43 protein-coding genes, 1 other RNA gene and 1 other annotated feature (1 of these 45 running past the window's edge) are annotated in these 43,107 nt (G+C 55.8%); of the genes, 19 read left to right on the top strand and 25 right to left on the bottom strand.

All coding sequences use genetic code 11. The annotated features are described in order from the left end of the window. Positions 1-305 precede the first annotated feature (305 nt). Positions 306-412, top strand: an RNA gene (gene rprA, locus HX778_RS14650) — antisense sRNA RprA. On the opposite strand, the gene HX778_RS14645 is transcribed toward rprA, so the two are convergent. Together HX778_RS14645 and HX778_RS14640 are read right to left on the bottom strand one after the other, a co-directional pair. Further along, entirely contained in the window at positions 409-1,311 is a 903-nt protein-coding gene (locus HX778_RS14645; protein ID WP_176982417.1) for an alpha/beta hydrolase, read from the bottom strand. The genes rprA and HX778_RS14645 overlap by 4 nt on opposite strands. Before the next feature lie 10 nt (positions 1,312-1,321). Further along, positions 1,322-3,484: a TonB-dependent siderophore receptor gene (locus HX778_RS14640; protein ID WP_176982416.1), complete on the bottom strand. Its 2,163-nt coding sequence runs from the start codon at positions 3,482-3,484 to the stop codon at positions 1,322-1,324. 151 nt (positions 3,485-3,635) lie between these two features. Here HX778_RS14640 and fes point away from each other — a divergent pair, with 151 nt between their 5' ends. After that, entirely contained in the window at positions 3,636-5,198 is a 1,563-nt protein-coding gene (fes, locus tag HX778_RS14635; protein ID WP_176982415.1) for an enterochelin esterase, read from the top strand. Between the two features lie 79 nt (positions 5,199-5,277). Here the strand turns inward: fes and ppsA are convergent, their stop codons facing one another. Continuing rightward, positions 5,278-7,656, bottom strand: coding sequence for a phosphoenolpyruvate synthase (ppsA, locus tag HX778_RS14630; protein WP_176982414.1), 2,379 nt, complete (start codon positions 7,654-7,656; stop codon positions 5,278-5,280). Between the two features lie 327 nt (positions 7,657-7,983). Between ppsA and HX778_RS14625 the strand changes: the two genes are divergently transcribed. The 8 genes from HX778_RS14625 (at position 7,984) to HX778_RS14590 (ending at position 16,095) form a co-directional block, all read left to right on the top strand. Further along, positions 7,984-8,817, top strand: a complete 834-nt coding sequence (locus HX778_RS14625; protein WP_038473286.1) for a pyruvate, water dikinase regulatory protein — start codon at positions 7,984-7,986, stop codon at positions 8,815-8,817. A 170-nt stretch (positions 8,818-8,987) separates the two neighbouring features. Continuing rightward, positions 8,988-10,034: a 3-deoxy-7-phosphoheptulonate synthase AroH gene (gene aroH, locus HX778_RS14620; RefSeq protein ID WP_038473288.1), complete on the top strand. Its 1,047-nt coding sequence runs from the start codon at positions 8,988-8,990 to the stop codon at positions 10,032-10,034. A 188-nt stretch (positions 10,035-10,222) separates the two neighbouring features. After that, a complete protein-coding gene (hemP, locus tag HX778_RS14615) occupies positions 10,223-10,387 on the top strand; it encodes a hemin uptake protein HemP (RefSeq protein WP_038473290.1) in 165 nt (54 codons plus the stop codon). Between the two features lie 102 nt (positions 10,388-10,489). Beyond that, entirely contained in the window at positions 10,490-12,469 is a 1,980-nt protein-coding gene (locus HX778_RS14610; protein WP_038473293.1) for a TonB-dependent hemoglobin/transferrin/lactoferrin family receptor, read from the top strand. A gap of 11 nt (positions 12,470-12,480) precedes the next feature. After that, positions 12,481-13,512 (top strand): hemin-degrading factor, encoded by a 1,032-nt coding sequence (locus tag HX778_RS14605; RefSeq protein ID WP_038473295.1) that lies wholly within the window; start codon positions 12,481-12,483, stop codon positions 13,510-13,512. After that, a complete protein-coding gene (locus tag HX778_RS14600) occupies positions 13,509-14,324 on the top strand; it encodes a hemin ABC transporter substrate-binding protein (protein WP_176982413.1) in 816 nt (271 codons plus the stop codon). The genes HX778_RS14605 and HX778_RS14600 overlap by 4 nt, the downstream gene beginning before the upstream one ends. 35 nt (positions 14,325-14,359) lie before the next feature. Continuing rightward, complete coding sequence (locus HX778_RS14595; protein WP_052048961.1) at positions 14,360-15,316, top strand: iron ABC transporter permease; 957 nt, start codon at positions 14,360-14,362, stop codon at positions 15,314-15,316. Next, complete coding sequence (locus tag HX778_RS14590; protein WP_038473303.1) at positions 15,316-16,095, top strand: heme ABC transporter ATP-binding protein; 780 nt, start codon at positions 15,316-15,318, stop codon at positions 16,093-16,095. The genes HX778_RS14595 and HX778_RS14590 overlap by 1 nt, the downstream gene beginning before the upstream one ends. On the opposite strand, the gene selO is transcribed toward HX778_RS14590, so the two are convergent. From selO to HX778_RS14500, 18 genes are all read right to left on the bottom strand, one after another. Then, complete coding sequence (selO, locus tag HX778_RS14585) at positions 16,096-17,541, bottom strand: protein adenylyltransferase SelO (protein ID WP_176982412.1); 1,446 nt, start codon at positions 17,539-17,541, stop codon at positions 16,096-16,098. Between the two features lie 64 nt (positions 17,542-17,605). Beyond that, positions 17,606-18,337 (bottom strand): EAL domain-containing protein, encoded by a 732-nt coding sequence (locus HX778_RS14580; RefSeq protein ID WP_038473309.1) that lies wholly within the window; start codon positions 18,335-18,337, stop codon positions 17,606-17,608. Between the two features lie 167 nt (positions 18,338-18,504). Continuing rightward, positions 18,505-19,479, bottom strand: a complete 975-nt coding sequence (locus HX778_RS14575; protein ID WP_038473311.1) for a LacI family DNA-binding transcriptional regulator — start codon at positions 19,477-19,479, stop codon at positions 18,505-18,507. Positions 19,480-19,606: 127 nt separating this feature from the next. Continuing rightward, the gene (locus tag HX778_RS14570) at positions 19,607-20,068 is read right to left on the bottom strand and encodes a C40 family peptidase (protein ID WP_038473313.1); all 462 of its coding nucleotides are present in this window, start codon (positions 20,066-20,068) and stop codon (positions 19,607-19,609) included. A gap of 76 nt (positions 20,069-20,144) precedes the next feature. Continuing rightward, on the bottom strand, positions 20,145-20,891 hold the full coding sequence (btuD, locus tag HX778_RS14565; RefSeq protein WP_038473316.1) for a vitamin B12 ABC transporter ATP-binding protein BtuD: 747 nt from the start codon (positions 20,889-20,891) through the stop codon (positions 20,145-20,147). A gap of 1 nt (position 20,892) precedes the next feature. Next, positions 20,893-21,444, bottom strand: coding sequence for a glutathione peroxidase (locus HX778_RS14560; protein ID WP_038473318.1), 552 nt, complete (start codon positions 21,442-21,444; stop codon positions 20,893-20,895). A 26-nt stretch (positions 21,445-21,470) separates the two neighbouring features. Further along, entirely contained in the window at positions 21,471-22,451 is a 981-nt protein-coding gene (btuC, locus tag HX778_RS14555) for a vitamin B12 ABC transporter permease BtuC (protein WP_176982411.1), read from the bottom strand. 102 nt (positions 22,452-22,553) lie between these two features. Continuing rightward, positions 22,554-23,516 carry a helix-turn-helix domain-containing GNAT family N-acetyltransferase gene (locus tag HX778_RS14550; protein WP_176982410.1) on the bottom strand — a complete coding sequence of 321 codons (963 nt, stop codon included), beginning with the start codon at positions 23,514-23,516 and terminating at the stop codon, positions 22,554-22,556. 127 nt (positions 23,517-23,643) lie between these two features. After that, positions 23,644-23,943, bottom strand: a complete 300-nt coding sequence (gene ihfA / locus HX778_RS14545; protein ID WP_038473326.1) for an integration host factor subunit alpha — start codon at positions 23,941-23,943, stop codon at positions 23,644-23,646. A 4-nt stretch (positions 23,944-23,947) separates the two neighbouring features. Next, positions 23,948-26,335, bottom strand: a complete 2,388-nt coding sequence (gene pheT / locus HX778_RS14540) for a phenylalanine--tRNA ligase subunit beta (protein WP_176982409.1) — start codon at positions 26,333-26,335, stop codon at positions 23,948-23,950. A gap of 14 nt (positions 26,336-26,349) precedes the next feature. Next, a complete protein-coding gene (pheS, locus tag HX778_RS14535; protein ID WP_038473331.1) occupies positions 26,350-27,333 on the bottom strand; it encodes a phenylalanine--tRNA ligase subunit alpha in 984 nt (327 codons plus the stop codon). Between the two features lie 61 nt (positions 27,334-27,394). Then, positions 27,395-27,518: a sequence feature (Phe leader region), on the bottom strand. Next, entirely contained in the window at positions 27,469-27,513 is a 45-nt protein-coding gene (gene pheM / locus HX778_RS14530) for a pheST operon leader peptide PheM (protein WP_106120997.1), read from the bottom strand. Its footprint overlaps the feature before it by 45 nt. 239 nt (positions 27,519-27,757) lie before the next feature. Beyond that, positions 27,758-28,114: a 50S ribosomal protein L20 gene (gene rplT / locus HX778_RS14525; protein ID WP_000124850.1), complete on the bottom strand. Its 357-nt coding sequence runs from the start codon at positions 28,112-28,114 to the stop codon at positions 27,758-27,760. 46 nt (positions 28,115-28,160) lie between these two features. Beyond that, complete coding sequence (gene rpmI, locus HX778_RS14520; protein WP_004263702.1) at positions 28,161-28,358, bottom strand: 50S ribosomal protein L35; 198 nt, start codon at positions 28,356-28,358, stop codon at positions 28,161-28,163. Positions 28,359-28,449: 91 nt separating this feature from the next. Then, entirely contained in the window at positions 28,450-28,992 is a 543-nt protein-coding gene (infC, locus tag HX778_RS14515; RefSeq protein ID WP_071704088.1) for a translation initiation factor IF-3, read from the bottom strand. A gap of 3 nt (positions 28,993-28,995) precedes the next feature. Beyond that, positions 28,996-30,924 carry a threonine--tRNA ligase gene (thrS, locus tag HX778_RS14510; RefSeq protein ID WP_038473340.1) on the bottom strand — a complete coding sequence of 643 codons (1,929 nt, stop codon included), beginning with the start codon at positions 30,922-30,924 and terminating at the stop codon, positions 28,996-28,998. A 257-nt stretch (positions 30,925-31,181) separates the two neighbouring features. Beyond that, a complete protein-coding gene (locus tag HX778_RS14505) occupies positions 31,182-31,436 on the bottom strand; it encodes a hypothetical protein (RefSeq protein ID WP_038473343.1) in 255 nt (84 codons plus the stop codon). 123 nt (positions 31,437-31,559) lie between these two features. Beyond that, complete coding sequence (locus HX778_RS14500; protein ID WP_038473346.1) at positions 31,560-32,318, bottom strand: YdiY family protein; 759 nt, start codon at positions 32,316-32,318, stop codon at positions 31,560-31,562. Positions 32,319-32,609: 291 nt separating this feature from the next. On the opposite strand from HX778_RS14500, the gene pfkB reads away from it, so the two are divergent. The 3 genes from pfkB to HX778_RS14485 all read left to right on the top strand — a co-directional run bounded on the left by pfkB (position 32,610) and on the right by HX778_RS14485 (position 34,890). Further along, positions 32,610-33,539, top strand: coding sequence for a 6-phosphofructokinase II (pfkB, locus tag HX778_RS14495; RefSeq protein WP_038473349.1), 930 nt, complete (start codon positions 32,610-32,612; stop codon positions 33,537-33,539). A 99-nt stretch (positions 33,540-33,638) separates the two neighbouring features. Then, positions 33,639-33,923 carry a type V toxin-antitoxin system endoribonuclease antitoxin GhoS gene (gene ghoS, locus HX778_RS14490; RefSeq protein WP_038473351.1) on the top strand — a complete coding sequence of 95 codons (285 nt, stop codon included), beginning with the start codon at positions 33,639-33,641 and terminating at the stop codon, positions 33,921-33,923. Between the two features lie 106 nt (positions 33,924-34,029). Continuing rightward, positions 34,030-34,890, top strand: coding sequence for a fructosamine kinase family protein (locus HX778_RS14485; protein WP_176982408.1), 861 nt, complete (start codon positions 34,030-34,032; stop codon positions 34,888-34,890). Positions 34,891-34,925: 35 nt separating this feature from the next. Here HX778_RS14485 and HX778_RS14480 read toward each other — a convergent pair whose 3' ends face one another. Next, positions 34,926-35,462 (bottom strand): YniB family protein, encoded by a 537-nt coding sequence (locus HX778_RS14480; protein ID WP_038473355.1) that lies wholly within the window; start codon positions 35,460-35,462, stop codon positions 34,926-34,928. A 168-nt stretch (positions 35,463-35,630) separates the two neighbouring features. On the opposite strand from HX778_RS14480, the gene hxpB reads away from it, so the two are divergent. The 3 genes from hxpB (at position 35,631) to HX778_RS14465 (ending at position 38,535) form a co-directional block, all read left to right on the top strand. Further along, positions 35,631-36,299, top strand: coding sequence for a hexitol phosphatase HxpB (gene hxpB / locus HX778_RS14475; RefSeq protein WP_038473358.1), 669 nt, complete (start codon positions 35,631-35,633; stop codon positions 36,297-36,299). Between the two features lie 121 nt (positions 36,300-36,420). Continuing rightward, positions 36,421-37,011 (top strand): metal-dependent hydrolase, encoded by a 591-nt coding sequence (locus HX778_RS14470; RefSeq protein WP_038473361.1) that lies wholly within the window; start codon positions 36,421-36,423, stop codon positions 37,009-37,011. Between the two features lie 132 nt (positions 37,012-37,143). Further along, positions 37,144-38,535: an L-cystine transporter gene (locus HX778_RS14465; RefSeq protein ID WP_038473363.1), complete on the top strand. Its 1,392-nt coding sequence runs from the start codon at positions 37,144-37,146 to the stop codon at positions 38,533-38,535. Positions 38,536-38,580: 45 nt separating this feature from the next. Here the strand turns inward: HX778_RS14465 and cedA are convergent, their stop codons facing one another. Continuing rightward, on the bottom strand, positions 38,581-38,817 hold the full coding sequence (gene cedA, locus HX778_RS14460; protein ID WP_038473364.1) for a cell division activator CedA: 237 nt from the start codon (positions 38,815-38,817) through the stop codon (positions 38,581-38,583). 149 nt (positions 38,818-38,966) lie between these two features. Continuing rightward, positions 38,967-39,308, bottom strand: coding sequence for an osmotically-inducible lipoprotein OsmE (gene osmE / locus HX778_RS14455; RefSeq protein WP_038473367.1), 342 nt, complete (start codon positions 39,306-39,308; stop codon positions 38,967-38,969). A 268-nt stretch (positions 39,309-39,576) separates the two neighbouring features. Here osmE and nadE point away from each other — a divergent pair, with 268 nt between their 5' ends. The 3 genes from nadE to cho all read left to right on the top strand — a co-directional run bounded on the left by nadE (position 39,577) and on the right by cho (position 42,290). Further along, positions 39,577-40,404, top strand: a complete 828-nt coding sequence (nadE, locus tag HX778_RS14450; RefSeq protein ID WP_038473368.1) for an ammonia-dependent NAD(+) synthetase — start codon at positions 39,577-39,579, stop codon at positions 40,402-40,404. Positions 40,405-40,469: 65 nt separating this feature from the next. After that, positions 40,470-41,360 carry an aromatic amino acid DMT transporter YddG gene (yddG, locus tag HX778_RS14445; protein ID WP_176982407.1) on the top strand — a complete coding sequence of 297 codons (891 nt, stop codon included), beginning with the start codon at positions 40,470-40,472 and terminating at the stop codon, positions 41,358-41,360. Positions 41,361-41,426: 66 nt separating this feature from the next. Beyond that, positions 41,427-42,290: an excinuclease Cho gene (cho, locus tag HX778_RS14440; RefSeq protein WP_038473372.1), complete on the top strand. Its 864-nt coding sequence runs from the start codon at positions 41,427-41,429 to the stop codon at positions 42,288-42,290. Positions 42,291-42,320: 30 nt separating this feature from the next. On the opposite strand, the gene hutH is transcribed toward cho, so the two are convergent. Further along, positions 42,321-43,107, bottom strand: the 3' portion of a protein-coding gene (gene hutH, locus HX778_RS14435; protein ID WP_176982406.1) for a histidine ammonia-lyase. The gene runs 758 nt beyond the window's last position; only the last 787 of its 1,545 coding nucleotides appear in the window; its start codon lies off the right edge, out of view; the stop codon is at positions 42,321-42,323.

The raw sequence follows: 43,107 nt of genomic DNA, 5'->3' as shown, positions 1-43,107 counted from the left end.
GTCGTCAGGGGCATGGCGTAATGCCACCTGAAACGTTCACCGATTCAGTGGTGACAGATAAAACAGGACTGGAAGTGAACGGAGATTAATCCGGCCAGCATAATATGGCCAGGCGAGAACTAACTCCTGACACAGTGACTTAACGCAAATGATTAATAAATCTAATCATTAACGGGTTTTTCCCTCGTTATTCCAGCCATTGAACCGCCTTCACTCCGCTATTCTGACGTAAGTTCTTTACCTTTCGTTAACGATTGAGACGAATCTGAGAGACGCCACTTAGCCAGATGCCTACTATTTAACTCACGGTTATGAATCAACACGTTGATTTATAAGCATCGAAATCCCCTGAGTGAAACAACGAATTGCTGTGTGTAGTCTTTGCCCATCTTGATGATGGGCTTTTTTTTATTCTGATTTCGCAAAGTGATTAATAAGCACACCATGCAGAACCAGCGGGGCAACGGTCAGGTGGCTCTGCCCTTCTACCAGCGTAAAATCCACCCGGTGCGGCGCTTTAGCGATTAACGCGTTGGCCATTTCTCGGTTGCCGTCGACCATTGCCCTCTGCCCGCGATGTTTTAACAGTCCGGCGCGTTTTGCCTCCGGCAGCCTGGCTTCCTGTGGCTGCAGCGACTGTTCATATCCCCCGACCGAAATCGAGAGCTGAGTATGCCCCTCATCCGGTTGCCAGTTTTGTGCCATCCGCAGCAGATAACGATCATTCCACCATACCGAAGGGCTTGACGCGTAAAAGTGCTGGAAAGCGTCCGGCGAGGTCATAAACAGCCAGGTGGTAAACAGGCCGCCATACGAGTGACCAAAAAGCGCCTGCCGCTGCGGGTTGATTTTCCAGTGCTGTGCGACCCAGGGTCGGAGCTCAGCGTCAATAAACCGCCAGAACTTTTGTGCCTCGCCTGGTGCACCGGGCGGGTAAGTGCCGCCTGCCGGGTTAGGTTCCAGCGCGACTTTATCTACCGTTGGCCGGTAGTCTCGCTCCCGGCGGCTGTCGCCCGGGTAGTCAATAGCGACCACGACGCCGGGCGTGAGCGGACAGCGCTCACAGGTCAGGCGCTGCATCAGCGACACCGCCCCGGGGAAGACGGATTCGCCGTCCAGCAGATAAATAACCGGCCAGCCTTCTGGCGGCGCTTTACCTTCAGGCCAGGAAACCATGATTTTATACTCGCCGTTCTCCGGCGAATTGAGGCTATGTACCAGAGTATTAGCCAGCGTGTAGGGCTTATCCTGCGTGACTGCCGCCCCCGAAGGGGCAGCGAGTGCGATAAGCGCCAAAAGCAGATAGCGCAAAAAATTCTCCTTACCAGCGATAGCTGACGGTTGCGGTCAGGGTGCGGCCAATGCCGTAGAAGCACGCCGAATCAGACGCGCAGGAAGCCACATATTTTGTGTCCGCCAGGTTGTTGACGTTGAACTGCACGGCGGCGCCCTTCAGCTGAGGACTCACTTCGCCCAGCTCGTAGCGCAGCATCGCGTCATACAAATCCACAGCGGGTACTTTAAACGTATTTTTCGCATCGCCATAGCTGGTACCGATATAACGAACCCCGACGCCGGCGGTCAGGTTTTTCAGCACGCCATCAGGAATGGTGTAACTGCCCCATGCAGACGCCATATGCGTTGGAATGCGTGCCGGCACTTTCCCTTCGGTTCCGGCTACGGTGGTGCTCGCGGTTTCCGCATCCGTCCACGTATAGGAGCCTATCAGGTTGAGGCTGTTAAACAGCGTGGAGTGAACCTCCGCTTCAAGCCCTTTGGAGCGGATCTCACCGGCGTTTTCGAACCAACCCAGCGCGCTGTTGTACGTCCCCACGTTTGTCTGGCGAAGATCAAACAGCGCCAACGTCATGAACGTCTCTTTCAGCGGCTGATATTTCAGGCCCACTTCGGTTTGCTTACCCAGGCTTGGGTCGAACGGCGCGGTACCCGGCGCACGGTTAGTCTGCAGGTTGGGTTCAAAGGAAGTGCTGTAGCTGATATAGGGCGACAGGCCAAAATCAAAGGCATAAAGCAGGCCGGTGCGCCAGGTGAACTTGCTGTCATTCTGCTGCGTGCTTTTGCCTTTAAGGCGGTCCGTCGTTCGCACCTCGGCCCAGTCGTAGCGCCCGGACAGCAGCAGCTGCCAGCGGTTCCAGCTCAGCTGATCCTGCAGATAAACGCCGGTTTGATCGAGATTTTGTTGGTCGTCGCTGACCGCGCTAAAAGTGCTTTCATCAACGTTGAGGCCGTATACCGGACGAGGCCAGTAGATATCGTATTTCGCTCCTATGCCTCGGCTAAGCTGCTGCCGGTCGTGGTTGGACTTGTAATCCAGGCCGCCCAACAGCGTGTGCCCTAACGTGCCTGTATCGAACTGCGCCTCGAGCTGGTTATCTACGCCAAACTCATCGGTATCACGCGTTTCTCGCTGCGCACGGCGCGAAAGTAACGTGTCGCTCTTCGAGGTGGAATACACGAGGTAACGATACTTCTGTTTGATGCTGGCGTAGCGAGCATTCTGGCGGAAGGTAAAGATGTCGTTGAAGCTATGCTCGAACTCATAGCCAACCATCGTTTGCTCGCGCCACGACTGGTCGTAATTAGGATCGCTGACGTTAAAGTCCCGCGGGATATACCCTGCGGCCGTTTCGGTCACCAGCCCTGCGGCAGGCAGGAAGTTACGATAGCCAGCCTTCGGATCTTTCTGGTAGCTGGTCAGCAAAGTAAAACGCGTCTGCTCATTGGGATACCAGGTCAGCGCGGGTGCAATCGCCATCCGCTGCTCTTTGTAGTCGGCCACCTGGCTGTGCTGCGTTCGGGCAATCCCGTTTAAGCGGTAAAGCACACGGTCGTCGTCGCTTAGCGATCCGCCAAAATCAAAAGCCCCCTCGGCCAGATGCTGGTTGCCTGAGCGAAACTGCACTTCATGTATCGCTTCCCTTGTCGGCCGCTTGCTGGTCATACTGATAAGCCCGCCGGGGTTCACCTGGCCAAACAGCACCGACGCCGGGCCGCGCACCAGCTCCACGCGCTCAAGCAGCCACGGGTCAAACGTCCCGGTCTGCGATGAAGCCGTTGCGCCGTAGCTCAGCCCGTCGAGATATTTTGGCACGTAGCTGAAGCCACGCACAAAAACCTCGTCGTTCCGGTTCGAACTTCCCCGATACTCCGTAAAAACGCCCGCCGAATAGCGCAGGGCCTGCGATACGGATGTCACATCCTGGGCGTTCATCTGGTCGCGGGTGATAACCGACACCGACTGCGGCGTTTTCACCAGGTCAGCCGCGGTTTTCGTCGCGGAAAGCGTTTTAGTCGCCACCATCCCCTTCAGCGGCGCCGAAGGATCTTCGCTCACCGAGCCGGTCACAACGAGAGTCTCCTCGCTGCCCTGCCGTTCCTGCGCCTGAACGCCGCCAACCATCCCCATGGTACTGAAGCCCATCAGCCAAAGGCTGTGGGTCACCTTATTGTTTTTAAAATGCATTACCGTAACGTCCCCTGTGATGAGGTGAAATAGCTTCGCCTTTCTCTCCTGTTACGTTTTGTCGTAAAACGCAACGACTCGCAATGTTATTGCAAATCAATCTCATTTGCATTAGCGTGTATGCACTTTTTTATCAGGAATGATGGACGCCATGAGAGCCGCGTGGAGCGCATTAATGTTGGGACTTTGTTCAGCGTCGGCGGTGGCCGCGACCTGCACCTTTACCGGCAGCCAGGGAGAGCAGGAGGGAAAGTTCGATGCCAGCGGTGAAATCTGCTTTGGGCTTCCGGCCCTGCGGGAGAATTACGCTAACGTCCGGCTGAGCGGCGTGACCGACGCCAGCCTGATTGACAGCAAAGGCAGGCTCTGGCGCGCGCTGGTGGAAAACGGGCCGGTGGACGGTAAACATAACCCGCTTTTTGCCCTGCCCGTCGGCCAGGCGTCAACGCTGGTGCTTCGCGGCGAGCCCGGTAAGCGCTGGCAGTTCCGCTGGCAGATTCGTGAGACGGTTCCGCTCAAACGCAATGAAATGCAATCCCCGGAAAGCCCTGCGCTGCTGGCGCTTGAGCAGGCGCTGAGCCGTGGCGCAGGCACGGACACGTTCTGGCAGGAAAGACGCGAGCAAGGTACGCCGCTGGTCGAAACGATAGACGCCAACAACAAGCGCGTTACCTTCCTGTGGCGTGGCGCGCAGGGCAACGTTTTTGTGCTCGGCTCTCCGGCAGGCGATCACGACCCGATGTTTCGCCTGGCGCAGTCCGATGTCTGGTATCGCAGCTATGTAGTGCCGGCTGATACGCTGATGCAGTACAAGCTTGCGCCTGATGTCCCGCTTACCGAAGGCACCGCTCGCGAGCAGCGCCGCGCAATTCTGGTCACGGCTCAGGCTGACCCGCTTAATCCGCAATCCAGCCCGTCGGGCCAGGGGGATCGCTGGAGTCGTTTCTCGCTTTTAGACCTCACCGCCCGCCGCTATTTTACGCCGCAGGCTACCTCGGAACCCATCCGCCATGGCTCGCTGGTTCGTTACCAGGTTGAGAGCAAAAAGCTCAGTAACCGCCGTGAAGTGACGGTTTACCGGCCGCGAGGCAGCCAGCCCGCACGCTGGACGCTGATGCTGTTTGACGGCCGCATGTATCAGGATCGTTATCATCTCGCCAACGTGCTGGACGGCCTGATTGCCCGCCATGCCCTGCCGCCGGTTAACGCCGTGTTTATCGACAGCCTGGACGGCGAACGCCGTGAGAAAGAGCTGCCGCCCAATCCGGACTTTGCCGATTTTATGGCCCAGGAGCTGACGCCGTGGCTTAACCGCCTGGGCATCACCACTACGGCGCGGAAAACCATTGTGGCGGGTTCAAGCTACGGCGGGCTTGCCTCTGCCTGGGTTGCCCTGCGTCATCCCGAGACGTTTGGTAACGTGCTGAGCTTGTCCGGCTCTTACTGGTGGGCGCCCGAGGGTGAAATGCCGGGCTGGCTAACCCGGCAGTATCAAGAGTCACCGCGTTTACCCGTTCGTTTCTGGCTGCAGGCAGGCCGCTTCGAAAGCAAAGGCGCGGACGGGGGTATTTACCGTAATACACAACAGCTTGAAGCCGTCCTGCGTGAAAAGGGCTACGAGGTGAGCTTTACCCCCTGGTCGAGCGGGCATGATTATGCGGCGTGGTGCGAGGCCATTATTACCGGCATGAAGGATTTGATTAAGCGGGGATAATAGCCGCCCCGGTGAGCTTCCCAATGCACGGCTGGAAGACACCGGAGCGGTTCCCTTTCTTTTTAATAAGAGAGGGGCGTTACTTGTTCAGTTCGGCGAGGCTTAGCCAGGTTTGCACCACGGTGTCCGGGTTCAGGGACAGACTGTCAATCCCCTCTTCCATCAGCCAGGCCGCGAAGTCTTCGTGATCGGAAGGCCCCTGACCGCAGATCCCCACGTATTTACCCTGTTTCTTCGCCGCTTTGATGGCCATCGACAGCAGCGCTTTCACCGCATCGTTACGCTCGTCAAACAGCTCGGAAACCACGCCAGAGTCGCGGTCCAGGCCCAGCGCAAGCTGCGTCATATCGTTAGAGCCGATGGAGAAGCCGTCGAAGTATTGCAGGAATTCGTCCGCCAGCAGGGCGTTGGACGGGATCTCACACATCATGATGATTTTCAGCCCGTTCTCACCGCGCTTCAGGCCCTGACGCTCCAGCTCTTCAACAACCGCTTTCGCCTGGGCGACGGTACGCACAAACGGCACCATCACTTCGACGTTGGTCAGGCCCATTTCGTTACGCACGCGCTTCATGGCCGCACATTCCAGCGCGAAACAGTTACGGAAGCTGTCCGCCACGTAGCGACCTGCACCACGGAAGCCCAGCATTGGGTTCTCTTCTTCCGGCTCATAACGCTCGCCGCCCACGAGGTTGGCGTATTCGTTAGATTTGAAGTCGGACAGACGCACGATCACACGCTTCGGCCAGAACGCCGCGCCCAGGGTCGCGATCCCCTCGGTCAGGCGACCAACGTAGAACTCAACCGGATCGTCATAACCTTTCATCATCGTGCGGATTTCAGCCTGCAGAGCGGGCTCCTGCTGGTCGAACTCCAGCAGAGCGCGCGGGTGCACGCCAATCATGCGGTTGATGATAAATTCCAGACGCGCCAGGCCAACGCCTTCGTTCGGCAGGCAGGCGAAGTCGAAAGCACGGTCCGGGTTACCGACGTTCATCATGATTTTCAGCGGCAGATCCGGCATCGCATCCACCGTGGAGCTTTTCACGGTGAAGTCGAGGATTTCAGCGTAAACGTAGCCGGTGTCGCCTTCGGCGCAGGATACGGTGACGTTCTGGCCGTCTTTCATGCGCTCGGTTGCGTCGCCGCAGCCCACAACGGCAGGAATACCAAGCTCACGGGCGATGATTGCCGCGTGGCAGGTACGCCCGCCGCGGTTGGTGACGATCGCCGCCGCTTTTTTCATGATCGGCTCCCAGTCAGGGTCGGTCATGTCGGTGACCAGCACGTCGCCCGGCTGAATGCGGTTCATTTCGCTGATGTCGTGAATAACTTTTACCGGGCCTGCACCGATGCGGTGACCAATCGCGCGGCCTTCCGCCACGATTTGCCCCTGGGCGTGCAGCTGGTAGCGTTCCATGACCTGGCCCTGAGAACGCACGGTTTCCGGACGAGCCTGAACGATAAACAGCTTGCCGGTGTGGCCGTCTTTCGCCCACTCGATGTCCATCGGGCGGCCATAATGTTTTTCGATCTGTACCGCCTGCTTAGCCAGTTCCTGAATTTCTTCCTGGGTAATACAGAAACGGTCGCGGTCGGCTTCCGGCACGTCTTCAATCCGCACCTGCTTGCCGTGTTCCTGAGTCGGGGCGTAAACCATACGAATTTTTTTCGAGCCCATGGTGCGACGCACGATAGCCGGATTACCCGCTGCAAGCGTTGGCTTGTGCACGTAGAATTCATCCGGGTTCACTGCGCCCTGCACCACCATTTCCCCCAGGCCCCACGCGGCGGTGATAAACACCACCTGATCGAAACCAGATTCGGTATCGATGGAGAACATGACCCCGGAAGAAGCCAGGTCGGAGCGCACCATGCGCTGTACGCCAGCGGAGAGCGCCACGCCACGGTGGTCATAGCCCTGATGCACGCGGTAGGAGATTGCACGGTCGTTAAACAGCGAGGCGAAAACGTGTTTCACCGCCACCAGCACGGCATCATAGCCCTGCACGTTGAGGAAGGTTTCTTGTTGCCCGGCAAAGGAAGCGTCCGGCATGTCTTCGGCAGTGGCGGAAGAGCGCACCGCAAAGGAGGCTTCGGCATCGTCGGCAGAGAGCGTTTGATAGGCTTCGCGGATAGCATCTTCCAGCTCGGGCTGGAAAGGCGTGTCAATAATCCACTGGCGAATCTGCGCCCCGGCTTTCGCCAGTTCGCTAACGTCGTCAATGTCGGTTTTATCCAGCAGCTCATAAATACGCTGGTTCACGCCGCTCTGGTCGAGAAAAAGGTTAAACGCCTCGGCGGTAGTGGCAAAACCGTTCGGGACGGAAACGCCCATACCCGAAAGATTGGTAATCATTTCACCCAGGGAGGCATTTTTGCCCCCGACCCTGTCTACATCATTCATGCCGAGTTGGTTATACCAAAGCACCAGCGATGACGAGCCGTTATTGGACATCGAAACAATCCTTTTTTAAATGAATGGGTACAAGAAACACCAGACTTCGTATTTAGCTTTGCATATTCCGGGGGGAGAATGAAACCGGTGAATCGTTCAAGCAAAATAAAATATGACATTTTCGGATAGATCCGCTCACTTCATAAACCATTGATTATCATATAATCCTTACAATACCAATGGTTATAGTGTTGATTTGAATATATTTCCGATGGTTTATTAAATTTAAAAACGCTATTTCACTTTTTAAATTAAGATTAGCGCTACTCGGAATGCCTTGTTTTACTTTATGCTTTGGGTAAACCGGTTCCCCGTTCAGGAATAAAAATGGATAACTTAGTCGATCGTCAGGTATTTTGTATTTCCGATGGCACGGCAATTACCGCCGAGGTACTTGGCCACGCGGTGATGTCACAATTCCCGGTATCTATCAACAGTATTACCCTGCCGTTTGTTGAAAACGAAAGTCGGGCAAAAGCGGTCAAAGAGCAGATTGACGCGATTTACCAGCAGACAGGTGTGCGCCCGCTGGTGTTTTATTCCATCGTGATGCCCACTATCCGCGACATCATTATGCAGAGCGAAGGTTTCTGTCAGGACATTGTGCAGACCCTGGTCGCCCCGCTGCAGCAGGAGCTGAAGCTCGACCCGACGCCCGTTGCCCACAGAACTCACGGCCTTAACCCCGGCAACCTGATGAAGTATGACGCGCGCATTGCCGCCATTGACTACACGCTGGCGCACGATGACGGCATTTCGATGCGCAATCTCGATCAGGCTCAGGTGATCCTGCTGGGCGTGTCCCGTTGTGGAAAAACCCCTACCAGCCTCTATCTCGCCATGCAGTTTGGCATTCGCGCCGCCAACTACCCTTTTATTGCCGATGACATGGACAACATTCAGCTTCCCGCGGTGCTTAAACCGCTGCAGCACAAGCTGTTTGGCCTGACTATCAACCCCGAACGACTGGCCGCTATCCGCGAAGAGCGCCGTGAAAACAGCCGCTATGCTTCCCTGCGCCAGTGCCGTCTGGAGGTCGCCGAAGTCGAGGCGCTGTTCCGTAAAAACCAGATTCGCTACCTCAACAGTACCAACTACTCGGTGGAAGAAATGGCGACCAAAATTCTCGATATTATGGGACTGAATCGCCGCATGTACTAAGAAACTAGTACAAAAGACCAACCGTGTATGCTAGGGTGTACAGACTGCGGTGGGGTAATCCCTTTGCCAAAGCGGGCAGAATGTTGAAATCGGTCAGCTTTGGTTTATTGTGATCCCCATCACTTCCCGGTAAATCTGCCGCAGAGAAGACAAAATTTCTGAGACACCCAATGAACAAAACAGATGAATTGCGAACCGCGCGCATCGACAGTCTGGTGACCCCGGCCGAGCTGACAGAGCGTTTCCCGGTTTCCGCTGACGTTGCGCAGCACGTAACCACCGCCCGCCGCAGGATAGAAAAGATCCTTACCGGGGAAGATAAGCGCCTGCTGGTTATCGTCGGGCCATGCTCTATCCATGACCTTGATGCGGCAATGGACTACGCTCGCCGTCTCAAAACGCTGCGAGAAAAACATCAGGATCGCCTTGAGATCGTGATGCGCACCTACTTCGAGAAACCCCGCACCGTCGTCGGCTGGAAAGGGTTGATTTCCGATCCGGACCTGAACGGCAGCTACCGCATTAATTACGGTATCGAACAGGCTCGTCGCCTGCTGCTGCAGGTGAATGAGCTGGGTGTGCCCACCGCGACAGAATTCCTGGATATGGTGACCGGGCAGTATATCGCCGACCTGATTAGCTGGGGTGCGATTGGCGCGCGCACGACCGAAAGCCAGATCCACCGTGAGATGGCGTCCGCGCTCTCCTGCCCGGTCGGCTTTAAGAACGGCACCGACGGCAATACCCGCATTGCGGTAGACGCCATTCGCGCCGCACGTGCCAGCCATATGTTCCTCTCCCCGGATAAAAAAGGGCAGATGACGATTTACCAGACCAGCGGCAACCCTTATGGACACATTATTATGCGCGGCGGCAAACAGCCGAATTACCACGCGGAAGACATTGCCGCGGCCTGCGATACGCTGAGCGCATTCGACCTGCCGGAGCATCTGGTGATTGATTTCAGCCACGGTAACTGCCAGAAGCAGCACCGCCGCCAGTTAGACGTCTGCGAAGATGTTTGCACGCAAATTCGCAACGGCTCCAGGGCGATCGCCGGGATCATGGCGGAAAGCTTCCTGCAAGAAGGGACGCAGCAAATCGTCGCCGGCCAGCCGCTGACCTACGGCCAGTCGATCACCGATCCTTGCCTTAACTGGGAAGATACGGAAACCCTGGTCGCCATGCTGGCCCAGGCAATCGACAGACGCTTCTGACCCAACCTTCCGGCGGGGAGCCCAATAACCCGCCGGATATCATAGCATTACGCTTCGCGACAACGTGCCCGCAGAGAAATTCCCTGATTCACAGAATTATTACAAATAATGCTTGCTGCCGATCCTGCTTTTTCTGATAATGATTCTCATTGTTACACTGATTGTCATTTGTAAACAGAGTGAAGCGTATGGACAAACCATTCACCCCCGCCCGCCCGCAGACAGGGACAGAACCGCGTCAGGTTGACAGCAAAACGCTGCTCGGCGCCGATGGCCGTGTCGTTATCGTGCACGAAGGGCAGCAGTATCTGTTACGCCAGACTCAGGCCGGGAAGCTCATCCTGACCAAATAAATTAAACAAACCGTTCCCCAAATCCAAAAGGGGAAATTAGCCAGCCACCCAGGTCATCCCCAGGCAGCCAGCGCTTTCGTTATTCTTATGGAGAGTTGCGCTATGCCTTGCACCAACACAGCAGGTTTTCGTCTGTCTGTACTCACGTTAGCCGTTTTTACTGCCCTGCCCGCCTTTGCTAAAGATGAGCAGATGACCGTGGTTGCCACCGGTAACCAGCGCAGTACCTTCGAAGCCCCGATGATGGTCAGCGTTATCGACGCGAATTCGCCGGAGAGCCAGACGTCCACCTCTGCCGCTGACATGCTGCGTAAAGTGCCGGGGATAACTATCGATGGCACCGGGCGCACCAACGGCCAGGACATCAACATGCGCGGCTACGACCGCCGCGGCGTGCTGACCCTGGTGGACGGCATTCGCCAGGGCACCGACACCGGCCACCTGAACAGCACGTTCCTCGACCCCGCGTTGATTAAACGCATTGAAGTGGTCCGTGGCCCTGCAGCCCTGCTGTACGGCAGCGGCGCCCTGGGCGGCGTCATCTCCTATGAAACCGCAGACGCTGCAGATCTGTTATTTGCAGGCCAAAATAGCGGCTACCGCGTATTCGGCACCGGCGGCACCGGCGACCACAGCATCGGCATGGGCGCCAGCGCCTTTGGCCGCACCGACAACCTGGACGGCGTTGTCGCCTGGTCCAGCCGCGACCGCGGTAACCTGCGTCAGAGCAATGGCGAAACAGCACCTAATGACGAAAACATTGGCAACCTGCTGACCAAAGGCACCTGGTATATCGATTCCGCTCAGTCTCTGTCCGGCTCCCTGCGTTATTACAACAACAGCGCGCGCGAACCGAAGAATCCGCAGACGCCGGATGCCACCGCCTCCAGCAACCCGATGACCAACCGCTCAACCATCCAGCGCGATGCACAGCTGAAGTACCATCTCGGCCCGCAGGATAACGACTGGCTGAACGCCACCGCGACGGCCTACTGGTCAGAGGCACGCATTAACGCAGAAACCCCTAACCAGGGCGGCGAGTTCCGCAAACAGACCACGAAGGGCGGCAAGCTCGAAAACCGCAGCCGCCTGTTTAACGACAGCTTCGCGGCTAACCTGCTGACCTACGGCGGTGAATATTACCGTCAGGAACAGGCTCCAGGCGGCCTGACAACCGGTTTCCCGCAGGCGAAAATCAACTTCGGTTCAGGCTGGCTGCAGGATGAGATCACCCTGCGCGACCTGCCGATTTCTATTCTGGCCGGCACGCGCTACGACAACTACAGCGGCAGCAGCCAGGGCTATAAAGACGTAGACGCCGATAAATGGTCATCCCGTGGGGCAGTTTCCGTAACCCCAACCGACTGGCTGATGCTGTTTGGTTCCTATGCGCAGGCGTTCCGTGCCCCGACCATGGGCGAGATGTATAACGACGCCAAACACTTCTCCATCGGCACCCGCTACACCAACTACTGGGTACCAAACCCGAACCTGCGTCCGGAAACCAACGAAACTCAGGAATACGGCTTCGGTCTGCGCTTCGACAACCTGGCGATGGCCAACGATGGCCTGGAGTTCAAAGCCAGCTACTTCGACACCAAAGCGAAAGATTACATCTCCACCACCGTGGACTTCGCCAAAGCGACCACCATGTCCTATAACGTACCGAAAGCCAAAATCTGGGGCTGGGACGTGACCGCGAAGTACACCGCCGATCTGTTCAGCCTGGATACCGCCTATAACCGCACCCGCGGTAAAGATGAAGACACCGGCGAGTACATTTCCAGCCTGAACCCGGACACCGTCACCACCACCCTGGACATCCCCGTTGCGCACAGCGGCTTCTCCGTGGGCTGGGTCGGCACCTTCGCCGAGCGTTCCACCCACATCAGCAGCTCCTATGCACAGCAGCCGGGCTACGCGGTCAGCGATTTTTATGTCAGCTATAAAGGGCAGCAGCAGCTGCGCGGTTTAACCACCACGCTGGTGTTTGGCAACGCCTTCGATAAAGAGTACTGGTCACCGCAGGGTCTCCCGCAGGATGGCCGTAACGGTAAAATTTTCGTGAGCTATCAATGGTAAAGGAGTTATTCATGAGTCAGCGTTACGACAGCTGGATCCAGCTTAAGCAAGAACACCCGAAGAAATACGCCCGGGATATCGCCAAACTGATGCACATCAGCGAAGCGGAACTGACCCATGCCCGAGTCGGACACGACGCATGGCGCCTGAACGGCGATGTGAAAGAGATTTTCGCCGCGCTGGAAGCCGTGGGGGAAACGAAGTGCATCTGCCGTAACGAATATGCGGTTCACGAGCAGGTTGGCCGCTTCGAGAACCAGCACCTGAACGGCCACGCCGGGCTGGTACTGAACCCGCGTGCGCTGGATCTGCGCCTGTTCCTGAACCAGTGGGCAAGCGTGTTCCACGTCCGTGAAGAGACGGCTCGCGGTGAACGCCAGAGCATCCAGTTCTTCGACCATCAGGGCGATGCGCTGCTGAAGGTGTACACCACCGACAACACGGATGTTGAAGCCTGGAGCCAGGTGCTGACCCGCTTTATCCATACCGACAACCCGGCTCTGGATATTAAAGCCGTTGAAGAAGCGGTGATGACCCCAACCGTCGAAGCCGACAAAGTGGATGCCGAATGGCGCGCGATGACCGATGTGCACCAGTTCTTCCAGCTGCTGAAACGCCACCAGTTGACGCGCCAGCAGGCTTTCCGCCTGGTGAAAGACGACCTGGCCTGCCGCGTGGATAACGAAGCCCTCTCTCATTTGCTGAATCAGGCGAAAGAAGACGGCAACGAAATCATGATTTTCGTCGGCAACCGTGGCTGCGTGCAGATCTTCACCGGTGAAATTCGCAAGGTGGTGCCGATGGAGAACTGGGTCAACGTCTTCAACCCGGAATTCACCCTGCACCTGATGGGTGACACCATTGCTGAGAGCTGGGTAACCCGCAAACCAACCGCCGACGGACACGTTACCAGCCTTGAGCTATTTGCCGCCGACGGCACGCAAATCGCACAGCTGTACGGCCAGCGTACCGAAGGCCAGCCGGAGCAAGAGCAGTGGCGCACGCAGATTGAAGCGCTGATCGGCAAAGGGTTAGCGGCATGAAACGCCTGCTGCTCGCCATCCTCGCCCTGCCGTTAATGGCAGGTGCGGCCGAGCGCGTGGTAACCATCGGTGGCGACGTCACCGAGATTGCCTGGGCTCTGGGTGCGGGTCAGGATGTGGTGGCTCGTGATAGCACGAGCCTTCATCCCGATGCCGTGAAAAAGCTGCCGGATGTCGGCTACCTGCGCCAGCTTAACGCCGAAGGTATTCTGGCTATGCGCCCGACGCTGGTACTCGTCAGCGCGCAGGCACAGCCCTCAATGGCGTTGAAACAGGTTGAGTCCAGCAAGGTGAAGGTTGTTACCGTCCCGGCCGAAAACAGCCTGGACAGTATTGACGCCAAAGTGGCAGCCGTGGCTAACGCGCTGGGTAAAACCGCCGAAGGCGACAAGCTGCGTAAGGAGCTTCACGACCAGTTGGCGGCGATCCCAGCCCAGCCGCTTGGTAAAAAAGTGTTGTTCATTATGAGCCACGGCGGCATGACCGCTATGGCGGCAGGACAGGAAACCGCTGCGGATGCCGCGATTCACGCTGCGGGCCTGGACAACGCCATGCAGGGCTTTAAGCGCTATCAGCCGCTGTCCCAGGAAGGCGTCATCGCCAGCAAGCCTGACCTGATTCTGGTCACCACCGACGGGGTGAAAACCCTCGGCGGCGAGGACAAGATCTGGGCATTACCGGGCCTTGCACAGACCCCTGCGGGAAAAAACAAACGGCTGATGGTGGTGGATGACATGGCGCTGCTCGGCTTTGGCATTGATACCCCGCAGACGATCCTCGCCCTGCGCAAGAAAGCGGAGCAATTACCGTGATACGCCGCCCTTTGCCTCACCACGCCCTGTGTTTGATGGGGCTGGTTCTGCTGGCAATGGCGCTTATTGCCGCGAATCTCGGTGCCATGCGGCTGTCGGTTGCCGTGCTTTGGCAGGCGCATGACGACACGCTGCGCGATATCTGGCTCAACATTCGCCTGCCTCGCGTGCTGCTGGCGGCGCTGATTGGCGGCGCCCTGGCGCTGTCCGGCTGCGTGATGCAGGGACTGTTCCGTAACCCGCTGGCTGACCCTGGTTTACTGGGGATCAGCAGCGGGGCCGCGCTGGCGGTGGGTCTGTCTATCGTGATGCCGCTGGCCCTGCCGGCGGTTTTGGCACTTTATGCTCCCATGTTAGCTGCATTTGTCGGCAGCCTGGCGGTGACGCTGGCGATTTTCCTGCTTAGCCGTAAGGGCGCCAACAGTTTGTCTCGCCTGCTGCTGGTGGGCATCGCTATCAACGCCCTGTGCGGCGCGGCGGTTGGCGTATTGTCGTGGATCAGTAACGACACCCAGCTCCGCCAGCTTTCGCTTTGGGGTATGGGCAGCCTGGGCCAGGCTCAATGGTCAACGCTGCTCGCCACCGCCTCTCTTATCCTGCCCGCAGCCGCAGGGATCTGGCTGCTGTCTAAGCGCCTTAACCTGCTCCAGCTTGGCGATGAAGAAGCGCACTATCTTGGCGTTGATGTCAAAACAACCCAGCGCCATCTGCTGATTCTGAGCGCGCTGTTGGTTGCCGCCTCGGTGGCGATCAGCGGCGTTATCGGCTTTGTCGGGCTGGTGGTACCACACCTGGTGCGCATGTGGCTTGGGTCCGATCATCGCTGGCTGGTGCCTGGCTCGGTGCTGGCAGGCGCGATGCTTTTGCTGGTGGCCGATACATTGGCGCGCACGGTTGTCGCCCCCGCTGAAATGCCGGTGGGTCTGCTGACCAGCCTGATTGGCGGGCCATGGTTTCTGGCGATGATTTTCCGCAGCAAGGAGAGAGCGTGATGGACGAAATTCTGCAGACGCATCATGTTTCGCTGAAAATGGGGCATCGTTATCTTATTGACGACGTTAACGTCAGCCTGAAGCCGGGCGAAGTGGTCGCACTGATTGGCCCAAACGGCGCGGGGAAATCCACGCTGTTGCGGCTGTTAACCGGGTTTCAACAACCGGACAGCGGGCGGGTCGCCCTGGCGGGGCATGATTTAAGCCAGTGGTCCAACGACGCCCTTTCCCGCAAACGGGCGGTGATGCGCCAGCAAAGCAATATGGCGTTTAGCTGGACGGTAGAAGACGTGATCGCCATGGGCCGGGCACCCTGGCCGCAGGAGTCAACGGCCAGCGTCGTGGCGGAAGTCATGGCGCTAACCGGCTGTGATGACCTGAGCGGCAGAGATTTTTGTCGCCTGTCCGGCGGCGAACAGCAGCGGGTGCAGCTTGCCCGGGCGCTGGCACAGCTCTGGTGCGACGGGCAGCCCCACGGCTGGCTGTTTCTGGATGAACCAACGTCCGCGCTGGATCTCTACCACCAGCAGCACGTGCTGCGCCTGCTGCGACGTCTGGCCCAAATGGGCACGCTGTCGGTTTGCGTTGTGCTGCACGATTTAAACCTGGCCGCGCTGTGGGCCGATCGCATTGTTCTGCTGCATAAGGGCAGGATGGTCGCGGACGGCACGCCTGATGAAGTGCTGGACGAGCAAATTTTACAGCGCTGGTATCAGGCGGACCTGCGGGTATTCCGGCATCCGGAACACCCGGTTCCTCAGGTAGGTCTGCGCCAGTAATCAGCTGGAACAGCTGACTTCCAGCCGTTTTCCCCAGTCAGGCGGGCGCTGCGTCATGTCGTCCTGACGGTCGGTAAACGGCTGGAGCAATGCCTGATGCAGCTTAGCCAGTTCACGAGTATCGCCCTGCTCCGCAGCTTCTATTGCCCGTTGCGCCAGCCAGTTTCTCAACACCAGGGCCGGGTTCACCGCCTGCATTTTCTGCTGGCGTTCTGCATCACTCACCTGCTCGACCTGAAGCCTTTCGCGATAACGTCCAAACCACGCGTCAAAACTTGCCCGGTCGATAAACTCATCGCGCAGCGGCGAGGCGGCGCTGAGCTGTTCCGTCATGCTAAGCATGCGGAAGGTGCGGGTGTAATCGCTCCCTTCTTTGCTCATCAAAGCAAACAGTTCGCTGAGGATTTGGTTGTCGGCCGACTGCTCGGTGCAGAGACCCAGTTTGGCCCGCATCTGCTGGCCAAAGGCACGCATAATGGCCGGCTGATAGCCATCCAGAATAGCGTTCAGCTTATCGGCAGTAATAAACGGAGACAGCGTTTGCGCCAGCCGCTGCAGGTTCCACAGCCCTACCGCAGGCTGGTTATCAAAAGCATATCGCCCCTGATAATCCGAATGGTTGCAGATAAACTCAGGCTGGTAATCGTCGAGGAAGCCATACGGGCCGTAGTCCATGGTCAGGCCAAGAATCGACATGTTATCCGTGTTCATCACCCCGTGCGCAAACCCCACGGTTTGCCAGCTGGCAATTAATGCGGCGGTACGCGTCACGACGTCGCTGAACCACAGCTCATAGCGTTCTTCAAGCCCCTGCAAATGCGGCCAGTGGTGGCGAATGGCGTAATCGGCGAGCTGCTGCACTTTCTCCGGCTCGCGGCGGTAATAGAAGTGCTCAAAGTGACCAAAACGCAGGTGGCTCTCAGACACCCGGAGCAGCATCGCCCCCTGCTCAACCGTTTCGCGCTGCACCGGCGTGTCGCTGGTGACAATCGTTAAGGCTCGCGTAGTTGGGATCCCGAGGGCATGCATAGCTTCACTGGCAAGAAACTCTCGAATAGTGGAGCGCAGTACCGCCCTGCCGTCTCCCATCCGCGAGTAAGGCGTTAAGCCAGCACCTTTCAGGTGCCAGTCAACTTTGCGCCCGTCGGCTAGCTGTTGCTCACCCAGTAAAATACCGCGACCGTCTCCCAGTTGCCCGGCCCAGACGCCGAACTGGTGCCCGCTGTAGACCTGGGCCAACGGTTGCATGCCGGGCAGTAGCGTTTCGCCACTCCAGACACCCTGATGCTGTGCATCAAAAAGAGAGCGTTCGAGACCCAGCTCATCGGCCAGCGGCTGGCTGTGATAAAGCAGCCGCGCATTTTTTAGCGGCGTTGGGTTTAATTCGTTGTAGAAACCCGGCAGCTCGTCGTGCCAGGTATTCAGAAAAGTTAAAGTGTTGGTCATGGTTCCTCCGCCCGACAGTGTAGCCCCGGTAATGGATTTTAAACACGGTGACGCAGCAGGGACTTTAGTGAATCAGACCTTCATGAGGTGGGAAAAGTGACGCCAGATATTCCGGCTGAACAAGCGGCCACAGTTTGCCCTGCATCGCGGCAAAGCCCAGCGCCTGTACTTTACGCCGCGCGTTAGCGGAGTCTATTCCGGCCACCAGCAATGATTCACAAAACGGGGAAACCTGCCCAATGATGGCCAGCATAAAAGGCGTAAAGGTGCGGCCCGACAGCAGTTTTTGAATAAAAAAACGATCCATAATAACGCGCCTGAACAGGCCGTCGAACACCGGTTTGGTCGTGGCATGGCCGGCACCAAAGTCTGCCAGCACCAGCGGAAAACGTTCCACTGCCCAGGCCAGCCTTAAATTAGTTTTCCCGCTATTTAAATCCAAAAAACTTTCGCTGAGGGTTAATTCAATAAACGGCAAAGCCTTTAAGCGAATATATAAATTCTGGTTATTAATTAACGCATCAATAATAGTTTCATTAATATGAATCCAGACCACAAGCTGCCGGGTGATAAAGAAATCCTGCTGTGCTTCTATTACCGTTAATTTTTCTCTGAACAGCTCAAGGTGCTGCTCAGGGGCAAGATGAGGGATTAACAGCTCGGTTGGAATACGTACTGGCGCGTCAGCCCCGACGAAGTTTGCGACGATTTCGACACCCATAATACTGTCATCCGGCCGTACGGCCGGACGATAATAGAGATGAGAACAATAAACACTATCAAGTGAAACAATCATTTTGCCAGCCCTGCGGATTTCTGGTTGGACGGCAGAGAGATACAGCGCCAATCCGAAAATAGTCGGATAGCTGCTATCGCTGTGAATTTCACACTCATCCCTGAAACGTTTAAGCTTATCTTTTAATAACTTTGAGCTTATCCTGGATATCCGTACATAGCCAGTTTTTAACGCAAATTGCGCACGGAGTCCCGGGCAATGATGCAGGGTAAAAAAGATTCATCCTCACAATGTTCATTAAGTAATTTACGCGTTGCGTAGCGTGCCATATCCCCTATCGGAAAATAAACGCTGGTTAACGCCGGGCGTACAAACGCCGCACGGTCTCCACTGTCATAACAAATAAGGGATATATCCAGAGGAATGCGTAAACCTCGTTCGGTAATGGCCAGCATTGCCCCGACGGCCATTTCTTCATTGCAGCAGTACAGCGCGCTGATTTTGTACTTCTCTAACAGCATCGCGGTTTGCCGGTAGCCGCTTGGCATATCGTATTCGCCTTCTACCACCGCCACCGGCGTAACATCCCTCTCCTCCATGGCATCAAGAAAACCCTGACGACGTAAAAGGCTGGAGGTTCGCTGGGTTGGACCATGCAGGCAGGCTATCGCCAGATGGCCGGCATCCAGCAAATAGCGGGTGGCCATGTGGCTGGCAAGACGGTGATCGAAGACCACGCAGCGCGCGTTTAAAGCAGGCACCTCTCTGTCGAGGATGATAAACCTGTTGCCGCGTTCGGCCAGCTGAATTAGCGCCTCATCGGCTATCGCACGCACGTGCAGGATCAGACCGTCGCAGCGTAGGTTATAGAGCCGCTGAATGGCATTGCGCTCGTTCTCTTCTACGCCCCGCCCCTGCGTCACCAGCAGCTGCTTTCCGTTAGATTCAGCTTCGGTTTGCACCGTATCCATCAGCGAGCCGAAGAAGCCCCCGGTGTAGGATGTCGTGACCAGCCCAATCGAATGGCTCTGGCTGGATGCCAGCGCTCTGGCAGCGGGATTGGGGGAATAGCCCAGTTCGGCAATCGCGGCTTCTACCTTGATGCGGGTTTGCGCTTTGACCTTAGTGTCGCCGTTAACCACGCGTGAGACGGTGGCGCGGGAGACGCCGGCGTGGGCAGCAACATCTTCGAGGGTGACCATGAAACAATCCTTAACGGGAAAAGCACAATGCTTCCCGATATTACCTGATATTGTAAACCGCGTTGACGTTGCCCGCAGATTTGCGGGAACGGTCACGATTTTTCACTTCAGATAAAGTCAGAAAAGACTATATACGGCGGGCTTGCCAGAATTTTTTGCGCCAGTAGACGTTATCCAGAGAGGAACGCATTACGCCCCGGCTGGTGGAGGCGTGAATAAACGTGTTGTCGGTGTCATAAATACCAACGTGCAGGCCGCTCTCCCCCGAGCCGGTTTTAAAGAACACCAGATCGCCCGGCAGCAGGTCATCTTTATCGATTTTGGTGCCGATTTCTGCCTGCTCGCTGGTCATGCGCGGCAGCATCAGCTCAAATTTGTCGCGGAAGGTCATCAGTACAAAGCCGGAACAGTCCACGCCGCGCCGGCTCATGCCGCCGTAAGTGTACGGCGTTCCGTGCCAGCTGCGCAGCTGATCGTTTAGCTGAGCGATAACGGTGATGGAATCGGAAAGCCGGGCGTTCGGATGAGGGGCATTATGACTACACCCCACCAACACTATGCATGCCACTGCAATAAGCCACAAACGCATTTTCAGACAACTCCCGGTCTTACTGTTTCCAGTAATTTAGCCTGTCGCCCGGAATTATTGCAAGCTTTCCGCGATGTTATAGCGGGCTTATCAGCATACTGTGCCCTTCGATCCGTAATAATCGAAACGGCATCTGGTAGGCAGCGGCCAGATTCTTCGGCGTCAACACGTCATCCCGATGCCCCTGAGCCACCATTTTACCCTCACGCAATAGCCACACTTTGTGCGCATGCCGCAGGCTATGGTTCAAATCATGGCTGCTCATCACCACCGCTATACCGGCTTCACAAAATGAGAGCAGCAGGCGATCCAGTGCCGCCTGCTGGGCAACGTCGAGGCTGTTCATCGGCTCGTCGAGCAGCAACAGCTGGCCTTCAGGATTGACCGAAGGATCAACCTGTAACAGTACTGCGGCCAGCCTTACCCGCTGCCATTCGCCGCCGGAAAGCTGATTGACCGCGCGCGTCAGCTTGTCGGTTAACCACAGCGATTCGGCCAGGCGTAGCATGGCGGCCTCCGCCTCTGGCGATGGCTGATGAAGCTGCAGATAATGCCAGACGGGCATAGCGAAAGGAGGCAGCTGCTGCTGGCTGAGCCACGCACGGCGGCGGGAAAGCGCAGCGGGAAGCCATTCTTCAACCGGCCGCTGGTTAAGCAGAAGACGTCCCGGCCCTGAGCTTAACCCTGCCATTCGGGTGAGCAACGTGCTCTTACCCGCGCCGTTAGGCCCGACAAGATGAATTAGCTCACCCGGTTCCACCGCCGCGCTAATCGGCCCAAGCCGATCGGCGACGGTGACGCCTGCAAGTTGCAAAATGGACAAGTTATTTTGCCAGAGCCTGTTTAATCGCTTCCAGTACAACCGGATCTTCCGGGGTCATATCCGGAGAGAAACGCTGAATCACTTTGCCATCACGGCCAATCAGGAATTTCTCGAAGTTCCACAGGATATCGTCAGGGTAAAGCGGGCCGCGCCCTTTGCTGCTCATACGCTCCAGAAAACCGCTGCCTTCTGGCGCCACGGCGGCTGGACGAGCGTCAATCAGCTTCTGATAAAACGGATGACGATGCTCACCGTTGACGTCGATTTTGCTGAACAGCGGGAAAGTGACGCCGTAGGTGGTGCTGCAGAAAGTTTTAATCTCTTCACTGCTGCCCGGCTCCTGGCCCAGGAACTGGTTGCACGGGAAGCCCAGCACGCTGAAGCCCTGTGCCTCAAAGTCTTTCTGCAGGTTTTCGAGCTGTTCGTACTGCGGCGTCAGGCCGCATTTGGAAGCGACGTTAACAATCAGCAGGACTTTACCCTGCCAGTTTTCAAGCGTGGTGCTTTCCCCGTCAATGGTGGTGACTTCGGTATTCAGAACATTGCTTTGCATATCATCCCCTTCCTAAGTGAGCCGAATTAACGTCCGGCTTTCAATAATAGCCAGATAAACACCGGCGCGCCGAGCGTAGCGGTCACTACGCCAATCGGCAGCTCGGCAGAGCTTAATGCGAGCCTCGCCACAACATCTGCCCCGGTTAATACTGCCGCCCCGGCCAGCGCACTGGCCGGCAGTAAAACGCGATGATCGGTTAACCCTGTGAGCCGCAGCATGTGCGGGATAACCAGGCCAACAAATCCGATAGCGCCGGCAAGCGCCACGCTGACGCCCACCAGCCAGCCGGTGGCGACAACCAGAATGTTGCGCCAAAGCCAGACGGGCAGCCCCAGCTGACGAGCAGAGTTTTCGCCCAGCGCCATCAGGTTAAGCGGGACATGCTGACGGCATAGCCAGACCACCACCGGCAACAGCGTCACCATCAGCCAGCCCTGCCGCCAGTCCACGCCGCCAAACCCGCCCATCATCCAGTACATGAGCTGGCGTAAATCCAGGCTTGAGCTGAAGTAGACCGCCCAGGTCATCAGCGCGCTACAGATAATACCGAGCGCGACTCCTGCAAGTAATAGACGACTGGTGGAAAGATGACGACGGGAAAAACGTAACAGAATAAGAGTGATCGTTAAGGCCCCGAGGATGGCGCACAGCCCGAGCACCCAGCCTGGTAGCGTGCCCTGCCCGAGCAACAAGGCAATAACCAGCGCCACGCCCGCGCCGTTGGAGACGCCAAGCAGGCCGGGTTCAGCCAGAGGGTTTTCAAACAGGGATTGCATAATGGTGCCGGTAACCGCCAGCGCGGCTCCTACCAGCAGCACGGCAAGCGTACGCGGCAGTCGGATTTGCCAGATGAAGAGCCTTGCCTCATCGCTCCACCACGAGAGCGGCGAAAACCAGACGTCGCCCGCACACAGGCTTAACGCCAGCATAACCCCCGCCGAAAACGACAGCGCTATCAGCCAGCGGCGCTCAAACCGGCGTTGTCTGGTTACAAAACTCAGCATTCCGTAAAGGCTCCACCTGACACATTTATGCGCCTGATTTTACGGGGAGTTTGCGGGTGAGAACAAGAAAAGAAAAAGGTCGCACAGGCGACCTTTCCCCTGTTATCTGGCAATGAGGGTTTTTCGCGTGAACTGCTGCTCCAGCATTGAGCTTCCCCATTGCTCGCCCTGCCATTCCCGGGTTAACTCAAACCCCATCGATTCATAAAGATGGCGGGCAGCATTCAGCCCGCTAACGGTCCACAGCTGCACGGCAGAGAAACCATACTCATCGCAAAAGCGCATAGCCTCGCTCAGCAGCGTTCTCCCAATACCGCTGCCGCGGCAGTCGTCATCCAGAATAAACCAGCGTAGATGGGCTTCGTTGTGGCCGAGATCCTCTCCGTCAATGGATACGGAACCCACGATTTTCCCCCTGCGACAGACAACCCAGAGGCGATTGCATGGCTGCTCAAGACGGCCGCTGAACTCCGCCAGCTCTGAAGCGACTTTACCTTCGAAGAAATGGCCAAAGTTATAGTGTTTCGAGTAATAGTTGGCGTGCATTTCCGCTACCCGGCCGATAACGCCCGGCCGATAGCCCGTCAGGATTTCAAACGTCTTTTCTGCTGTCCGATCGCCTAAAAGCTCACCACGACAGGCTTTAAGTGCCTGGGCATAGTTAAGCAAGCCATCGGCCACAGACCTTTGCTGCCCGGAATTCAGATGCTCAAGCGCTTTCTCTACGCGCATTCTCCCGTACCGGTGAATCTCCCGGACGGTTTGTGTGCCCTGCTCCGTCAGCTGAAGCTGCCGGGCTCTGGCATCTTCATCAGAAATTGTTTCATACAGCTCCCCTGCCTGGCGCAGTTTGCCCAGCATGCGGCTAACGCTCGATTTTTCAAGCCCAAGGACCTGAACCAGATCGGCCGCCGTAACCGCCTTCCGGGTATCAATCTCCAGTAAAGCATGCACCGCCGAAGCGGAGTAATTCGTTGCGGCCAGGGTTGAATTCAGGAAACCAAGCTCGCGCACAACCTGCCGCGAAGAGGCTCGTATCGCTTCGATGATATTGTTGTCTGGCATGGGACGCTACCGTTGACGCATAGTTGTACAATACAACCATTTTGATAAAAACTTTGTCAAGCGGCGAGTCCGGGGGGCGGAACAGAAAAAGAAAAAGGCCGCGTTAGCGGCCTTTTGTTAACTCAGGTTACTCGTCTTTTGGCGACGCGCTTTCAACCCGACTCTTTAGTTTCTGACCAGGTCGGAAGGTCACCACACGGCGTGCCGTGATGGGAATATCTTCACCGGTCTTCGGGTTGCGCCCGGGACGTTGGTTTTTATCGCGTAAGTCAAAATTACCAAAGCCCGAGAGTTTAACCTGCTCACCGTTTTCCAGAGCGCGACGGATCTCTTCGAAAAACAGCTCTACCAGCTCTTTGGCATCTCGTTTGCTAAGCCCAAGCTTATCAAACAGATATTCTGACATTTCAGCTTTTGTAAGCGCCATACGTTCAATCCCTCAATGATGCCTGGAATCGCTCTTTTAATGCCTCTACACATTTTGCAACGGTAGCGGCCATCTCCTCTTCTTCGAGTGTACGGCCCGTATCCTGAAGGATAAGGCTTATGGCCAGGCTCTTATAGCCATCGGCTACGCCCTTGCCACGGTACACGTCAAATAAGTTTACGCCAACTACCTGATTTGCGCCAACTTTCTTACACTCGACCAAAATATCTGCTGCCGGGACGTTTTCAGCCACTACAACAGCGATATCTCGGCGGTTTGCCGGGAAGCGAGAAACCTCCTGAGCTTCAGGCACCACGCGGTCTGCGAGCTTGCTCCACAGCACCTCGAACACCACCGTGCGGCCGTTAAGATCCAGTTTACGCTCCAGCTCCGGGTGAACAACACCAATGAAACCAATGCATTCACCTGCTAAATAAATGGCAGCACTTTGGCCTGGATGCAAGGCCGGATTTGCTTGCGCTCTGAATTCGATGTCCGAAAGTTTGCCGGTCAGGGCCAGAACGGACTCCAGATCGCCTTTCAGATCATAGAAGTCAACGGTGTTACGCGCCAGATCCCAGTGCTCTTCGTAGCGGTTACCGCAGATAGCACCTGCCAGCATAAGATCCTGGCGGATGCCAAGGTCTGCCTGAGTATCAGGCACAAAGCGCAGGCCAGACTCGAAAATACGCACGCGGCTTTGCTGGCGGTTCTGGTTATAAACCACGGTTGTCAGCAGACCACTCCACAGCGACAGACGCATGGCGGACATGTCGGTAGAGATCGGATTAGGAAGAATCAGATTTTCTTCGCCCGGATGCAGAAGCTGCTGAATTTTCGGGTCGACGAAGCTGTAGGTGATAACTTCCTGGTAGCCTTTGTCCACCAGCATGGTTTTCACACGCTTGAGGGAGAGGTCGGCTTCGCGATGGGTGCCCATCACCAGGCCGGCCTGCACCGGGCTGTTTGGAATGCTGTTGTAGCCGTAAACGCGAGCCACTTCTTCCACCAGGTCTTCTTCAATTTCCATATCGAAACGCCAGCCTGGCGCAACCGCAGTCCATTGATCCTGGCCTTCGGTCACTTCACAGCCCAGACGGCGCAGAATGTCGCTAACCTGTGCATCTTCGATATGGTGACCAATCAGGCGATCCAGCTTGCTGCGGCGAAGGGTAATAGTGGCGCGCTTCGGCAGATTCGCTTCGCTGGTCACGTCGATAACCGGGCCAGGTTGGCCGCCGCAGATATCCACCAGCAGGCGAGTAGCACGTTCCATCGCTTTATACTGCAGCGCAGGATCGACGCCACGCTCGTAGCGATGAGAGGCGTCAGTATGCAGGCCGTGACGGCGCGCGCGACCGGTGATGGACAGCGGGCTAAAGAAAGCACACTCCAGCAGGACGTTCTGAGTTTCGTCGTTAACGCCTGAATGTTCGCCGCCGAAGATGCCGCCCATTGCCAGCGCTTTGCCGTGATCGGCAATCACCAGGGTGTCGGCGTTCAGCTTAGCTTCGTTGCCGTCCAGCAGAACCAGGGTTTCGCCCTCTTCCGCCATACGCACCACGATCCCACCTTCAATACGGTTCAGGTCGAAGGCGTGCATCGGCTGGCCAAGCTCCAGCAGCACGTAGTTGGTGACGTCAACAACCGCATCGATGGAGCGGATGCCGCAGCGACGCAGCTTCTCTTTCATCCACAGCGGCGTTGGCGCCTTAACGTTGATGCCTTTCACAACGCGGCCCAGGTAGCGCGGACATGCCTCTGGAGCGTCTACGCGAATGGGCAGCGTGTCATTGATAGTTGCGGCAACGGTGGTAATTTCTGGCTCAGCCAGCGGCAGCTTGTTTACCACCGCAACGTCGCGAGCTACGCCGATAATACCCAGGCAGTCGGCACGGTTTGGCGTGACGCTGATTTCGATGGTGTTGTCGTCAAGCTTCAGGTATTCGCGGATATCGGTGCCGACTGGCGCATCCGCTGGCAGCTCGATGATACCGTTATGGTCATCGGAAATACCCAGTTCGGAGAAGGAGCACAGCATCCCTTCGGACGGCTCACCGCGCAGCTTAGCGGCCTTGATTTTGAAATCGCCCGGCAGAACGGCACCGACGGTAGCCACGGCCACTTTCAGGCCCTGACGGCAGTTTGGCGCGCCACATACGATGTCCAGCAGACGATCGCCGCCGACGTTAACTTTTGTTACGCGCAGCTTGTCGGCGTTCGGGTGCTGGCCGCACTCGACGACTTCACCAACCACGACGCCGTGGAAAGCACCAGCCACGGCATCAACGCCGTCAACTTCAAGCCCTGCCATGGTTATCTGGCTGGAAAGTTCGTCACTGCTGTTGGCTGGGTTTACCCATTCGCGTAACCAGAGTTCACTGAATTTCATTGGATATCCCGCCTTTATTTGAACTGTTTGAGGAAACGTAAATCATTTTCGAAGAATGCGCGCAGATCGGTCACGCCGTAGCGCAGCATGGTCAGACGCTCCATGCCCATACCGAAGGCGAAGCCGGAATAAACTTCCGGGTCAATGCCGACGTTACGCAGGACGTTCGGATGCACCATGCCGCAGCCCAGCACTTCCAGCCACTTGCCGTTTTTGCCCATCACGTCCACTTCCGCAGACGGTTCGGTGAACGGGAAGTAGGACGGGCGGAAGCGAATCTGCAGGTCTTCTTCGAAGAAGTTATTCAGGAAATCGTGCAGCGTGCCCTTCAGGTTGGTGAAGTTGATATTGGTATCAACGATCAGGCCTTCCATCTGGTGGAACATCGGGGTGTGGGTCTGATCGTAGTCGTTACGATAGACGCGGCCCGGGGCGATAATGCGAATTGGCGGCTGCTTGTCTTTCATGGTGCGGATCTGCACGCCGGAAGTCTGGGTACGCAGCAGGCGGGTTGCATCGAACCAGAAGGTGTCGTGATCGGCACGTGCCGGGTGGTGACCAGGAATGTTCAGTGCATCGAAGTTATGATAGTCATCTTCGATTTCAGGCCCGGTCGCCACGGTAAAGCCCAGTTCACCAAAGAAGCTTTCGATACGATCGATGGTGCGGGTCACCGGGTGCAAACCACCGTTTTCGATACGGCGGCCAGGCAGAGAAACGTCGATAGTTTCCGCGGCCAGACGCTCGTTCAGCGCAGCGCTTTCCAGATCAGCTTTACGGGCGTTCAGGGCCTCCTGAACCTGCTCTTTGGCAACGTTTATCACCGCGCCCGCTGCCGGACGTTCTTCCGGAGGCAGTTCACGCAGGGTGGTCATCTGAAGGGTCAGGTGCCCCTTCTTCCCTAAATATTCGACGCGTACATTATCTAACGCGGCAACATCCTGGGCATCGTTTATGGCTGCTTTGGCACTGGCAACCAGCTCTGCGAGATGTGGCATGGTATTCCTCTTATGCCGGCATAACTGCCGGGGTAGTTGGTCTGATTCGAAAACAAAACGCAAAAAAAAAGCCTCCAGACAGGAGGCTTTCGGCGCTTTTTTTCGTTTCTTTTCTTACGCGCAAAGCCCCCTGAGTCAGGCGCTAAAGTAAAAAAAGAAGCGGAAAATAGCAGCATTCATGCTTGCAGTTACCTTGTTTTGACGAGTTTTGCATTGGCTATTGAACGAGCTACGGCGTTAAAAGTCAATAAATTGATTCTGTTATGCCCCAATAATTCGATTTGTAGTAAGGCGACAAGCTCGATTATCCCCGGGAGCTTACTTAAGTAAGTGACTGGGGTCAGTGAGTGCAGTTAACGCAGCTACAGATGAAGTATGACGGGGATAAATTAAAAGAGGGAGCAAGCTCCCTCTTATAACTGGCTTACGCCAGAGCTGCTTTCGCTTTTTCAACCAGGGCAGTGAATGCCACTTTGTCGAATACGGCGATGTCAGCCAGGATCTTACGGTCGATTTCAACAGAGGCTTTTTTCAGGCCGTTGATGAATTTGCTGTAAGAGATACCGTTCTGACGAGCTGCAGCGTTGATACGTGCAATCCACAGCTGGCGGAACTGACGTTTACGTTGACGACGGTCGCGGTAAGCGTACTGACCAGCTTTGATAACAGCCTGGAAGGCAACGCGGTATACGCGAGAACGCGCACCATAGTAGCCTTTAGCTTGTTTGAGGATTTTTTTGTGACGAGCACGTGCGATTACACCACGTTTTACGCGAGCCATTTAGCTCTCCTGTTTCTATATTCTGAATTAATTAAAAAAAGTTTACTTATGCGTACGGCAGACAAGCGACAACCAGGCCCAGATCCCCTTTGGAGACCATGCCTTTCGGACGCAGATGACGTTTACGTTTGGTAGACTTTTTAGTCAGAATGTGACGCAGGTTAGCGTGCTTGCGCTTAAAACCGCCACCGGCGGTCTTTTTGAAGCGCTTAGCGGCGCCGCGTACTGTTTTGATCTTTGGCATTTCAATTTCCACTTCGCATTGTTAATAAAACGAACCAGTAGGCGAACAAAATCCGCGAGGCCGAAGCCCCGCGGCATGTTACTTGATGGCCTTACTGTTTCTTCTTCGGAGCAAGCACCATGATCATCTGGCGGCCTTCGATCTTCGTAGGGAAGGATTCGACCACTGCCAGTTCACTCAGATCGTCACGGACGCGGTTAAGCACTTCCATACCAATCTGTTGGTGAGCCATCTCACGACCGCGGAAACGCAGCGTGATCTTAGCTTTATCTCCCTCTTCCAGAAAGCGAACCAGGCTGCGGAGTTTTACCTGGTAGTCGCCATCATCGGTGCCAGGTCGGAATTTAATTTCCTTAACCTGAATAACTTTTTGCTTTTTCTTCTGTTCCTTAGAAGATTTGCTTTTCTCGTAGAGGAACTTGCCGTAGTCCATGATGCGGCAAACAGGCGGTTCGGCGTTTGGACTGATTTCTACTAAATCAACCCCGGCCTCTTCGGCTTTTTCCAAAGCTTCATTCAGACTGACAATACCAATCTGCTCGCCATCAATACCGGTCAGACGAACCTCAGTGGCACGAATCTCTCTGTTAATGCGATTAGGACGCGCCGGTTGAACTCTTTTTCCGCCTTTAATACTTTATTCCTCCAGTTGATGAAGATTGCGGCTGCGAATCTCTTGCTGCAGCTTTTCAATCAATTCGTTGACGTCCATGCTCCCCAAGTCTTTGCCGCGGCGGGTACGAACGGCAACTTTGCCTGCTTCGACCTCTTTATCGCCACAAACCAGCATATAAGGGACACGACGTAACGTGTGTTCACGGATTTTAAAGCCTATCTTCTCATTTCTCAAGTCTGCTTTTACGCGAATGCCCGCATTTTGAAGTTTACGAGTCAATTCGTTAACGTATTCTGCCTGGCCGTCAGTGATATTCATCACCACCGCCTGTACCGGAGCAAGCCATGTTGGGAAGAACCCAGCAAACTCTTCGGTCAGAATACCGATAAAGCGTTCCATTGAGCCTAAAATGGCGCGGTGAATCATTACCGGCACCAAACGCTCGTTATTTTCGCCAATATAGGAGGCGTTCAAGCGGGTTGGCAGGGAGAAGTCAAGCTGAACGGTACCACACTGCCACGCACGATCCAGGCAGTCATACAGCGTGAACTCAATTTTAGGGCCGTAGAATGCACCCTCACCCGGCTGATAGTCAAACGGGATGTTGTTTTCCTGCAGCGCAACGGCCAGATCCGCTTCCGCACGATCCCACATTTCGTCGCTACCAATGCGCTTTTCCGGACGGGTAGACAGCTTCACCACGATTTTTTCGAAACCGAAGGTGCTGTACATGTCGTACACCATACGAATGCAGCTATCGACTTCATCGCGAACCTGCTCTTCGGTACAGAAGACGTGAGCATCGTCCTGAGTAAAGCCACGTACACGCATCAGGCCATGCAGCGCGCCCGACGGTTCGTTACGGTGGCAGCTACCGAATTCGGCCATGCGCAGCGGCAGGTCGCGGTAGGATTTCAGACCCTGGTTGAAGATCTGCACGTGACCCGGGCAGTTCATCGGCTTGATGCAGTATTCACGATTCTCTGAAGAGGTGGTGAACATCGCATCTTTGTAGTTGTCCCAGTGGCCGGTTTTTTCCCACAGCACGCGGTCCATCATGAACGGACCTTTCACTTCCTGATACTGGTACTCTTTCAGCTTGGAGCGCACGAACACTTCCAGCTCGCGGAAGATTGTCCAGCCGTCGTTGTGCCAGAACACCATACCCGGCGCTTCTTCCTGCATATGGTACAGGTCAAGCTGCTTGCCGATTTTACGGTGGTCACGCTTGGAGGCTTCTTCCAGGCGCTGCAGATAAGCATTCAACTGCTTTTTGTCTGCCCAGGCGGTGCCGTAGATACGCTGCAGCATTTTGTTGCTGCTGTCACCGCGCCAGTAAGCACCGGAGGTTTTCTGCAGCTTGAAGTGATGGCAGAAACGCATATTCGGTACGTGTGGCCCGCGGCACATATCCACGTATTCTTCATGATGATACAAACCTGGTTTGTCATCATGGCTGATGTTTTCGTCAAGAATGGCGACTTTATAGCTTTCACCGCGGTTGACGAAAGTCTCACGCGCTTCCTGCCAGCTCACCTTCTTCTTGATAACGTCGTAATCTTTCTCAGCCAGCTCGTGCATACGCTTCTCGAGCAGCTCAAGATCTTCCTGCGTCAGGGTGTGGTCCAGGTCGACGTCGTAGTAGAAACCGTTGTCAATAACCGGGCCAATCGCCATTTTGGTGTGGGGCCACAGCTGCTTGATAGCATGACCCAGCAGGTGAGCACAGGAGTGGCGAAGAATTTCCAGACCCGCTTCGTCTTTGGCGGTGATTATCGCAAGCTTCGCATCGTTTTCGATAATATCGGAAGCATCAACCAGTTCACCGTCTACGCGGCCAGCGATACACGCTTTGGCAAGACCTGGACCAATATCCAGCGCAACATCCATCGGGCTAACGGGTTTGTCGTAATGGCGTTGGCTGCCATCAGGAAGAGTAATAACAGGCATGTTAAGTCCTTATCTGCAGTGGTGACCCGCACGAAAGATCACATACAGTAGAGAAATTGATTTTAGAACAAGTCGTTGCGTAACCATTTGACCAACAATCGCCGAATTGGTACGCAGTCGGATGCACAAATGAAAAATGGCATCGCTGCCATTCCACCTGTGGGCATGATGGTAACACTAACGAAAAGGGGAATACATCTCTTGTTGCCAGGTTTGCGCCTGATAAATAAGGCCATCCCTGCCCTTTTCAATAAGCGCTATGCCGCTTTGTCCTTCTCTTCCACCAGCACCAGCGGGCATTTCTTCACCCTACACGCCTGAGAGTAAGCCAGCTCGCACACCGCACAAAGGTCTCTTAATTCCGACTCATATTCGTATTCCATGAAATAGCGAAAAGTCCCGCCGCCGGATTCAGTACGCCAGAATCGCTGCGGCTCCAGAATTTCATCAAGCTGCCTGAAGGTCAGGGCTGAAGGGTTATGAAACCCCACTCGTACGCGATAGGTAGTCATGCACGATTATTCTCAGGGCACGATGCATTTTACCAGGCGGTTTTGGTTCTCAAAAAGATAGGAAAAAACGAAGATCGGGATCGCGAGGAAAAACAAAGCCGGACATCATCCGGCTTCTTAGTCTTACATCTTATACCCGAGCGTAATTTGCGTACGTCTGTCGGTATGGTTTGGTGCAGAAGACGGCGGATCGGAGTTCCAGGTCACGTTATAGCCCACTTTCAGGCCAAAGTGTTCACTGATAGCCACGTCCAGCGCCGTTTCGGAGTTGACCGTGGTGTCGTTACTGCCCAGCACGGACACGCCCTGAATAAACTTGGCGTTGTCGGTCAGCTGCCAGTTATAAGTCGCAGACGCATAGCCCAGCGCCTGAGTCTCATTCCCGCCATCGACAAATTCGTCATAACGCACACCAGGACCGAATTCCACACGCAGACTGTGAACCGGGCCGTTCAGCAACTGACGACCATAACCCGCGGTGAAGACATCGCGCGCATGATAGCCGTTGTATCGGTCGGTCAACCAGCTTGCCTGACCAAAGAGATAGTCATAGTCAGTCATGTTGTAACGACCACGCCCACCCGCTGAGTATTTCTCAGAAGAACGCACGTCGTTGGAAGAGGTGTTACTGGCGTTACCCCAAATTGACCAGGCGGTAGCCGTGTTGTACCAGGTCATATTGGTGTTAGCAGTCAAGTTGGAACTTTTGGTATTGCCTGCCTGCGCAAGATAGCCTGCATTCAGATTACCTTCGAAGGGTTTCTTCGCGGTAGTCGGGTCATCCATGACAGTAAATACTGAGTCATCTGCCACTGCGAAGTGGCTAAAGAACGCTCCACCGGTGAGTAAAACCGCAACCGGCACTGTCTTTAAAAGCTTCATTTATTAATCCGTACAACACAAAAAAGAAACCATCAAGGTTCCGGAATCTTTCCTCGGGATCAAATCTAAATCGCCCCGGAAAGGTTACAAATTATAAAAACTCCGCAATAACATAGCAATGGATTCTTGTTTCATTTTTTGTATAAGAACGCTCTTAAAACATCTTTATTTTCATAAGGATACGAAGATTGTGGTTTTAGGGTAATCATTTGATAAATCATGATTTTAATTAACATTTCAATCACCGCTTCGGTGCTACGCTTTAGGACAATAGCTAAAAAAGGAGGAGACATGACCGCTATCTTTACACTCACCCTCGCCCCTTCCCTCGACAGCGCCACCGTCACGGAGCAAATTTATCCAGAAGGGAAACTGCGCTGCAGCTCGCCCGTATTTGAACCCGGTGGGGGCGGCATCAATGTCGCCCGCGCTATAGCCCATCTGGGAGGTCACGCCACGGCGATATTCCCGGTCGGCGGCGCAACAGGGCACCATTTACGCGCGCTGCTGATTGAAGAGCAGGTAACTGTCGATACCGCTGAGACAAAAGACTGGACCCGTCAGAACCTGCACGTCCACACGGAATCTACCGGCGAACAGTACCGGTTTGTGATGCCAGGCGCAGCGCTGTCGGATGAAGAATTCGGGCAACTCGAACAAAAAGCCCTTGCCATTCCCAAAGGCGATATCCTGGTCATCAGCGGAAGCTTGCCGCCGGGCGTTGCCGTTAAAAAGCTTTGCCAACTGGTCAAAGCCGCGCAGGAAAAAGGCATTCGCTGCATCGTGGACAGCTCGGGCGAAGCGCTGGCCGCCACGCTGAAATTAGGCAATATTGAGCTGGTGAAGCCCAATCAAAAAGAGCTCAGCGCATTAGTCCAGCGTGAGCTTACGCAGCCTGACGACGTTCGCGCCGCCGCTCAGCATCTTGTCGACAGCGGCCAGGCAAAACGCGTTGTTGTTTCGCTCGGGCCACAGGGGGCGCTGGCGGTGGATGCCCACGAGTGCGTGCACGTCGTGCCCCCGCCGGTAAAAAGCCAAAGTACCGTTGGTGCCGGAGACAGCATGGTCGGCGCCATGACGCTGAAGCTGGCTGAACGCGCACCGCTGCTGGATATCGTCCGCTATGGCGTAGCCGCCGGCAGCGCGGCTACGCTTAATAAAGGCACCCGTCTCTGCTCGCTTGAAAATACGCAGAAGATCTATACATGGCTGCAAGGCTAACGTTTCGTTGCACAATAAACGGGCTGCCGCAGGGCGCAAACATCGCCATTCCGGCAGCATGGACTATGCTAAAACCTTCAGGATAACAAGGGGGTGACTATGAGCGATGTTGAACGCTATGTGATAACGGTACAATTTGAAGATCGGAGCCTTGCCGACATCAACGAGCTGAACAACCAGCTAACCCTGGGCGGATTCTCACCTACCCTCACCGATGACGAAGGGAAAATACACGAACTTGGGCCAGGCAGTTTTGGGCTAATCAGTACGCTGGATGAACGTGAGGTGGAAACGCTGGCCAAAGGACTGGGCAACGTGGCGCTGGGAACAGAACCTGACGTCATAGTCAGCCGTTGGGAAGTCTGGCAGAAACAAAAGCCATAAGGTTTTGAGTACCGGCCGGGGTTGTGCGTCAGCGCGTGTTTTTGACCGGCAAACGGCGATAAGCTATTGATTGCAGTGTCTACCAGCCAACCTGGGGAGAAAAGTCATGTGGCAAGCCATCCGTCATTTGTTAAGCGAGCCGTTGGGCGACGCAGAAATCGAGCAACGCACTGAGCTACCCGGCGGCGAAATTCATGCAGCCTGGCATATTCGTTATGCCGGTCATGAGATTTTCGTCAAATGCGATGAGCGGGAAATGCTGCCCATCTTTACCGCCGAAGCAGACCAGCTGGAGCTGCTGTCGCGCAGTAAAACGGTCAGAGTGCCCAAAGTTTGGGGGCTGGGCAGCGACAGGGATTACAGTTTTTTGCTGCTGGAATACCTGCCGGCTAAACCGCTGGACGCCCATAACGCTTTTCTTCTCGGCCAACAGTTGGCCCGGCTTCATCAATGGAGCGACCAGCCACAGTTTGGTCTCGACTTTGACAACGACCTTTCCACCACCCCGCAGCCCAACGCCTGGCAGCGCCGCTGGTCAACTTTCTTCGCCGAACAGCGCATTGGCTGGCAGCTGGAAATGGCGGCAGAAAAAGGCATCGACTACGGCGATATCGATCTGATTGTTGATTTCGTTCAGCAGGCGCTGGCCTCGCACCAGCCGCAGCCGTCGCTGCTGCACGGTGACCTGTGGTCAGGTAATTGTGCGCTGGGGCCTGACGGACCGTTTATTTACGATCCGGCCTGTTATTGGGGCGACCGCGAGTGTGACCTGGCCATGCTGCCGCTGCACAGCGACCAGCCGCCACAAATCTACGACGGATATCAATCGGTCTCGCCGCTGCCTTCGGGTTTCCTCGAGCGTCAGCCCATTTACCAGCTTTACACCCTGCTTAACCGGGCAATTCTGTTTGGCGGGCAGCATCTGGTCACGGCGCAAAAAGCGCTGGAACGCGTGTTAGCAGCCTGAGAGTGAGCCACTCCAACCCGGAGTGGCTCGTTATCTTATAAAAAGCCGAGCAGCTTAAAGAAGAAGTAGCCCACCACGATAATAATCACCGGCAGGATATAGAGCGGGAAAATCTGCAGCAAGATGGTGTGGTGGGGAACAATCACCTTCGCGTCGAGCTGCGCTTTGCTGAGCCCATCCGGCCCTTTGGCCTGTTCGAGGATCAGCTGATCCTGCACGCCCTCACGCAGGAATTTTGCCTGGCGACTCATACGAGCCCCTGAATCCTGCAGCGCCAGCCCGATGAAAATTAACGCGTAAATCAGCCAAAAGAAGAGGTTTATCTGGCCGTTAAAGTCCGGCTGCGGCGAGTTATACCAGAAAAGATTCAGGAACGGCGTATTAAACCGCATCATCTCGATCATCACGTGGGCAAAATCCATCATCACGGCGTCAATGCCCGGCTGTTTTTCGCTGTGCTGATACATAAACTTCAGGACCGAAATCACGGTCGACAGCAGCGCCGGGATAAAAATCACCCAGCCCGCCACGCGCTTTAAAATCGCAATGCGTCCAGCTTGTTGATACGTCATGCACTCCCCTTTATTAGGACGTAACGTTATACGCTCAAAGTCTACCCCGTATGGCGCTATTTCGCCTGAGCTTTGCGGGCTAATTTTGCAAAAGCGGTAGCTTCGGGCTTCGTTTCCGGCTAAAGATACACAAACATTTCTTTTAGACGAACAGAAAGGAGTCACTTTATGGCCGAAACGCGCCAGATTCTTGCGGCAATTTTTGATATGGATGGACTACTGATTGATTCCGAGCCGCTTTGGGATCGTGCGGAGCTGGACGTGCTGAAAAGCATCGGCGTCGACATTACTCGTCGTAACGAACTGCCCGACACGCTGGGATTGCGCATCGACCTGGTGGTCGAACTGTGGTATTCACGTCAGCCCTGGAACGGGCCCTCACGTGAGGAAGTCACCGCGCGCGTTATCGAGCGTGCAATTTCGCTGGTTGAAGAAGAACGCCCTCTGCTGCCGGGCGTGGTCGAAGCGGTAAAACTGTGCAAAGAACAGGGCCTTAAGGTTGGCCTCGCCTCCGCCTCCCCGCTGCACATGCTGGAAAAAGTGCTTGAGATGTTCGATTTACGCCAGTACTTCGACGCTATCGCCTCCGCTGAACATCTGCCCTACAGCAAACCACATCCGCAAGTTTACCTGGACGCTGCCGCAAAACTGGGTGTCGATCCGCTTTGTTGCGTCACGCTTGAAGACTCGGTCAACGGCATGATCGCGAGCAAAGCCGCGCGCATGCGCTCTATCGTCGTGCCTGCCGACGAAAACTTTGCCGACCCGCGTTGGTGCCTGGCGGACGTCAAGCTCCCTTCTTTGGTTGAGCTCACCGCGACGGGCCTGAAAGGCTAAATCTCTCGGGCGGCTAATGTCGCCCATCTCCCTGACAAAATGTTACACCGTCACCACTTCCGAATACTGTACAAAAACCCTATACTGGATAAATCGACAGTTTCTTCATTCGGGTTGTATCATGACGGCGGAAGGCCACCTGCTCTTTTCTATTGCCTGCGCAGTTTTTGCCAAAAACGCCGAGCTGACGCCCGTCCTTGCCCAGGGTGACTGGTGGCACATCGTGCCGTCTGCCATTCTGACCTGCCTGCTGCCGGACATTGACCACCCGAAATCCTTCCTGGGCCAGCGGTTAAGCTGGATCTCAAAGCCCGTGGCACGAATGTGCGGCCACCGGGGGTTCACCCACAGCCTGTTTGCGGTGTTTGCCGGGCTGGCGCTGTTTTATCTCAAAGTGCCGGAAAGCTGGGTTATCCCAGCCGATGCGCTGCAGGGCATGGTTCTAGGCTACCTGAGCCACATTCTCGCCGACATGCTGACGCCCGCTGGCGTTCCGCTGCTGTGGCCCTGCCGCTGGCGCTTTCGTTTCCCCGTAGTCCGGCCGCAAAAAGGCAATCAGCTTGAGCGAGCCTTATGCATGGCGCTGTTCGGCCTGGCGGTCTGGATGCCACAAAGCCTGCCCGAAAACGGTGCAGTGCGTTGGTCTTCGCAGATGATAAATTCACTGCAAACCACCTTTAATAGCTTTATTACCCATCAATCCGGACATTAATTCACCGAAAAATCCTATTTAGTAATAATCAATTCCTTTTGTATATAAGAAGAATCCCCGCCATCTGTTACGCTTTGCAACATAACGGCGGCCCATGCGCTGCCGCATGACAATAAATCAGGAGATATGGGGATGAATTTTCCACTGGTAGCGAACATCGTGGTGTTCGTCGTATTGCTATTGCTGCTGGCGCAAACCCGCCATAAACAATGGAGCCTCGCCAAAAAAGTACTGGCGGGTCTGGTGCTGGGCGTCATTTTCGGTCTGGTACTGCACACAATTTATGGCTCCGACAGCGTGGTGCTGAAAGATTCCATTCAGTGGTTTAACGTGGTCGGCAACGGCTATGTACAGCTGCTGCAGATGATCGTTATGCCGCTGGTCTTCGCCTCTATTCTGAGCGCCGTGGCCAAACTGCACAACGCCTCTTCGCTGGGGAAAATCAGCATTCTGTCCATCGGTACGCTGCTGTTCACCACGCTGATTGCCGCGCTGGTCGGGGTACTGGTCACCAACCTGTTCGGTCTGACCGCAGAAGGTCTGGTTCAGGGCAATGCGGAAAACGCGCGTCTGGCGGCGATTCAATCCAACTACATTGGTAAAGTCGCAGACCTGACCGTACCGCAGCTGATCCTCTCCTTCGTACCGAAGAACCCGTTCGCCGATCTGACCGGGGCAAACCCAACGTCTATCATCAGCGTGGTTATCTTCGCCGCCTTCCTGGGCGTCGCGGCGCTGAAACTGCTGAAAGACGATGCGCCGAAAGGCGAGCGTGTTCTGGTTGCTATTGACACCCTGCAAAGCTGGGTGATGAAGCTGGTTCGCCTGGTCATGCAGCTGACGCCATACGGCGTGCTGGCGCTGATGACCAAAGTGGTTGCGGGCTCAAACCTGCAGGACATCATCAAGCTGGGCAGCTTCGTGGTGGCGTCTTACCTTGGCCTGGCGATTATGTTTGGCGTCCACGCTATTCTGCTGGCGTTCAACGGCGTTAGCCCGGTGAAATACTTCCGCAAAGTCTGGCCGGTACTGACCTTCGCGTTTACCAGCCGCTCCAGCGCAGCAAGTATTCCGCTGAACGTCGAAGCGCAAACCCGCCGTCTTGGCGTGCCTGAGTCTATCGCCAGCTTCTCCGCGTCCTTCGGCGCTACCATCGGCCAGAACGGCTGCGCGGGCCTTTACCCGGCAATGCTGGCCGTTATGGTGGCACCAACCGTGGGTATCAACCCGCTGGATCCGGTCTGGATTGCAACCCTGGTGGGTATTGTGACCGTTAGCTCCGCAGGCGTTGCGGGCGTGGGCGGGGGTGCAACCTTCGCCGCGCTCATCGTCCTGCCAGCCATGGGGCTGCCGGTAACGCTGGTCGCGCTGCTGATTTCCGTCGAGCCGCTGATTGATATGGGTCGTACCGCGTTGAACGTCAGTGGTTCAATGACCGCCGGGACCATCACCAGCCAATTGATGAAGCAGACCGACAAAGAGATTCTGAACAGTGAAGAAGAAGTGGAATTAGCCCACCGTTAATCCGAACTGAAATAAAAAGAGGCCGCTATCGCTAGCGGCCTTTTTTTATACTTCGTTTTCCTGACGCACCTGCCTGGCCCAACGCTGCGCCGACTCCGGTAGGGTAAACGGCGGAGACTGACGGAAGGCATCGCCCAACAAGACAAATGCCACATACTGCCCGCGCAGCAGGTAGACATCTTTAAACCCGTCCACGCGCCATGCATGCGCGGGTGGCGCAGGCTCCACGCGAGGCTTATAGGTAATGACAGGTCGGGTGTTCGGTTGACGTAGTGGTTTCATAGGCAACGGGATTTAAACTGGATTAGTGAACAACTTCACCATGATAACGGATTTAACCCGCTTTCGTCGCCCCCTTATCGGCCAGCCTTAGCGGGGCAAAAAAAAGCCCGGCGACAGAAAACTGCAGCCGGGCGCTCTGGTACAGATCCTTAGGCTTTTGGAGCCTGCGGATCGGTGTCGTATTCAGCACAGCTTTGATAGCCGGAGTTAATCACGCGGCCCGCATCATCCAGCGCGACGAAATAGGTCTCAGCCTTGCCGTTACGCTGACCAAGAATGTAGGTCTGGCAGGTGCCCTTCGCGTGGATCATGGTTACTTCAGAAGAAGGTTTGCCGGCAATCTGCTGAACCTGGGCACGGGTCATGCCTTTTTTCACGTCTTTCACTACCGGTTCAGTCACCAGGTCTTTGGTACGATCGTAAGCCGTACACCCTGCCAGCATAGTCATGACCGCTGCCGCGCCTAAAAATCCTGCAAATTTATTATTCATAATTGTCCTCATCAATGATGGTATTGATCCTGCGTGTTAGATAAGCCTGGAATATAAAAGAACATTTTTCAACTCGTTAGCCTGAATGTCTTAAAATTCGGAATAAATGAGTATCCATAAGTTTAATCGCTGGTTTGCAGGAAAAGTCGCCGCCCGTCGGCCCGGTAACCCTTTGAGCCTTGTCGTTTTAACCGCAACAGGGTAAGTTTTAAGGCAGTAAAATTTTGCGGCCTGCGCGTGGCAGGCAGATGGTTATTGGAGGGGTTAAATGGCTCTGCAACAAGAGATTATTCAGGCACTGGGCGTTAGGCCGCAGGTTGATGCCGCCCAGGAGATCCGCGTCAGCGTTGATTTCCTCAAAGCGTACCTTAAAACTTACCCGTTTATTAAATCTCTGGTGCTGGGGATAAGCGGCGGCCAGGACTCCACCCTGACGGGCAAACTCTGCCAGCTAGCCATCAACGAACTGCGTGCAGAAAGCGGCGATGAGAGCTACCAGTTCATCGCCGTCCGCCTGCCGTTTGGCGTTCAGGCCGACGAGCAGGACTGCCAGGATGCCATCACGTTTATCCAGCCTGACCGCGTATTAACGGTGAACATCAAAGGGGCCGTACTTGCCAGCGAGCAGGCTCTGCGTGAAGCGGGTATCGAACTCAGCGATTTTGTTCGCGGCAATGAAAAAGCCCGCGAGCGCATGAAGGCGCAGTACAGCATCGCCGGGATGACCAAAGGCGTGGTGGTTGGCACCGACCATGCGGCGGAAGCCGTCACCGGCTTCTTCACCAAATACGGCGATGGCGGCACCGACATTAACCCAATTTTCCGTCTCAATAAGCGCCAGGGGAAACTGCTGTTGAAAACCCTGGGTTGCCCGGAGCATTTGTACCTGAAGGCCCCGACCGCCGACCTCGAGGACGATCGCCCTTCTCTGCCGGACGAAGCCGCTCTGGGCGTGACCTATACGCAAATCGACGACTACCTGGAAGGCAAAATGCTTCCGGCCGACACCGCGAAAATCATCGAAGGCTGGTATCTGAAAACGGAACACAAACGCCGGCCGCCAATTACCGTGTTTGATGATTTCTGGAAAAAATAGTCGTCAATAGCTTCAGATAAACAATGCTTCAGGGCGGCGCTTGCCGCCCTTTTTACAGGATTGACATGGACACCTCTTCGCAGCGCGCCACGCTTATCGGCCTTATCGCAATCCTGCTCTGGAGCACTTCCGTTGGCCTGCTGCGCAGCATCAGCGAGCATTTTGGCGCGATCGGCGGCGCGGCCCTGCTCTACACCGTCAGCGCGCTATGCCTTTGCATCGCCCGTGGCCTGCCAAAAATACGCGAGCTTCCCCCCCGATATCTATGGTCTGGCGGGCTGCTTTTTGTCAGCTACGAGATAAGCCTGGCGCTTTCAATCGGGTTCGCACACACCCGCGCCCAGTCCCTTGAGCTGGGCATGATCAACTACCTCTGGCCCTGCCTGACCGTCTTTTTTGCCCTGTTTATTAACGGCCAGCGCAGCAACCTGTGGCTATGGCCGGGGCTCGCACTTTCCCTTGCGGGGATTGTTCAGGTTATGAAAGGTGACGGCGACTGGTCCCCGCTCGTAATGTGGCACAACATTCTCGATAACCCTCTGGCCTACGGTCTGGCCTTTGCTGCCGCCATTATCTGGGCGCTTTACTGCAACCTGACGCGGCGCTGGAGCGAAGGCAAAAGCGGCGTCAGCCTGTTTTTCTGCGCCACCGCGCTGGTGCTGTGGGTAAAGTTCGCCTTTGTTCAGCAGCCAGAAATGCACTTCACCCTGTCCGGCACCGCGCAGCTGTTGTTTATGGGAATATCCACCGCCGTGGCCTATTCCGCGTGGAACTTTGGCATTCAGCGGGGAAACATGACGCTGCTCGCCACGGCCTCGTACTTCACGCCGGTGTTATCGGCCCTGCTCGCCACGCTGTGGCTGGGCCTGCATCCGGGCTTTGCCTTCTGGCAGGGCGTGCTAATGGTGGTAGGTGGCTCCCTGCTCTGCTGGCTTGCCACCCGGCGCTACGGTTAACGGCGATTTCCTCTCCATATTATCGGCTGCTATACTGTGCAAATAAACAGTAATAAGGAGTCAAATGTGGTAAGGCGTGCAGGCGCGTCGCGGCTGGAGTTTGAAGCTGCGGCAGTCTATGAATATCCGGAACATCTCCGACCGTGGCTCGAAGGGCTGCCCAAAGCGCCTGGCGTCTACGTTTTTCACGGTGAAAGCGACGTCATGCCGCTGTATATCGGCAAAAGCGTCAATATTCGCACGCGCGTCATGTCCCATTTTCGTACGCCTGATGAAGCCGCGCTCTTAAGGCAGTCCCGCCGTATTACGTTTATCCGCACAGCCGGAGAGCTTGGTGCATTGCTGCTCGAGGCGCAAATGATCAAGGAGCAGCAGCCGCTGTTCAACAAGCGCCTGCGCCGCAACCGCCAGCTTTGTTCCCTGCTACTGCAGGGTGAAACGCCGCAGGTGGTGTATGCCAAAGATGTCGATTTCTCAAGCCAGCCCGGTCTCTACGGGCTGTATGCCAATCGCCGGGCCGCGCTGCAAACGCTGCAGGGGCTGGCAGACGAACACCGGCTCTGCTACGGCCTGCTGGGCCTGGAGTCTCTGAGCAGGGGCCGGGCCTGTTTTCGCTCGGCGCTAAAACGCTGCGCCGGGGCCTGCTGCGGCAAAGAAACGCAGGCCGAGCATCACGCCCGCCTTGTCGCCGCACTCGAACAAGTACGCCTGATTTGCTGGCCGTGGAAAAACGCGGTTGTCATCGTGGAGCGCAGCCCGGAGATAACCCAGTACCATCTGATCGATCACTGGTTTTATCTTGGATCCGTGCCGCGGCTGGAGGACGCCCGGCAGCGCCGCCAGCCGCCGGACGGCTTTGATAACGATGGCTACAAAATTCTCTGTAAGCTGATGCTGAGCGGGGAATATGAAGTGATTGAGCTGGAATAGACTCCCCTCGAAGAGAGGAGTCAGAAAGGCTTACGCCGCCGAAGAAGGCAGAAGCTTCACGATAACCTGCGGCCAGCCGTCGCTGCAGCCCCAAAGGCGCATTTGCTCAATATCCGGTGCCAGCAGGCGATCTTTTTCCAGGAACGCGACGCGCTCGCGAATATCCCCGAAGACCTTTTCAAGCAGCGGGGAACTGCGCAGCGGCCTGTGGAATTCAATGCCCTGAGCCGCCGCCATCGCCTCTATACCCACCACCGCAGCGGTGTTAAAGCACATTTCGCCCAGCCGACGTGCCGCATACGTTGCCATGGAAACGTGATCTTCCTGATTAGCCGACGTTGGCAGACTGTCGACGCTGCCCGGATGAGCGAGCGACTTATTTTCTGAGGCCAGCGCCGCGGCGGTGACCTGGGCAATCATGAAGCCGGAGTTAATTCCGCCCTCTTTCACGAGGAACGGCGGCAGGCCAGATAGCCCGGTATCCAGCAGCAGCGCCAGGCGACGCTCTGAAATAGCCCCAATTTCTGCCACCGCCAGCGCGATGATATCGGCCGCAAAGGCGACCGGCTCCGCGTGGAAATTACCGCCGGAAATCACCTCTCCGGTGCCGCTGAATACCAGCGGGTTATCCGAAGCCGCGTTGGCTTCTATCTGCAGGACACGCGCGGCATGGCGCAGGTTGTCGAGGCAGGCGCCCATCACCTGGGGAACGCAGCGGATAGAATATGGGTCCTGAACACGCCCGCAGTGGACGTGAGAATCTACAATTTTACTGTCGGCAAGCAGCCCGGTCACCGCCGCCGCCACATCAATTTGT

The organism is Cedecea sp. P7760 (assembly GCF_013386425.1).
In the GTDB taxonomy this organism is placed as follows: Bacteria; Pseudomonadota; Gammaproteobacteria; order Enterobacterales; family Enterobacteriaceae; genus Cedecea; species Cedecea selenatireducens.
This window is presented reverse-complemented; position numbering and strand designations above follow the sequence as displayed.

Coding starts and splice junctions, on each gene's coding strand:
- HX778_RS14640 (WP_176982416.1), bottom strand. CDS start 3,484: ATGCATTTTAAAAACAATAAGGTGACCCACAGCCTTTGGCTGATGGGC.
- fes (WP_176982415.1), top strand. CDS start 3,636: ATGAGAGCCGCGTGGAGCGCATTAATGTTGGGACTTTGTTCAGCGTCG.
- ppsA (WP_176982414.1), bottom strand. CDS start 7,656: ATGTCCAATAACGGCTCGTCATCGCTGGTGCTTTGGTATAACCAACTC.
- HX778_RS14625 (WP_038473286.1), top strand. CDS start 7,984: ATGGATAACTTAGTCGATCGTCAGGTATTTTGTATTTCCGATGGCACG.
- aroH (WP_038473288.1), top strand. CDS start 8,988: ATGAACAAAACAGATGAATTGCGAACCGCGCGCATCGACAGTCTGGTG.
- hemP (WP_038473290.1), top strand. CDS start 10,223: ATGGACAAACCATTCACCCCCGCCCGCCCGCAGACAGGGACAGAACCG.
- HX778_RS14610 (WP_038473293.1), top strand. CDS start 10,490: ATGCCTTGCACCAACACAGCAGGTTTTCGTCTGTCTGTACTCACGTTA.
- HX778_RS14605 (WP_038473295.1), top strand. CDS start 12,481: ATGAGTCAGCGTTACGACAGCTGGATCCAGCTTAAGCAAGAACACCCG.
- HX778_RS14600 (WP_176982413.1), top strand. CDS start 13,509: ATGAAACGCCTGCTGCTCGCCATCCTCGCCCTGCCGTTAATGGCAGGT.
- HX778_RS14595 (WP_052048961.1), top strand. CDS start 14,360: ATGGGGCTGGTTCTGCTGGCAATGGCGCTTATTGCCGCGAATCTCGGT.
- HX778_RS14590 (WP_038473303.1), top strand. CDS start 15,316: ATGGACGAAATTCTGCAGACGCATCATGTTTCGCTGAAAATGGGGCAT.
- selO (WP_176982412.1), bottom strand. CDS start 17,541: ATGACCAACACTTTAACTTTTCTGAATACCTGGCACGACGAGCTGCCG.
- HX778_RS14580 (WP_038473309.1), bottom strand. CDS start 18,337: ATGATTGTTTCACTTGATAGTGTTTATTGTTCTCATCTCTATTATCGT.
- HX778_RS14575 (WP_038473311.1), bottom strand. CDS start 19,479: ATGGTCACCCTCGAAGATGTTGCTGCCCACGCCGGCGTCTCCCGCGCC.
- HX778_RS14570 (WP_038473313.1), bottom strand. CDS start 20,068: ATGCGTTTGTGGCTTATTGCAGTGGCATGCATAGTGTTGGTGGGGTGT.
- HX778_RS14560 (WP_038473318.1), bottom strand. CDS start 21,444: ATGCAAAGCAATGTTCTGAATACCGAAGTCACCACCATTGACGGGGAA.
- btuC (WP_176982411.1), bottom strand. CDS start 22,451: ATGCTGAGTTTTGTAACCAGACAACGCCGGTTTGAGCGCCGCTGGCTG.
- HX778_RS14550 (WP_176982410.1), bottom strand. CDS start 23,516: ATGCCAGACAACAATATCATCGAAGCGATACGAGCCTCTTCGCGGCAG.
- ihfA (WP_038473326.1), bottom strand. CDS start 23,943: ATGGCGCTTACAAAAGCTGAAATGTCAGAATATCTGTTTGATAAGCTT.
- pheT (WP_176982409.1), bottom strand. CDS start 26,335: ATGAAATTCAGTGAACTCTGGTTACGCGAATGGGTAAACCCAGCCAAC.
- pheS (WP_038473331.1), bottom strand. CDS start 27,333: ATGCCACATCTCGCAGAGCTGGTTGCCAGTGCCAAAGCAGCCATAAAC.
- rplT (WP_000124850.1), bottom strand. CDS start 28,114: ATGGCTCGCGTAAAACGTGGTGTAATCGCACGTGCTCGTCACAAAAAA.
- rpmI (WP_004263702.1), bottom strand. CDS start 28,358: ATGCCAAAGATCAAAACAGTACGCGGCGCCGCTAAGCGCTTCAAAAAG.
- thrS (WP_038473340.1), bottom strand. CDS start 30,924: ATGCCTGTTATTACTCTTCCTGATGGCAGCCAACGCCATTACGACAAA.
- HX778_RS14505 (WP_038473343.1), bottom strand. CDS start 31,436: ATGACTACCTATCGCGTACGAGTGGGGTTTCATAACCCTTCAGCCCTG.
- HX778_RS14500 (WP_038473346.1), bottom strand. CDS start 32,318: ATGAAGCTTTTAAAGACAGTGCCGGTTGCGGTTTTACTCACCGGTGGA.
- pfkB (WP_038473349.1), top strand. CDS start 32,610: ATGACCGCTATCTTTACACTCACCCTCGCCCCTTCCCTCGACAGCGCC.
- ghoS (WP_038473351.1), top strand. CDS start 33,639: ATGAGCGATGTTGAACGCTATGTGATAACGGTACAATTTGAAGATCGG.
- HX778_RS14485 (WP_176982408.1), top strand. CDS start 34,030: ATGTGGCAAGCCATCCGTCATTTGTTAAGCGAGCCGTTGGGCGACGCA.
- HX778_RS14480 (WP_038473355.1), bottom strand. CDS start 35,462: ATGACGTATCAACAAGCTGGACGCATTGCGATTTTAAAGCGCGTGGCG.
- hxpB (WP_038473358.1), top strand. CDS start 35,631: ATGGCCGAAACGCGCCAGATTCTTGCGGCAATTTTTGATATGGATGGA.
- HX778_RS14470 (WP_038473361.1), top strand. CDS start 36,421: ATGACGGCGGAAGGCCACCTGCTCTTTTCTATTGCCTGCGCAGTTTTT.
- HX778_RS14465 (WP_038473363.1), top strand. CDS start 37,144: ATGAATTTTCCACTGGTAGCGAACATCGTGGTGTTCGTCGTATTGCTA.
- cedA (WP_038473364.1), bottom strand. CDS start 38,817: ATGAAACCACTACGTCAACCGAACACCCGACCTGTCATTACCTATAAG.
- osmE (WP_038473367.1), bottom strand. CDS start 39,308: ATGAATAATAAATTTGCAGGATTTTTAGGCGCGGCAGCGGTCATGACT.
- nadE (WP_038473368.1), top strand. CDS start 39,577: ATGGCTCTGCAACAAGAGATTATTCAGGCACTGGGCGTTAGGCCGCAG.
- yddG (WP_176982407.1), top strand. CDS start 40,470: ATGGACACCTCTTCGCAGCGCGCCACGCTTATCGGCCTTATCGCAATC.